General features: G+C 33.6%; 47 protein-coding genes and 3 pseudogenes (2 of these 50 running past the window's edge). 27 read left to right on the forward strand and 23 right to left on the reverse strand.

Annotation, left to right across the window (positions count from 1 at the left end; all coding sequences use genetic code 11):
• The 11 genes from A4F88_RS18875 to abc-f all read left to right on the forward strand — a co-directional run.
• Positions 1-333: the 3' portion of a TerD family protein gene (locus A4F88_RS18875; RefSeq protein WP_068844317.1), read on the forward strand. It extends 276 nt beyond the left edge of the window; 333 of the gene's 609 nt are visible here — the last part of the coding sequence; the start codon falls outside the window, past its left edge; its stop codon occupies positions 331-333.
• Between the two features lie 6 nt (positions 334-339).
• Positions 340-1,428, forward strand: coding sequence for a toxic anion resistance protein (locus A4F88_RS18880; protein WP_068844318.1), 1,089 nt, complete (start codon positions 340-342; stop codon positions 1,426-1,428).
• A 21-nt stretch (positions 1,429-1,449) separates the two neighbouring features.
• Positions 1,450-2,418, forward strand: coding sequence for a hypothetical protein (locus A4F88_RS18885; protein WP_068844319.1), 969 nt, complete (start codon positions 1,450-1,452; stop codon positions 2,416-2,418).
• 13 nt (positions 2,419-2,431) lie between these two features.
• Entirely contained in the window at positions 2,432-2,983 is a 552-nt protein-coding gene (locus tag A4F88_RS18890) for a TerD family protein (RefSeq protein ID WP_068844320.1), read from the forward strand.
• A gap of 17 nt (positions 2,984-3,000) precedes the next feature.
• On the forward strand, positions 3,001-3,660 hold the full coding sequence (locus A4F88_RS18895; RefSeq protein WP_068844321.1) for a TerD family protein: 660 nt from the start codon (positions 3,001-3,003) through the stop codon (positions 3,658-3,660).
• Between the two features lie 208 nt (positions 3,661-3,868).
• Positions 3,869-4,504, forward strand: a complete 636-nt coding sequence (locus A4F88_RS18900; RefSeq protein ID WP_068844322.1) for a vWA domain-containing protein — start codon at positions 3,869-3,871, stop codon at positions 4,502-4,504.
• Between the two features lie 202 nt (positions 4,505-4,706).
• Complete coding sequence (locus tag A4F88_RS18905; RefSeq protein ID WP_068844323.1) at positions 4,707-5,759, forward strand: TerY-C metal binding domain-containing protein; 1,053 nt, start codon at positions 4,707-4,709, stop codon at positions 5,757-5,759.
• Between the two features lie 3 nt (positions 5,760-5,762).
• Positions 5,763-7,169 (forward strand): PP2C family serine/threonine-protein phosphatase, encoded by a 1,407-nt coding sequence (locus A4F88_RS18910; RefSeq protein WP_068844324.1) that lies wholly within the window; start codon positions 5,763-5,765, stop codon positions 7,167-7,169.
• 3 nt (positions 7,170-7,172) lie between these two features.
• Positions 7,173-8,684, forward strand: a complete 1,512-nt coding sequence (locus A4F88_RS18915) for a helix-hairpin-helix domain-containing protein (protein ID WP_068844325.1) — start codon at positions 7,173-7,175, stop codon at positions 8,682-8,684.
• A 30-nt stretch (positions 8,685-8,714) separates the two neighbouring features.
• Positions 8,715-9,722, forward strand: a complete 1,008-nt coding sequence (locus A4F88_RS18920) for a TerC/Alx family metal homeostasis membrane protein (RefSeq protein WP_068844326.1) — start codon at positions 8,715-8,717, stop codon at positions 9,720-9,722.
• Positions 9,723-9,975: 253 nt separating this feature from the next.
• Positions 9,976-11,889, forward strand: coding sequence for a ribosomal protection-like ABC-F family protein (gene abc-f, locus A4F88_RS18925; protein WP_068844327.1), 1,914 nt, complete (start codon positions 9,976-9,978; stop codon positions 11,887-11,889).
• Between the two features lie 208 nt (positions 11,890-12,097).
• On the opposite strand, the gene A4F88_RS18930 is transcribed toward abc-f, so the two are convergent.
• Positions 12,098-13,060, reverse strand: a complete 963-nt coding sequence (locus A4F88_RS18930) for an App1 family protein phosphatidate phosphatase (protein WP_068844328.1) — start codon at positions 13,058-13,060, stop codon at positions 12,098-12,100.
• A gap of 66 nt (positions 13,061-13,126) precedes the next feature.
• Here A4F88_RS18930 and A4F88_RS18935 point away from each other — a divergent pair, with 66 nt between their 5' ends.
• Positions 13,127-13,996 (forward strand): diacylglycerol/lipid kinase family protein, encoded by an 870-nt coding sequence (locus tag A4F88_RS18935; protein WP_068844393.1) that lies wholly within the window; start codon positions 13,127-13,129, stop codon positions 13,994-13,996.
• A gap of 92 nt (positions 13,997-14,088) precedes the next feature.
• Here A4F88_RS18935 and A4F88_RS18940 read toward each other — a convergent pair whose 3' ends face one another.
• Both A4F88_RS18940 and A4F88_RS18945 read right to left on the reverse strand, forming a co-directional pair.
• Positions 14,089-15,234, reverse strand: a complete 1,146-nt coding sequence (locus A4F88_RS18940) for a peptidogalycan biosysnthesis protein (RefSeq protein WP_068844329.1) — start codon at positions 15,232-15,234, stop codon at positions 14,089-14,091.
• Positions 15,235-15,352: 118 nt separating this feature from the next.
• Complete coding sequence (locus A4F88_RS18945; protein WP_068844330.1) at positions 15,353-15,841, reverse strand: DUF1761 domain-containing protein; 489 nt, start codon at positions 15,839-15,841, stop codon at positions 15,353-15,355.
• A gap of 183 nt (positions 15,842-16,024) precedes the next feature.
• On the opposite strand from A4F88_RS18945, the gene A4F88_RS18950 reads away from it, so the two are divergent.
• The 6 genes from A4F88_RS18950 (at position 16,025) to A4F88_RS18975 (ending at position 25,657) form a co-directional block, all read left to right on the forward strand.
• Positions 16,025-16,810 (forward strand): leucine-rich repeat domain-containing protein, encoded by a 786-nt coding sequence (locus A4F88_RS18950; protein WP_068844331.1) that lies wholly within the window; start codon positions 16,025-16,027, stop codon positions 16,808-16,810.
• 245 nt (positions 16,811-17,055) lie between these two features.
• The gene (locus A4F88_RS18955) at positions 17,056-17,361 is read left to right on the forward strand and encodes a hypothetical protein (RefSeq protein WP_068844332.1); all 306 of its coding nucleotides are present in this window, start codon (positions 17,056-17,058) and stop codon (positions 17,359-17,361) included.
• A gap of 390 nt (positions 17,362-17,751) precedes the next feature.
• Positions 17,752-20,880, forward strand: a complete 3,129-nt coding sequence (locus A4F88_RS18960) for a hypothetical protein (protein ID WP_068844333.1) — start codon at positions 17,752-17,754, stop codon at positions 20,878-20,880.
• Positions 20,881-20,887: 7 nt separating this feature from the next.
• Positions 20,888-24,535, forward strand: coding sequence for a DUF6443 domain-containing protein (locus tag A4F88_RS18965; RefSeq protein ID WP_162268803.1), 3,648 nt, complete (start codon positions 20,888-20,890; stop codon positions 24,533-24,535).
• Entirely contained in the window at positions 24,528-25,220 is a 693-nt protein-coding gene (locus tag A4F88_RS18970) for a hypothetical protein (RefSeq protein WP_143155054.1), read from the forward strand. The genes A4F88_RS18965 and A4F88_RS18970 overlap by 8 nt, the downstream gene beginning before the upstream one ends.
• 80 nt (positions 25,221-25,300) lie before the next feature.
• Positions 25,301-25,657: a hypothetical protein gene (locus tag A4F88_RS18975; protein WP_068844336.1), complete on the forward strand. Its 357-nt coding sequence runs from the start codon at positions 25,301-25,303 to the stop codon at positions 25,655-25,657.
• Between the two features lie 215 nt (positions 25,658-25,872).
• Here A4F88_RS18975 and A4F88_RS25495 read toward each other — a convergent pair whose 3' ends face one another.
• The gene (locus A4F88_RS25495) at positions 25,873-26,043 is read right to left on the reverse strand and encodes a hypothetical protein (RefSeq protein WP_156062670.1); all 171 of its coding nucleotides are present in this window, start codon (positions 26,041-26,043) and stop codon (positions 25,873-25,875) included.
• Positions 26,044-26,057: 14 nt separating this feature from the next.
• On the reverse strand, positions 26,058-26,219 hold the full coding sequence (locus A4F88_RS25500) for a hypothetical protein (protein WP_156062671.1): 162 nt from the start codon (positions 26,217-26,219) through the stop codon (positions 26,058-26,060).
• A 641-nt stretch (positions 26,220-26,860) separates the two neighbouring features.
• Here A4F88_RS25500 and A4F88_RS25775 point away from each other — a divergent pair.
• The 4 genes from A4F88_RS25775 (at position 26,861) to A4F88_RS19000 (ending at position 29,321) form a co-directional block, all read left to right on the forward strand.
• Entirely contained in the window at positions 26,861-27,649 is a 789-nt protein-coding gene (locus A4F88_RS25775; protein WP_082815809.1) for an RHS repeat-associated core domain-containing protein, read from the forward strand.
• A gap of 470 nt (positions 27,650-28,119) precedes the next feature.
• Positions 28,120-28,704, forward strand: a complete 585-nt coding sequence (locus tag A4F88_RS18990; RefSeq protein WP_068844339.1) for a hypothetical protein — start codon at positions 28,120-28,122, stop codon at positions 28,702-28,704.
• A gap of 37 nt (positions 28,705-28,741) precedes the next feature.
• A complete protein-coding gene (locus A4F88_RS18995) occupies positions 28,742-29,104 on the forward strand; it encodes a hypothetical protein (protein WP_068844340.1) in 363 nt (120 codons plus the stop codon).
• 25 nt (positions 29,105-29,129) lie between these two features.
• Positions 29,130-29,321, forward strand: a complete 192-nt coding sequence (locus tag A4F88_RS19000) for a hypothetical protein (protein ID WP_143155053.1) — start codon at positions 29,130-29,132, stop codon at positions 29,319-29,321.
• 312 nt (positions 29,322-29,633) lie between these two features.
• Here the strand turns inward: A4F88_RS19000 and A4F88_RS25925 are convergent.
• From A4F88_RS25925 to A4F88_RS19060, 14 genes and pseudogenes are all read right to left on the reverse strand, one after another.
• Positions 29,634-29,833, reverse strand: a pseudogene (locus tag A4F88_RS25925) (IS1-like element transposase); the annotation flags it as partial.
• Positions 29,834-30,058: 225 nt separating this feature from the next.
• Positions 30,059-30,538 carry a hypothetical protein gene (locus tag A4F88_RS19005; RefSeq protein ID WP_068844342.1) on the reverse strand — a complete coding sequence of 160 codons (480 nt, stop codon included), beginning with the start codon at positions 30,536-30,538 and terminating at the stop codon, positions 30,059-30,061.
• A 16-nt stretch (positions 30,539-30,554) separates the two neighbouring features.
• On the reverse strand, positions 30,555-30,794 hold the full coding sequence (locus A4F88_RS19010; protein ID WP_068844343.1) for a hypothetical protein: 240 nt from the start codon (positions 30,792-30,794) through the stop codon (positions 30,555-30,557).
• A 120-nt stretch (positions 30,795-30,914) separates the two neighbouring features.
• Positions 30,915-31,050: pseudogene (locus A4F88_RS25930) on the reverse strand (transposase); the annotation flags it as partial.
• A 226-nt stretch (positions 31,051-31,276) separates the two neighbouring features.
• Complete coding sequence (locus A4F88_RS19015) at positions 31,277-31,813, reverse strand: hypothetical protein (protein ID WP_068844344.1); 537 nt, start codon at positions 31,811-31,813, stop codon at positions 31,277-31,279.
• Positions 31,814-32,411: 598 nt separating this feature from the next.
• Positions 32,412-32,606: pseudogene (locus tag A4F88_RS25935) on the reverse strand (RHS repeat domain-containing protein); the annotation flags it as partial.
• 194 nt (positions 32,607-32,800) lie between these two features.
• Positions 32,801-33,415 (reverse strand): NADAR family anti-phage protein, encoded by a 615-nt coding sequence (locus A4F88_RS19025; protein WP_068844346.1) that lies wholly within the window; start codon positions 33,413-33,415, stop codon positions 32,801-32,803.
• A gap of 27 nt (positions 33,416-33,442) precedes the next feature.
• Positions 33,443-34,486: a phosphoribosyltransferase-like anti-phage protein gene (locus tag A4F88_RS19030; RefSeq protein ID WP_068844347.1), complete on the reverse strand. Its 1,044-nt coding sequence runs from the start codon at positions 34,484-34,486 to the stop codon at positions 33,443-33,445.
• Between the two features lie 167 nt (positions 34,487-34,653).
• Complete coding sequence (locus A4F88_RS19035; protein WP_068844348.1) at positions 34,654-37,161, reverse strand: DEAD/DEAH box helicase; 2,508 nt, start codon at positions 37,159-37,161, stop codon at positions 34,654-34,656.
• A 5-nt stretch (positions 37,162-37,166) separates the two neighbouring features.
• Positions 37,167-37,937, reverse strand: coding sequence for a hypothetical protein (locus tag A4F88_RS19040; protein WP_068844349.1), 771 nt, complete (start codon positions 37,935-37,937; stop codon positions 37,167-37,169).
• A gap of 291 nt (positions 37,938-38,228) precedes the next feature.
• Positions 38,229-39,098, reverse strand: coding sequence for a tyrosine-type recombinase/integrase (locus tag A4F88_RS19045; RefSeq protein WP_068844350.1), 870 nt, complete (start codon positions 39,096-39,098; stop codon positions 38,229-38,231).
• Between the two features lie 9 nt (positions 39,099-39,107).
• Positions 39,108-40,025, reverse strand: coding sequence for a tyrosine-type recombinase/integrase (locus A4F88_RS19050; RefSeq protein WP_068844351.1), 918 nt, complete (start codon positions 40,023-40,025; stop codon positions 39,108-39,110).
• Positions 40,026-40,168: 143 nt separating this feature from the next.
• Complete coding sequence (locus tag A4F88_RS19055) at positions 40,169-41,839, reverse strand: hypothetical protein (RefSeq protein ID WP_068844352.1); 1,671 nt, start codon at positions 41,837-41,839, stop codon at positions 40,169-40,171.
• A gap of 4 nt (positions 41,840-41,843) precedes the next feature.
• Complete coding sequence (locus A4F88_RS19060; RefSeq protein WP_068844353.1) at positions 41,844-42,410, reverse strand: hypothetical protein; 567 nt, start codon at positions 42,408-42,410, stop codon at positions 41,844-41,846.
• 616 nt (positions 42,411-43,026) lie between these two features.
• Here A4F88_RS19060 and A4F88_RS19065 point away from each other — a divergent pair.
• Positions 43,027-43,395 (forward strand): helix-turn-helix domain-containing protein, encoded by a 369-nt coding sequence (locus tag A4F88_RS19065; RefSeq protein WP_017496777.1) that lies wholly within the window; start codon positions 43,027-43,029, stop codon positions 43,393-43,395.
• Between the two features lie 105 nt (positions 43,396-43,500).
• Here the strand turns inward: A4F88_RS19065 and mobA are convergent, their stop codons facing one another.
• Positions 43,501-43,935, reverse strand: a complete 435-nt coding sequence (mobA, locus tag A4F88_RS19070) for a conjugal transfer protein MobA (protein WP_017496776.1) — start codon at positions 43,933-43,935, stop codon at positions 43,501-43,503.
• 1,722 nt (positions 43,936-45,657) lie between these two features.
• Between mobA and A4F88_RS19075 the strand changes: the two genes are divergently transcribed.
• The gene (locus A4F88_RS19075) at positions 45,658-47,169 is read left to right on the forward strand and encodes a MauE/DoxX family redox-associated membrane protein (protein WP_068844354.1); all 1,512 of its coding nucleotides are present in this window, start codon (positions 45,658-45,660) and stop codon (positions 47,167-47,169) included.
• Between the two features lie 95 nt (positions 47,170-47,264).
• Positions 47,265-47,546 carry a DUF6520 family protein gene (locus A4F88_RS19080; protein ID WP_017496768.1) on the forward strand — a complete coding sequence of 94 codons (282 nt, stop codon included), beginning with the start codon at positions 47,265-47,267 and terminating at the stop codon, positions 47,544-47,546.
• Positions 47,547-47,624: 78 nt separating this feature from the next.
• Here A4F88_RS19080 and A4F88_RS19085 read toward each other — a convergent pair whose 3' ends face one another.
• The 3 genes from A4F88_RS19085 to A4F88_RS19095 are packed head-to-tail and all read right to left on the reverse strand — an operon-like array spanning position 47,625 to position 54,750.
• Entirely contained in the window at positions 47,625-50,219 is a 2,595-nt protein-coding gene (locus tag A4F88_RS19085; RefSeq protein WP_162268804.1) for a S9 family peptidase, read from the reverse strand.
• Between the two features lie 55 nt (positions 50,220-50,274).
• Positions 50,275-51,705, reverse strand: coding sequence for a RagB/SusD family nutrient uptake outer membrane protein (locus tag A4F88_RS19090; RefSeq protein WP_068844356.1), 1,431 nt, complete (start codon positions 51,703-51,705; stop codon positions 50,275-50,277).
• Positions 51,706-51,723: 18 nt separating this feature from the next.
• Complete coding sequence (locus A4F88_RS19095; RefSeq protein ID WP_068844357.1) at positions 51,724-54,750, reverse strand: SusC/RagA family TonB-linked outer membrane protein; 3,027 nt, start codon at positions 54,748-54,750, stop codon at positions 51,724-51,726.
• A 624-nt stretch (positions 54,751-55,374) separates the two neighbouring features.
• On the opposite strand from A4F88_RS19095, the gene A4F88_RS19100 reads away from it, so the two are divergent.
• Together A4F88_RS19100 and A4F88_RS19105 are read left to right on the forward strand one after the other, a co-directional pair.
• Positions 55,375-55,623: a helix-turn-helix domain-containing protein gene (locus tag A4F88_RS19100; protein ID WP_068844358.1), complete on the forward strand. Its 249-nt coding sequence runs from the start codon at positions 55,375-55,377 to the stop codon at positions 55,621-55,623.
• Between the two features lie 176 nt (positions 55,624-55,799).
• Positions 55,800-57,671, forward strand: partial view of a hypothetical protein gene (locus tag A4F88_RS19105; protein ID WP_068844359.1) — the 5' portion only. It continues 615 nt past the right edge of the window; the window shows 1,872 of its 2,487 coding nt (coding positions 1-1,872); its start codon is at positions 55,800-55,802; the stop codon falls past the right edge of the window.

Raw genomic sequence — 57,671 nt, forward strand, 5'->3', positions numbered from 1 at the left:
GGTTTAGATAATGAAGTGATCACTTTAGATTTTTCGCAATTAACACCGGCAGCAAACCATGTTGCATTTTTTATAAATAGTTTCAGAGGACAGGATTTTAAAGATATTCCTTTTGCATCTATTCGTATTTACGAAGGAACACCAACGAGAGTTAGTCAGGAATTTGCACGTTTTGATATTGCAAACGATGCAACTTTTGCTGGAAACGTTTCTATGGTTTTAGGAGTATTTTATAAAAGAAATGACGAATGGAAATTTAGCGCAGTTGGGGTTCCAACGAGTGATAAAAAGTTAGAGCAGACTATCGTTACAATTCAACAAAATCATCTATAAACTAAAATGGAAGAAAATCAATTAGTTACTCAGGAAAATACCGCTTTGATTGACAAAGATGGTAATGTGAATTTAACTTCAATCTCAGAAGCTGAAGTAAATAGTTTTAAATCGATTTCAAATCAGTTAAACGAAAATGATGCGAATTCGATTCTGAATTATGGAGCCGAAATTCAAAATTCTATCGCCAAACAAAGTGATACTTTCTTAACTAATGTTAGAACCTATAATTCTGGTGAAGTAGGAACTTTGATTAATGATTTGTTGACAGAATTAAATTATGTTGATGTTGATCAATTGGATCAGGGACCTTTTAAACGCTTTTTGTCAAAAATTCCATTACTAAATAAATTAGTAGTCGATGTCAAAAAGTTATTCCAGCAATATGATAAGATCACGGTTAATATTGATAAAATCAGTAATAAAGTAAAAGCCGGAATGATCAATTCTGTAAAAGATAACAGTGCACTTCAAACCATGTTTGACGGAAATGTTGGTCTTATAAAAGAAATGGAAAAACACATTATTGCAGGTCAGATTCGATTTAAAGAATTAAACGAAGAACTTGCTGTAATGGAAGGAAATCCAGCTCAATATCAGGATTATCAGATTTCAGACAAAAGAAACTTCATTAATCGTCTGGACAAACGTCTGGCCGATATGAAAATTGTTCGTTTCATTATGTTGCAGTCTTTAGCGCAAATACGTGTGGTACAAAATAACAACACATCAATTGCAGAGAAAGCACAGTCAATCCTGACTACAACAATGCCAGTTTGGAAAAACCAGCTTACGCTTGCTGTAGCACTTCAAAGACAAAAACAAAATATTGAAGTTCAAAGAAGAGTGTCTGAAACTACCAATACCATTTTGCAGAAAAATGCTGAAATGTTAAAACAAAATAGTATTGAAGTAGCCAAAGAAAATGAAAATACAGTCGTTTCATTAGAAACATTAAAAATGACTACCAAATCATTAATAGATACTTTAACCGAAGTAAAACAAATTCACGAACAAGGCACAGAAACCCGCAGACAGCTTGATGCTGGATTACAAAGCCTTGAAGTAGAATTGAAAAAAGGGGTTATAAGCTAAAAAGAATAAGGAATTAACGGAATGCAGCAAGAGGAAGAGGAAAGGTACGTTCAAATAATAAAAGACAGTAACAGAAAGCTTGTGGTTTTAAAATTGTTGTCCAATTTTTTTAACCACAAGGATTTTGTTGGCGTTTTGGTAAGAACAAAAGTAATTCATTCTCTTTTTCAAAAGAACCAGACATTAGATATTAATAAATTAGAATTGTTTCATATTCAGTTTACAAATAGTCTGATTGATTTGTTTCAGAAAATAAAAAAATCTAAAGAACAGCAGTATACGCTCATTTCAGATGAAATATATATTAACAGTGATATAATTTCGAAACTGAATTCTGAAATTGAAGACGAAAAATTCTCTGATCAGACAAAAGAGCATGCTCAAAAAATGTCAAAAAAAATTGAAGAGCTTTATCAGATTTTTGCATCAGATAATAATAGTTTTTTTGACTGGCATGATGTTATCGCTTTTTCAGACGGAATAAAATCAGAATATTACAGAGAGATTACTATTGATCAATATGAAAAACTGACTTTTGGAGATAAAAAAAAATATGAAAATAAGTATGTTACGTTCGAAAAAAAGCTTTTAGGCCGTCTTAACATACTCAATTTTAAGATTAAATTTTTATGCGGTCTGGTCTGTAATAATGAGATCATTGAAGTCTATGAATTTAGAGATTCTAACGATAAGTTCATTTTTATTGGAAATGAAAAATCTTTTTCTTTCATCGAAAAAGACATCGAAAAAGAGGTAGATCTTTCAAAAAATAATTCGGCTAAAGAAGAAATTATAGCACAATTGAAAGATAAAAACACTTTGTTAGAATTAGAATTAAGCACAATTAAAACCTCTCTTCCAGAAAGTGTACAAGAGGTTTTAAAAGATTATTTGAATAAAATATCATCCGTAGACTTTTTAGAAGATTTACAAAATGTCGACGAGCAAACGAATATTTTAAAAACAATGTTGAATATTAATATAAAGTAAAAGGATAAATAAAATGGCAATTAATTTAGAAAAAGGTCAAAGACAAAGTATTGATGCACCAAAATTTACTGTAGGACTTGGTTGGGACAGTAATTCGAGTAATACAGGTTCAGATTTTGATTTAGACGCGTCAGTTTTTTTGGTTGGAGCAAATGGCAAAATTCCAAATGACAACCATTTCGTTTATTACAATAACCTAAAATCGCCTGATGGAGCAGTAACTCATACCGGAGACAACTTAACAGGTGCCGGGGACGGAGACGATGAAAAAATACAAATTGATTTATCTACAATATCTCCGGATGTTCATGAAATTTCGTTTGTTGTAACGATTCATCATGCTGATACAAAAAGACAAAACTTTGGACAAATAAGAAATTCATATATCAGAATCCTGGATCAGACTAATACAGAATTGGTTAAGTATGAACTAGATGAAGATTTTTCTATTGAAACTGCTGTTGAGTTTGGAAGAATTTACAAAAGAAACAATGAATGGAAGTTTGAAGCGGTTGGTATAGGAATGAAAGGCGGTTTACAGGATTATTTAAATAAATATAATTAATTAAAATACTATTAACTATGGCAATTAACTTAACCAAAGGGCAAAAAATTGATTTAAGAAAAACAAGTGGTGAAACATTAGTTAATTTCTGTGTTGGTGTAAACTGGGGAGCAATTGAAACTAAAGGTTTTTTAGGATTATCAAAAAATGTAACAGAAATCGACCTGGATTTGAGCTGTGTATTAATTGATGATCAAAACAAACTTTGTGACCATTTGTATTCTCCTTTATACAGAGCAGAAGTATTACAGCAATTTGGTCTTCCAAAAGGCAAATTATTAAGTGTAGACGGCGCTCTTAAACACACAGGTGATGACCTTGCAGGAGATACCGGAGGAGATGATGGTCTGGATAATGAAATTATCACTGTTGACCTTTCTAAAGTTGATGCTAAAGTAAATCAGATATTTTTCTTTTTAAATAATGCGGGAAAAGAAGATTTCTCCCAAATTCCATATGCAAAAATCAGGATGTACGAAGGTACTCCAACAAAAGTAGTTTCAGAATTCGCTTCCTATAATGTTTCTGCAGATCGTCAGTATGTAAACAAACGTTCCATTATCATGGGGAAATTGTACAAACGCAATGGCGAATGGAAATTCAGTGCTATTGGTGACCCAACAGATGATACATTCTTAGGACAAACTATTCATAAAATCGTTCAGTCTTACTTATAATAGAAATAAAAAAGTATTTTCTTAACTTATAATATCTCCGCCATCATTGGAACAAAACACTAAAGTCAAAGTTTCCGGGGCGGAGTTTGTTTAAGAAAGCTTACCCTCATTATATTTCTTATTGATAAGTTATATCCGATTCTTGTAAATTTCCAGGATTAGTTTTTAAGATTTAAATAATTTACATCCTTAAATCATCTAAAGTACTATGAGAAGACTACCCGTATATTTTTTGTTAGATACATCCGGTTCTATGTATGGAGAACCCATTCAGGCTTTGAATAATGCTTTAAGCGGAATGATTAATACATTGCGTTCAGATGCTCAGGCTTTAGATTCACTCTGGATTAGTATTATAACCTATGATCGCGAAGTAAAAGAAATTGTTCCGTTAACAGAACTGGTTCACTTTCAACTGCCCGAAATTACATGCCCTCAAAGCGGTCCCACTAATACAGGTGCAGGATTAGATTTTGTGATTCAAAAAGTAAATAAAGAAGTTATAAAAGGTTCAGCTACCCAAAAAGGAGACTGGAAACCTTTGCTCTTTATTTTTACTGATGGAAAACCTTCTGATATTCAGTTATACAGAGAAAAAACCAGAGAAATACGAAATATGGGTTTTGGAGCTGTTGTAGGATGTGCAGCCGGACATATGGCAAATGATGATATTTTAAAAGAATTGACAGATAATGTAGTGCATCTGGCATCAGCAGATAGTTCTACACTGAAACAATTTTTTAAATGGGTTTCTGAAACAATTGAGCAGGGCAATAAAAGTCAGGGAACAGGAGAACGGGTAGAGCTGCCTCCGCCACCAAGTGAAATAATCGTGGTGATTTAATACTGAAAAGCTTAATTGAAAAACAGTTACGGAGCAAAATCTGAAAGAGTAAGAGTTTTTTGTCCGTATTTTAATTACAACCATTTTTTCCATATCCAATTTCCTAAAAACGATTATAAAACCTTTTCAGGTAAGAGCAGGTTTAGCAGTTTGCAGATTGTATTTCTAATTATTTTTTTAATGCTATTAAATTTCCATTAAAATGAGAAGATTACCCATATATTTTCTAATTGATATTTCGGAGTCAATGGTTGGAGAACCTATTCAGCAGGTTGAAGAAGGATTGTCGACTATTATTCAGGCCTTAAAAACAGATCCACATGCACTTGAAACCGTTTTTGTTTCGATTATTGTGTTTGCCGGACAACCAAAAACATTGGTTCCGTTACAGGAAATAGTGAGTTTTTATCCTCCAAAATTTCCAATCGGAAGCGGTACATCATTAAGCAAAGGCTTAGGGCATTTAATGTATGAATTAAGAACTAATATCGTTAAAACTACCTATGAGGTAAAAGGCGACTGGAAACCTATAGTTTTCCTTTTTACTGATGGAGTTCCAACTGATGATACCCGTGCAGCGATAAACGAATGGAAACAAAACTGGCAGAGAACCGCCAATTTAATTGCGATTTCTTTTGGCAATGAAACCGATACAAAAATACTAGGCGAGCTAACTGAAAACGTCCTTCATTTTAAAAATACAAATGTACAGTCGTACAAAGAGTTTTTTAAATGGGTAACAGATTCTATTAAAACAAGCAGTATAAGTGTCGAAAACAATTCGAGTGGCTTTGAACTGGCAAAACTAGGCGGAGAAACCCTTTCAAAAATAGATTTAACCAAAGAAACACCAAATCGTCAGTATGTCGATGACAATTTTGTGGTTTTGAACGGAAAATGCCAGAATACAAAAAGGCCGTATTTAATGAAATACCGCAAAACCCTTGCAGAATCTATTTATGCGGGAATCGAATTATCATCCAAAAGTTACAAGCTGGTTGGGGCGTATCAGGTTGATAATTCCTATTTTGAACTCGCAGATACAGGAAGTTTCAATACTAAAGTAAACACAGAAGAGCTTATAGGAGGTCCACATTGTCCGTGTTGTGGTAATCAAATTGCATTTGCAGTTTGTGTATGTGATAAAATACATTGCATTGGAGATGAAGATATCAGTACCTGTCCATGGTGTAACAATCAGGGAAGTTATGGTTACGGCGAAGGCGGATTTGATGTAAACAGAACACAGGGATAATTCATGGAAGAGACTAAAAGATATATTCAGTCTTTTTTATCACAAAAGAAAATTGACATTTCTTCACGAAAAACAGCTCTTTTTGAAGAATTTGTATCCAGTGAAAAAAATGTAAATGCAGTAAAAATAATTCAGGAAAACCAAAAAATGATTATGCAGGACTGGATATTGAAAAACAGAATTGATGATATTTTGAATCAGGCGGTATTGATACCCAATGCTACTGTAAACAAAAAATATCAGGCAAAAATTGATTTCAATGTTTTGGGCTGGAATGATTTTATTTCTTTTGAGGTTAAAGGTTTAGATAATACAGGTCTTGAATTTAATCAGGAAAATGAATTAATAGGAATTCCGGAAATAAGCGGCGATTTAAAAATAAAGATATGGTTTAAGGTTAAAGGCGAAGCAGAAGATTCGGTTTTAAATGAAAAAACAATAACACTTATTATAAATCCTGATCCAAAATTGTTGTGGAAAAACCTTGTAAGCAATCAGGAAGATCTTTTTTGGAAACCAGATAATGAAATTGTTACAGCTAAATTTTTAGATAAAAATATAGTAATAGCTTCAAAAAGAGGAAGAAGCCATGCCAATGTTGGTTCTTTTAGAGAAGATGATTTTGCATTTAAAAACTTTAAAGAAACTGGCTGGAGTATTCTTGCAGTTTCGGATGGTGCAGGTTCGGCCAAATTATCAAGAAAAGGATCAGATTTAGCCTGTAACTCGGTTATTCAATATTTTGAAGAAAATTTAAATGCACAAAATTTAAAAGAATTTGATCAGGTTTTGGCCGACCATCATAATAAAGTAAGTGATGAAACATCAGAAAAAATAAATCAGTTTGTTTATCAAAATCTCTCAAAAGCAGCTCATTTTGCGCATCAGAAAATAGAAGATTTTGCAATTAAAAATGAAGCGGATCTGAAAGATCTTCATGCAACTTTAATTTTTGCCCTGGTTAAAAAATATGATTTTGGATATTCCATTCTAACATTCGGAATTGGCGATTGCCCAATAGGATTATTAAATAAAGATCTTACCGAAATTAAATTAATGAACTGGCTGGATGTTGGTGATTTTGGTGGCGGAACACGTTTTATTACCATGCCTGAAATTTTTCAAAATGATAATTTTCCAACACGATTTGGTTTTAAATTAATGGATGATTTCTCTTTTTTAATGTTAATGACAGACGGAATTTATGATCCTAAATTTGTCGTGGAAGCCAATTTGGAAAAAATCGAAAAATGGAACGGATTTCTTGAAGATTTAAAAGGGAAAAATGAAGATAGAATCAAAGTTGATTTTGATCCCGAAAACACTCAAATTGCACAGCAGCTTTCAGCATGGATGGATTTTTGGAGTCCTGGAAACCATGATGACAGAACGCTGGCAATAATTTATTAAGATATGAATACGATTACTGTAAAATCGATCAATGACACAGCCCAAACCTATCAGTTTGTGGATAACGGAGAGCCTATGCGCGGAGGTGTCAAGGATGTTTATTTTAGTCCGGACAAAAAGTATGTTGTCGCTATCTTCAGGGACAAATTAGATGCTAACCAAAAAGAAAGATTACAGAGAATAACCAATAAATATCTGGTACAAATTCAAAACGGAGATGCGGGAGATTATTACCTTAACGAAGTATACAGATGGCCTAGGGACGTTATTGAATATAATGGCTTAACAGGAATTATTGTGCCCATTTACGATTCAAAGTTTTTCTTTAAAAAAGGATATGAAACCAGTGATTTAATTCAGGGAAAAGAAAAAAACGGAAAATGGTTTGCGGGACCCAAATTTAGAAATTCGCATTTTCCGCTTCGTGTAGCCAAATCAGAATTGGGTGATTGGCTGAGTTATTTTCAGGTTTGTGTTAATTTAACCCGTGGTGTAAAAAAGATGCATGCAATGGGATTGGCACATTCTGATTTATCATACAATAATGTTCTAATAGATCCAATCAATAAATCAGCCTGTATGATTGATTTGGACGGACTTGTAGTTCCGGGATTATTTCCGGCAGAAGTAATTGGAACGGCTGAATTTATAGCTCCGGAAGTACTTTCTACTAAACATCTGAATAAAACAGATCCAAACAGGAAATTACCAAGCAGATTGACTGATTTGCATGCGTTACCGGTTTTGATCTACATGTTTTTACTGCACAGACATCCCTTAAAAGGAGGAAAGGTACATGACCTCGATACCGAAAAAGATGATTTATTGTCGATGGGCGAAAAAGCAATGTTTATAGAGCATCCAACAGACGAAACAAACAGACCCAAACTCAATCAGGTTTCAAAATGGGATTTGCCCTGGGCAGATATTACCAAATTGCCTTATGCAATTACAGGTCCATATTTAAAAACCTTATTCGATAAAGTTTTTATAGACGGATTGCACAATCCGATGCAAAGACCAAATGCCGAAGAATGGGAAATTGCGTTGCTAAAAACAACAGATTTAATGCAGCAATGCCATAACACTTCATGCGAACAAAAATGGTATGTGTTTGATAATACCAATACACCAAGATGCCCGTTTTGTAATACGGCTCACAAAGGCACACTTCCGGTTTTAGATCTCTATTATCAGTTTCAGGAAAGCGTCTGGAAACCCGAAAATCACAGATTAATGGTTTATAACAATCAATATTTGTTTCAATGGCATGTTAATCGTAATATTGCGCGAAATGAAAAGCTTACGACAGAACAAAAAGTACCTGTAGGGTATTTTACTTTCTATAATGATAAATGGGTATTTGTCAATCAAAAGCTGACATCATTAAAAGATGTTACTGAGGATAAAGAAATTCCTATCGGGACAATGCTGGAGCTTACAGACGGTAAAAAGATATTGCTTTCTAAAGAAGAAGGCGGCAGAGTTATAGTCGTTACAATGGCCAATAAATAATTTAAAATCTAACTTAATTAATATTTAAAAATGAATCAACACCCAATTTTTTCAGAACATCCAGGTTTAATACTAGTATTTGCGGTTGCAGTAGTAATCATGCTGTTGTTAGATTTAGGAATTTTCAACAAGAAAAGTCATGTCGTGACTAATAAAGAAGCTGTGACCTGGTCATTAGTGTGGATAAGTTTGGCAATGATTTTTAGTGGTTTGATCTATTACTTTGCAGGTGCTGCCAAATTTTATGAATTTCAATCGGCGTACTGGATCGAAAAAGCACTTTCTGTAGATAATCTTTTTGTATTTATATTAGTTTTTAAATTCTTTGATGTAGCAAACCAAAACAAACACAAAGTTTTATTTTGGGGTATTATAGGAGCTTTGGTCCTAAGAGCTATTTTTATATTCTCAGGAGCATTCTTAATTGAATTAACTTATCTAAACAAACTGTTGAGTCTTGTTGGAGTAGAAGGATTCAAATACGACATTAACCTAATCATGACAGCCTTTGGATTGTTCTTAGTTTATGCAGGAATTAAATCATGGTCTGCAGGTGACGAAGATGATGACGAAGATTATAACAATACAAGAGGAGCCAGATTAATCAGAAAGTTTTTCAGTGTTTCTGATAAATACGATGGTGATAAATTCTTTACAATCGAAAACGGAAAAAAATTAGCAACACCACTTTTAGTTGTTGTAGCAGTAATCGAGTTTACAGATTTATTGTTTGCAGTAGATTCTATTCCGGCAATTTTTGCGATTTCAAACGATCCGTTTATCCTTTACACTTCTAATATTTTTGCTATTTTAGGATTAAGAGCATTATTCTTCTTATTGGATAATTTCATTCACCTATTCAGTAAATTACAATACGGATTGGCGATTATCCTTTCGTTTATTGGTGTTAAAATGATTATTGCTCCGTTTTATCATATCGAATCAATTTATTCATTGATCGTTATTGGAGGAATCTTAGTGATATCAGTACTATGGTCAATTTTATTACCAGAGCCAAAAGAAACAGAAGAGGCATAAGAAATAAAATAATCGAATTACTAAAACGGGTAGAAGTCTAAGAGATTTCTATCCGTTTTTTTATGAATATTGATATTGGAATAACAGCGTTTAAAGATTTAAAAAGAGTTCTTATAACAAAAAAGCCTTGTAACATTTGTTTTTAAAACGACAGTCCAAACTTCAATTAATTGTCATACTTTTGCACTTTCAAAAAGTAAAGTAAATAAAATACTTAAAAGCTTTACTGCCTTGTAATAATAGTCAAGAAATTATGCTTAATATACACAATCTTTCGGTTTCTTTTGGAGGAACATATTTATTTGAAGAAGTTACTTTTCGTTTAGGCGCCGGCGACCGCGTAGGTCTTGTTGGTAAAAACGGAGCAGGTAAATCGACAATGCTTAAAATGTTAGCAAGAGATTTTGCGCCAGATTCAGGAGTTATTTCTCAGGAAAAAGATATCCGAATGGGGTTTTTACGTCAGGATATTGATTTTGAACGCGGAAGAACAGTATTAGAAGAAGCTTATGAAGCCTTTACTGAAATTAAAGTTGTAGAAAAAAAACTGGAAGAAATCAATCATCAATTGGTGACCAGAACCGATTATGAAAGTGAAGAATATGGTCAGATTATTGAAGATTTATCTGATTACACGCATCGTTTTGAACTTCTTGGAGGTTACAATTATGTAGGAGATACAGAGAAAATTCTTTTAGGATTAGGTTTCAAAAGAGAAGTTTTTAATAACCAAACCGAAACATTTTCTGGAGGTTGGAGAATGCGTATCGAACTGGCTAAATTATTATTGCAATCTAATGATGTATTGCTTCTGGATGAGCCAACCAATCACCTGGATATTGAAAGTATTATTTGGCTGGAAAATTTCCTTCGTAATTATCCCGGAGTTGTCGTAATTGTTTCGCACGATAAAATGTTTTTAGATAACGTTACCAATCGTACAATCGAAATCTCTTTAGGAAAAGCATACGATTTTAACAAGCCATACTCTCAATATTTAGAACTTCGTCATGAAATTCGCGAAAAGCAATTGGCAACTCAAAAAAATCAGGCGAAGAAAATTGAAGAAACAGAAAAACTAATCGAGAAATTCCGTGCAAAAGCTTCCAAAGCTTCGATGGCACAATCTCTGATTAAAAAACTGGATAAAGTAGAACGAATCGAAGTAGACGAAGATGATAACTCAGTAATGAATATTTCGTTTCCTGTTTCAAAAGAACCGGGAAAAGTGGTAATCGAAGCAGAGCATGTAACCAAAGCTTATGGAGATAAAGTAATCTTAAAAGACATTGATTTATTGGTAGAACGCGGAAGTAAAATTGCTTTTGTGGGACAAAATGGACAGGGAAAATCTACTTTTATAAAAGCAATTGTAAACGAATTTGAATACCAGGGAAATATCAAATTAGGACACAACGTACAATTGGGGTATTTTGCCCAAAATCAGGCAGAATATCTGGATGGTGAAATCACCTTATTACAGACTATGGAAGATGCGGCAACAGACACCAACCGTTCGAAAGTTCGTGATATGCTGGGATCCTTTTTGTTCCGTGGCGACGATGTTGAGAAAAAAGTAAAAGTACTTTCAGGAGGTGAGCGTAACCGTTTGGCGCTTTGTAAATTGTTATTACAGCCCATAAACGTATTGCTGATGGATGAGCCTACGAACCACTTAGACATTAAATCTAAGAACGTTCTAAAAGCGGCATTGCAAAAATTTGGAGGGACTTTATTATTGGTTTCTCACGACAGGGATTTCCTGCAGGGAATGTCGAACATTGTCTACGAATTCAAAGATCAGAAAATCAGAGAATATCTGGGTGATATCAACTTTTTCTTAGAGCAGCGTAATCTCGAAAACATGCGTGAAGTAGAGAAAAAAGATGTTGTAAAAACTGCCGCACCAAAAGAAAACAACAAAACATCTTACGAAGATCAGAAAAAAGGGAAAGCGCTTCAAAATCGTTTGAGTAAAGTCGAAAGTCAAATCAAACAATTAGAAAAAGACATTCAGCATGACGATAAGATGTTGGCTTCAAACTATGATAAACACATCGAAGATGCCTCATTTTTTACCGCATACAACAAAAAGAAACAAGACTTAGATCAATTGCTTCTGGACTGGGAAATTGTTCAGGAAGAAATTGATAATTTCAATGCTTAATATTTGATTCAGGAGCTAATCCGGCTTTCCGTTTCAAGTCCTCACAAAAAAAATTGCATTTCCAATGTTGCAAAAAGAGCTTCTTTCAGTCGCTTTTTTTCAACAGGAAATGCAATTTTTTTTGCTCCGGGCTTTTCTCTGCAATCCGGGCTAAAGGAGTTTCCGTTTTTTGTTTCAGGTTCTTAATTATTGCATTAAACCTGAAACACTACTTAATAATTCCAATAGATTTTGAGTGCATAATAGCTTCGCTGCTTTCTTTATAATAGCAAACAGAAACCTCTAAACTTTCCAGGTTTCTCAGGATTGTTTCAGTGCTTTCTTTTTTATATTTCCCGGTTTGCCTAATGTAAACCGCTTTTACAGTTACAGGGAATATTTTGCAGATTCGCTCATACAAAACAGGATCATGCTGCGAATCGTCTCCCAATAGCACATATTTAAGATTAGGATAAAACTCTAAAACATGTTTTATTTTATCAAATTTATGATCGTGATTTCCACGTCCGCTCATAAAAAAATCAGTGATGCCCCTTTTAATATCCTTCAATAAAATAACGGCTCTGGGCAAATGATGAATTTTGGTAAACTTTACAATAAACCGGTACAAATTCCATTCGCTACTCGAAACATAAAAAAAAGCATTCTCTTCCTCTTTATTATTTCGTCCTGCAGAACTCAATGCCTGATAATGTGGTACAACATCTTTAAAAACCTTACGGTCATTGACGTTTTTAAATAAAAGAATATATATTTTTCTAAAGAAATTCTGAGTATGCGAAATCAAAAAAGTATCATCAATATCAGATATAATTCCAAGTTTTCCCTTATGAGGCCTTATAAAACTAGCTTTAGAAGTAATCGTTTCATTTTTGTATTTAATACTTACTTCGTATTCCATCCATCCAAAATGTGTTTCCTTTTCGAGTGGAATACAAAAATTAAAATAACCGTCATCTAAGGTCTTAGTGTGAATTTCCTGATGACCACATTTTAGATAAATGTCAAAATTTTTAAGTGTTTTTATTCTAAACTGATTAATGATCGAAGTAGCATTTTTAAAATTTTTCTTCTGAAAATCATAATCATACGTTCTTCTGAAAACATGTCCCATTACAATTAATTCTTCTTCATTGGCATAACCCCGATATAATTGTAAGATTGGTTTCATTAATTGCGTATATTTATAGATGGATGCTGTAAATTAATTATTTTAATTGACTTTAAAAATAAAATTTTGAAAAAGAATATCATATTTGTTGTAAATCCTATTTCAGGAGATCTGGATAAATCAGATCTAATCGATGCTGTACAGGAGTTTGCAACCACAAACAATCTTGCATTAGAAGTTTACGAAACTACAGGCAAAAGCGATCAAAAAGCCATACAATCATTGTATAATCAATATCAGCCGGAACGTATTATAGTTGCAGGCGGAGACGGAACCATAAAAATGGTGGCCGAAGCAATGGAAGAATTTGATGTTATAATAGGTGTTTTGCCTGCGGGCTCTGCAAACGGTTTATCTGTAGACCTAAACTTACCCACAACAATCGAAGAGAACCTAAAAATAGCCTTTCTGAACCATTATATCGAAATGGACATGATTTGTATTAACGGTAAAAAAAGTATTCATTTAAGCGATATTGGTGTAAATGCTAATTTGGTAAAGAACTATGAAGAAAGCAATTTACGTGGCTTCTGGGGATATGCATTGCAGGCTTTTTCGGCTTTAAAAGAATCTGAAGAACCTTTTGTAGCCACTATTTCGGCCAACAATGAAACCGTTGAACATACTGCCAGAATGATTGTTATTGCGAATTCTCAAAAGTACGGAACAGGTGTTATCATTAATCCGCATGGCGTAATGAATGATGGAAAGTTTGAACTGGTGATTTTAAAAAGTTTAGATTTATTATTACTCGGAAAAATTATTACCGGCAATATGCCAATTGATTCTGATGATATTGTGATTATTTCAACAGACAAAGCAACAATAAAAACAGATTATCCTGTGAATTTTCAAATTGATGGAGAATATTGTGGAGCTCAAAGCTCATTAGAAATACACATTTTACATAAACAGATGAAAATTGCTGTTCCCTAAAATGTAGCCCTGGAAGGGCTTAATATTTATAGACAACAATAGAGCATAGCTCCAGTGGAGCGATATTAGTTTTAATTATTTTGATAGGGTCGTTATTTAAACGGATTACGTTCCTGCCAGTCTGTTTTTGGTTCCAGATAATTAAAGAAACGGGCAATATTATGATTAATCAAAGCATTACTGTGTGTAATTAAACCGTACATCTTTACAGGTTTTGCACCTACAGAACTTTTGATTTCAAGGGCAGTTCTGGCAAATACAATTTCTCTAAATCCCTGATTAATTGAATAAGCAATCATATCGTACAACATGTTTAGATACAACATTTTCTCGCGTTGAATTGTTTCGTCGTAACCTAAAAAATAAGTGTCCATTATATCTCCGTTTTTAATCAGAGTATTAAAGCCAATTAGCTTTTCGTCTAAAAAATAACCGTAAAAAAGAAAGTCATCTTTCATGATTTCTTTAAAGAAACTAAAATGATTTCTGGCTAGAAAAAAAGTGTTAAAGGGAGCATTTTTAGCCACATGAAAATATAATTCATAAATTACATCTTCGTACTGTTTAATGTCAGACAAAGACATCTTTTGTTTTACGATTCCATCAGCTTTTTTTCGTGCACGCTTGTATTGATCGCGATATTTTTTTGATAAAGCATCAATATAATCCTGTTCTGTTTTCCACTTTTCATTGATTTCAAAAATCATATTGGGTTGGGTCGAGAACGTATAATTGTTTTTAAATTCAGCCTGCAAAGGCTCAATTTCTTTTGCTGTAAAATCCTTGATGCTCGTAATATGAACTTTTTTCCCGCTAGCTTTCAGATCTTTTTTAAGCTGATTAATCGCTTTATGAAGAGTTTTTATCGCTTTTGATTCTTTTACTTTTTCATCAAAAACAAAGGCGTTTTGTCCTGTAAGCATATTGTTGCCAACAAACAGTACATGTGACGCAAAGTTTTTAAATGCAAAATTTCTAACAGAAGTTTTTAAGCACTGATCACGCTCACCAAAAGATTCCAGTTTCTCGGCAAATAAAAATTGTGTTAAAACAATTCCAATTAGTTTTTCTTCACGAAAAATTCCAATAAAATGACAAATCATATTTACCGGACAGGAATTTTCCAGTACTTCGAGGTATTCACGTGTCAAAAAAATGTTATTTACAGCAAGCGAATTCCATTCGAAAGGAAGTAATGATGCGCTGTTGTAAATTTGAAAAGAGTATGTTGTAGTCAAAAGTGTGAGCTAATTTTTTCAAAATTAGATAATATTTGCAATAACTTACTTTCTTTAAGTTATTATTAAGAAAAACCCGTTTGAGTTTGCATTTCAAACGGGTTTTAATATTTATAATTTATGCAAATGCACAGATAATACCGCCCATTAAAGCAAGTGTAAGCATCCAGAATCCGGCATGAACAAAAATATATTTCCATGATTTTCTTTCAAACAAGCCATTAATACCAATAACCGGAAAGGCAAAAAATAAACCCGACATGAAACCATGCAAAGCGCCATGTTTAAAAGTTCGGTAAGCCGTTCCGTAATCAGCCATAAAAGCATGGAAAGATGGTTTTGCACTTTCGACGAGCAGCGGACCGCCAACCATTCCCAGAGCTCCGGATTGATGAATGGTAAGAGATGCTAAAGTCATCGCAATCATAACAGCAAAAAGATAGGTAAACCCAAATATCTTGAGCATGTTGCCTTTTCTGAGTTCTTCCTGTGTGAAATTATTTTCTTTCATCCAGATCGTTCCAAAAACTTTTGGATGATACCAGACAAAGCCCACGATCAATGTTACAATCGCAGCAACAAGGAATGTAAAATAGTTAATTTGCATAATATTAGGTTTTTATAATTAGTTGTCTCAAAATTAATCAAAAAAGAACAATACTGTACGTATTATTAAAAAGTAGTAAAAGTATTATGTTTTAAATATTTATTAACACTTTGTCGACACAAGGAGTATTTTATCGGGTAATTATCTAATTTTAGCAACAGAAAACGCAGCTACTGAATTTTTATGAAAAGCCTTATAACTCTTTTTTTAGCACTTGTTTTTTCTCTCAATATTTTTGCAGATACTGTTTCAGATCAGGAGAAAAATACGCTAATAAAACTTAACCATGCGACCAATGGATTGCAATGGAAAATAAAATGGGACTTATCACAATCAGTAATCACCTGGTATGGTGTCGAAATTGAAAATGGTAAAGTAGTCGGGCTCAATTTGGCAGATAATAATTTACAGGGAGAGTTACCAACTGATTTTTTTGGTCTGATTCATTTAGTGAAGCTGGATTTGCATAAAAATAAACTTGAAGGTCAATTAAGAAATACACTTTGTACTTTTAAAGAGCTTCAGTTTTTAGATATTTCATCTAATAAAATATCTGGCGAATTGCCTTCAGAAATAAACAAATTAAATAAGCTTGAAGTACTTTCGTTATTTAATAATAAAATTGACGGGCATTTGCCTAACGCAATTTATAAGATTAAAACGCTGCGCATTTTACTCTTAAACAACAATCAATTATCGGGTAATTTGAGCAAAGAAATACTACATCTTAATGCTTTGCAAAACCTGAGTTTGTTTGATAATGATTTAGAAGGAGAAATTCCGAATGAGCTGGAAAAGCTTAATCATTTGTCTGAACTTAATCTTTCGTATAATAAATTTAGAGGAAGTGTTTCCGGAGACTTAATCTTACTGGACGCTTTAAATATGACTATGCTGGATGAAAACGGAAATCCGTTTTTATTAGAAAATAATACAGAAAAAGAAACTACAATTGTTACCCCAAATTAATCGTGCTTATGAATGAATTTTACAATCGTTGAAAAAAATTGATTAAATATATTTAGTTAATTGTTTAAAAACCGTAATTCGTTACGGTTTTTTTACGCCCTGATTTTTTGTTTATCATCAGAAAAAAATAATATTTAATTTAGATTGTATTTTTTAAGAATTTGCTTTTTTTTCATAACTTTAATTCATCAATTTGCAGTATCAAATTGCATTAAAAATATTCTAACCTTTTTAATAATAAAATTATGGTAGTACAGTATCAAGGTGAACAACACGGAAAATCGACAACATTTACAATAAGAATTATAGGGAACAATTTGTCTAAAAGTAGTTCTAATTATCAAATAGATTTATTGGTTGGCGATAAACAGCTTCCCACTTTTACAACCTCAATTCATCAGAGTTTATCGAATTGCCTTAAGGAGATTTATTTGTTTAGAAAACACAACGGAATCCAGTTCAATGAGTCTTCAGAGAAGATAACTTCGTTGTTTGTTCCTTATGATAAGGTTTTATACAATTACAACAAAGGCGCTTTGTTTATGGCTTAAATTAGCCGTTTTAATAAATTAGAAGACCGTTCGATTGAACGGTCTTTTTTTTGTGGCTAAAATTTTCAAAACTAAAAACTAAATAAAGTTCAATTTTCTGAGTTTTCTTTTCTTGTTCAATATATGACTAAGTATTCCAATACTATGGGAATCTTAAGATTATGAACAACAAAGAATATTTTTGTTAATATTAATTTTCCAAAACATAATAAATACTAAAAATATATATTATTATTGTAGTATTCTTACAAAAATAAAATGGGCTAACTTATAATATAATGATTAAACAATCCCCAAAAATCTAATGTATTATATTTCAGTTTGATAACAGAAAAATAGCCCTATTGATCCACTCTTTTTTTTAAATTTATTTATCAAATCCATATCGATATGAAATTAATTATACGCTCTTTTTTATTTATTCTATTCCTGATATTAAACTCTGTCTCAGTAACAGCTCAGACCGAAGACGGGAATAAATCTTATATTCCTAATATTACGGTAACAACACCTCAGGCGGCTGCTTTGAGTAAAGCTGGTGAAATTCCGATAGATATTTCTACCGGAAGAATTAACTATACTATTCCAGTCTTTGAAATTAAAGAAGGCTCTTTTACAATGCCAATTAATTTATCTTATAATTATTCTGGTTTATTGTTAGATGAATCACCGGGATATGGCGGACTAGGTTGGAATTTTAATATAGGAGGCTCTATTCAGCATACCGTTAATGGGTTAAACGATGAAGGCCACGAATATGATAAAGGAACGATTGATGCCTATGTTAAACGTATTCCTCCATACAACAATTCCTCTTCTGTAGAAACGTTTACACTTTTAAAACGTATTGCTGATGGTATAACAGATGGAGAGCCTGATAAATATAGTGTTAATGTGGGAGATTTAAATTGCAGCTTTTATTTGGATAAAGACAATAATCCTGTTTTTTTAAAAAACGAAAACTATAAAGTTACCGGAAACTCGACAGTTGGTTTTACATTAACTGATGATAAAGGAATCAAATATATTTTTAATATTCCTCTTGATGCTTCCAAAATTACAGCAGATAATAGTGTTGATTACAAATCCTCTTTTTTATTAACAGAGATTAATTTTCCGGGAACTACTAACAAAATTTTATTTCAATATGGTGCACCTGCTAGTTATAATGACTTTAATTTGAGTCAAACACTAATGAAAAATACCAACTCATTAGGTAATGTTCAAAGTTATACGCTTGGCAATAATAAAACTTATACTGCTTTAACAGTACGAAAGCTCACTAAAATAATTACCAATAATTACAGTATTGAGTTACAGTATAATAATAACCCTACTGAACCTGCGCTTGGGGTCATTAGCAGTCTAAAAGTAATTGATAATGCTGCCAATATTGTTAAAAACTATGATTTTACTTTTTCGACATGGGTTGGACGCAGAATTAATTTACTAAATGTTAAGTACAATAACGAGGTTATAAATCAAATGGAATATGATCTTAGCCTGCCATATCCGGTAATGTCAGCAGAAATCGATTATGTACAAAAAGATTTATGGGGATATTACAACCCTAATGCCAGAGCTGCTAATCCGGTTGGTCTTACGAATCCGTATGATAATCCTAGTATAAAACCAAATCTGGCGACCACAAAAATAGGTGCCCTAAAAAAAATAACATATCAAACCAAGGGATATTCACTAATTGACTATGAGCCTAATAAAGTTTATATGGCAGCTGGGGGTTATAATTTTCCTTATGACTCAGATGGTGCAATAACGAACCCTTCTGTGATAGCCAGTACATCTGCATCTGATGGAATAACAGTAGAGAAAACTTTTGTTATCACTAAAGTTCCTGCAGAAGTAACGATTTCTTATCGTTTGGGCAATGAGACAAGTATGACACAAAATTATGATCAGAGAGATACTAAAGTACTATTGGTTAAAGATGGAGACAGTGACTCTAATGCTCTTTTTAGTGCTCAGCAGCAATGGCTCAAAGAGCTTACCTGGATTCCGCAAAAAACAAGTTTTACATCAGGAACCCCTTCGCCAAAAGTTACTATTACAGTGCCGGGAACCTATCGTATAAAAGCAATGTCAAGTGCAGGATCTACAGCCTGGATTTCTGCAAATTACCTGCAAACCGAAGAGAATTTTAATCAAACCGTGGGGGGAATACGAGTGCAGCAAGTAAAAAATTGCGATTTCAATGGGCAATGTATTACGACTACTTACAATTATACTCAGGATGCTAAAAGCACCGGAATAATGCTGCAAAAACCGGAATTCTATTCTGGTTACTTAACAAAATATGGAAGCTGTAACGGATACGGAAGAATGGATTATTATAATTATACGAGTATATACCCTTTGTCTAATTTTAGAGGAAGCCCTGTATTATACAAAACAGTTGAAAAAATAGATTCTGACGGGAGTACGCTGGTTAATGGTAAAACTGTATTTACGTATTATGGTAGTCAGGTTCAAAACTCTTTATTAGATGAAGAATCATATTTTACGACAGGCTTATTAGATACCAAAACAGTAAAAGATAATGCAAACACTACCTTGACCTTTCAGAGCAACAGTTATCAGGGAGGAGAAGTTCGTACTACACCCAGATTTGTGTATGCCGTACAGGCTAAGCCCCTTATTGACAAATCAGCCTGTTTTTGGACAGATATTTTATTTAATACAATAAACTATAAGCACGAATCAAAAAACTATGCATTAGAAAAACAAGAAGAGACTAATTATTACGCAGGAAAAGAACTACTGCAAAGAACGATTAGTACTTATAATTTAGATACGGGTAATCTTAAAGGTCAGTCTAAAACCAATTCAGCTAATGAAACTATAGAAACGAAAAATTATTACGCACAAGATCCGGAAATGGCAAGCCAGCCAATGATAAATGATTTAATTGCTACAAACATAACAGGGGTACCACTGCTTACCCAGTCTTATAAGGCCGGAACCAAGATCTCAGAACAGTTAACAAATTATGATCAAGGTACAGCCACCAGTAATTTACTGGTTCCGCAGGCTATTTATGCTGCTAAATTTCCAAATACATTTCCTAACCTGGCAAATATTGGGAAACTAGAGAGAAAAATCAGTCTGGACCAATATGATGACAAAGGCAATATTGTGCAATATACATTAGAAAACGGAGCGCCAGTATCATTTATTTGGGGATATTATAAAAGTCAGCCTATTGCTAAAATTGAAAATGCAACTTACAGTCAGGTGTCCTCCTATGTTGCAAACCTTCAGGGGCTGTCTAACACAGGTACAGAAACAGATCTAATAAATGCTTTAAACGCATTAAGAAGTTCTTTGCCAAATGCTATGATTACGACCTACACTCATATACCGTTAATAGGAGTAAGTACCATAACAGATCCTAAAGGAGATCAAATAACTTATATTTATGATAGTCTGGGAAGATTGCGATTTGTAAAAGATGCACAAGGCAAATTACTTTCAGAAAACCAATACCACTATAAAAACTAATACAACGATGAAAAATATTTTAAAACATATTACGCTATTATTGGTTTTTATCACTGGTAATGTAATAGCCCAGGCCCCTGCAACTATTGTTAAAGGAAGTATAGATACCCCTTATATTGTAACAGGAAACGAAAGCCTTGTTGCTACTCAACAAATCATATTACAGCCCAATACCATTATACAGGCGGGTAGTACCTTTGCAGCCAAAATAAGCTCAGATGCTTATATTCCGTTTACTTTTAGTGACGAAAATTACGTGTTTAGCAGAACGTTTCAGGCACCGCTAAATAATATTAATGAGATTTCAAATAATAAAGATGTTATCGAATCGATTAGTTATTTTGACGGATTGGGCAGACTGATGCAAAAAATAGCCATTAAGGCATCTCCGGATAAACAGGACATTGTCACTCATGTGTGTTATGACGGTCTTGGCAGACAAGATAAAGACTATCTCCCGTATAAGGCTGTCACAGGAAGTATTGCTTCTTACAGAACTGGTGCTGCTGTTAGCACAAACAATTATTATAGTACCAATTATGCTGCTGATATAAACAGTGCAAACCCTAATCCGTTTTCTGAGAAAAAATTTGAAAACTCCCCACTAAACAGGATTTTATTACAAACAGCACCCGGGAGTGCCTGGGCTCTAAATTCTGGCCATGAAATAAAATCAGATTATCAGACAAATCTCAACAGTGATGCTGTAAAATTGTACACTATTGCTGTTCAGCTTGATGCAAATGGAGTTTTTATGCCTACAATCCCAAGCACAAATGGCAATTATGGAGAAGGGCAGTTATTTAAAAATATAACCAAAAATGAAAACTGGACTGCCGGAAACAATAATACTACAGAAGAGTTTAAAGATAAAGAAGGGCGAATCATCCTTAAAAAAACATATGGAGTTTCGATGGTAAATAATGCTCCGGTTAATACTTCTCATGAAACGTATTATATTTATGATATTTATGGCAACCTAACTTATGTTTTACCGCCAAAGGCTGATGGTGTGATTAATGACGGAGTACTAAACGATTTATGTTATCGCTATCGCTATGATGAACGAAACAGGCTTATAGAAAAAAAACTGCCAGGTAAAGAATGGGAATATATTGTTTATGATAAATTAGACCGACCAGTATTAACCCAGGATGCTAATCTAAGAGCAGCAAACAAATGGATTTTTACCAAATATGATGCCTTTAACAGGCTCGTATATACCGGAGAATATGTAAATAACTCAGAAACTACAAGAGCCCTTGTTCAGGGACTGGCAAATACCAGTACTACTTTGTTCGAAACAAGACAAGCAACTTCTGTAGCAACTCTTACTCCGCCTGTAAATTATTCTAACGATGCCTTTCCTAAAACCGGAATCGATTTGTTTACTATCAATTATTATGATGATTACAGTAATATAGATCTGGATGGAGGAATTGTAACAGACTCTTATGGTGTTGCTCCTGCTAATGCCAAAGGGCTGGCGACATGTACTAAGGTTCGTATTTTAGGTACTACAAACTGGACCACTAATGTGAGTTATTACGATGCTAAAGGCAGAATTATTTCTACTTATAGTAAAAATAATTTTTTAGCGAGCACAACTACAGCAAAGAACCAGCTTGATTTTGCCGGCAAGGTTTTAGAAACCACCACTACGCATAAAAAAGGAACAGATCCCTTAATAACCATTGTAGATGTGAATTCGTATGATCATACAGGTCGTTTACTAACGCAAAAACAAACAATTAATAATCAGGTACAAGAAACAATAGCAAGCAATACATACGATAATTTAGGGCAATTGATAGCCAAAGGAGTGGGTGGAAAAACAACACAGTCCCGTTTACAAAATATCGATTATGGGTATAATATTCGAGGCTGGCTCAAAAATATTAACAATATAAATACCTTAGGTACTAATTTATTTGCTTTTCAGATCAATTATAATGCTCCTGCTGCAGGAACGGCATTGTATAACGGTAATATCAGTCAGACCTTTTGGAGAAGTGCCAATACTGATAACAGTTTAAAAAATTACACCTATAGTTATGATGATTTAAACAGATTAACACTGGCTACAGATGGTTCTGTAAATAATGCCGGAAGATATAATGAATCTTTAAGTTATGACAAAAACGGAAACATTACCAATTTGGTACGACTGGGGCACAGAGATCCAAATGCGACTCAGTTTGGTTATATGGATATCCTGACTTATAGTTATACAGGAAACAAACTTGATAAAGTAAATGATTCTTCAGGTAGTACCGAAGGTTTTAAAGATGGAGCAAACCTGCCGGTTGAGTACTCGTATGATTTTAACGGAAACATGAAAACGGATGCCAACAAGGGGATAACCGCTATTAGTTACAACCATTTAAACCTTCCAACCTCTGTAAGCATAGGGGGCGGTACGATTAATTATGTGTATGATGCTGCCGGAGTAAAACAGCGTAAAACAGTAAGCACCGGAAGCAGTACAGACTATGCAGGATCATTTATATATGAAAACAATGTTTTAAAACAATTTTCGCAACCAGAAGGTTATGTTGTTTATAATGCCGGAATTTATAATTATATTTATCAGTATAAAGATCATTTAGGCAATATTCGATTAAGTTATCAGGATAAAGACAATGATGGTACTGTAAACAATAGCGAAATTGTTCAGGAAAACAATTATTATGCTTTTGGATTATTGCAAAAAGGCTATAATACAGCTATCAATGGTATAGATAATAAGTATAAGTACAATGGAAAGGAATTGCAAGACGAGTTAGGGCTTGGGATGTATGATTATGGTGCACGACTTTATGATCCGTCAAGAGCAGGATGGACGACAATAGATCCTTTAGCGGAAAAAATGAGAAGATGGTCGCCTTATAACTATACTTTCGATAATCCAATGAGATTTACTGACCCAGATGGAATGGGGCCAAGTGACATTATTGTTTTATCAATGGGTCAGAGTAAAGAAATTGCAAGGGTAAAAGCGGCAGGTCCAGATACTTATGTTAAAGTTAGTGAAGCAGCTTTTAATAAAGCGAGTTCAAGTTTTTCAAATGAAAATAAAGATTATAATACAATGTTGTCTATAAATTCTTTGCGAAGTCAAGAAAGATCATCTGACAGTGCAGACTTAATTTCAGAGCAAACGGGAAATAGTATAAGTATTACGGGTTCTATGAGAGAAGGAAACAATAAAATTGGTGATGTTACTGTAACAACTCAAGTTGATTTTGATAATGGAAGTAGTATGGCACTTGATTCATTTTCTGGTGTTGCTGGTGGTTTTGGTAATGGGGCACCAGAAAATGGCAACTATACAGTAAGTAATTTTCGCGATAGAAGCCCTGGTAACGGGGATTACAATAAAGGAATGAATAGTGATGGTGTGGGATTTAGTTTTAACTTAAATCCTCAATTTAGTACTAATAGAAGTGATTTGAGAATTCACCCAGACGGAAACAACGAAGGAACTTTAGGTTGTATTGGACTAAGTGGCAATTCTTCCCAGCTTAGTGCTTTTAGTGCTGCTGTACAAGGCTTTTTACAAAACAGCAAATCGATTCCGGCAACAGTAAACATCACAAATAATCCTAATAATAATGGAAGAAATGGAACCAAAATACCTAATGTCAATGAATAATAAAATGATAATAATAGCAAGCCTATTTTCACTTTTAACTTTAGGATGCAAAGATAAAAGTGAGTTACAGACAACTATAACCAAACCTGCTAAAGTAAATATTAACGCAATAATAGCTTCCCAGGCAGATTCGGCTAAATTGACTAAAAATGCAAAAGTCGAGATTGAGTTGAAAGAAGTTAGCCCTGATTCAACAATAAATAATCTTTTGTTTTTGGAAAATAGTGAATCTTTAAAACGATTTTATTCAAAAGATAAAATGATTTCTACAATTGAGAAATTAAGAGAAAGTCCGATTGCTGTTTTTAGCAATAATGATAAGTCACAATACTTATTGGCTTATCATTATGAAGGTAATCCTAAAGATCAATTTAGTTGCTTCGAAATTGGGTACTTTGAAAATGATAAAAAATTGATGCAAAATCTTAATTATAGCATTGATAATAAGATTTTTGAAACAGAATCAAAAATAGGCCTAGGTATCTCTTTAGAAAAATTGATTAAAATAAAAGGTGATAGTTATGTAACTAAGCAGGATAAAGATCAATTAATTATTACGTATCGGATAGATAATTATGATAAATCATCATTCTTGAAAAGGTATAATATGCCAGGATATTTTATGGAATTTACATTAAAAGATAACATGGTGATAAAAATATTGTTTGGATTTGATTATCCTTAATCAAAATTTATTTTAAAATGCAGAGGATGGGTAATTACTCATCCTTTTTTATTTAAACTCATTGACTTAAAATCTAAAATATGTGGCAATTTGATCCAGAAATATGGGGAACAGTTTCTGATTGGCTTATGGTTGCAGTTACGACTTTGACTGCGTATTATCTTTACAAAACGCTAAAATCTCAAAAAGAAGTACAAATTACTCAAAACAGACTTTTTGAAATTGAAAGTGTGAGATTTCGGGAAAGTATAAAACCTGATTTAAAATATAAAATATCTGAAAATATAATTACACCTCAAGAAAAGGAAAACAGTAGGATTTACAGTATTGAAGTTACTAATGAGTCTTTAATACAGCACTTGAAATTTCTGTTGATCATAGTGAAATGGAAGGCGTTAACCGAGTTGCATGGGCACCACAGAAGCAAAATCATTTGAAAAAGGATGATGGAATCTATCTTCTTCACTTTTTAATAGAAAATTTCGGAAGTCATCATTACATAATTTTTAGTATCTCATATAAAGATGTTTCTGGAACAAAGTATAAACAGGGTGTATTATTAAGAATAGACAGCTATGGCGATGAAATAAATCCATACCTTCCAGAAGTTCTAAATTAACAAAAAGAAGCTATTAGTTCAAGGTTTATATTGTCACTTTTGCCGTACACCGTTTAATTTTCCATCTTCAAATTCTATTTCTAAATCTGACATATATTCATTTTTTAATTTATAACCCCACGTTTCGTAATTAATATTGGCTAATTCATTTAAATCAACCTGATCTGGTTTTCCAACTAGTAATTGTACCGAATCTTTAGACATACCTGTATGTAATGTTACATTGCCTTTCCTTTCCTGCCTTTTACCTCTACATATTGAACCTGAATTTCATTTTTCGAATAAGTAGAACTACTACCACGGCTGATTGCAAAAAGAACAAAAAATGTTACTAATATTCCAGCTGCAAATCCGCCAATAAAAATTAAGAGATTCTTCATATCTGTATTATTTTAAATTAAGACTTTTAATATTGTCAAAATTCATGTCTTTTCTCATATTCAACTAGCAATCTGTGTTTGATGGAATCCAGTTTAGCCTTTTCTATGCGCCACTTGCCGAGATATCGCTTGTTGTTCTTGTCGTAATCGTGCTGCAATTCACCGGGAAGATCAGCTTTGAATATATCAAGATCCCTAAAAATACGTATCAGAGGTGTAATTTCTGTATCACTTTGAGATTTCCATTTACGAGCAATTTCTACAAGTTTATCAGCATAATCTTTTAAATAATAAATGAAGGTCTCTTTAAATATTGCTCGTCTTTACGGTCTGATAAAAAGCTTTTGATTTCTGATGAAGGATTGAATTCCTTTTCCATACTTATCTATGTAATGTTATGATAACAAAGCTAGTGAATAAGTTTTAATATTTTTACGATGTAAACCTATCATTCAATTGATAGGTTTTTTTATTTTCCAGAAGCTAGGATTTTAATTACATTACATCTACTTTCGTGGTGCAAAAAGTTCTTTGAATCGTCAATAATATCTGTGGTGATATTATTCAGGTGTGCCTGAGCCAGGTTCGCAGGGGCGTATAAGTATAAGTACAACGGCAAAGAGCTTCAAGACGAGCTAAACCTGAATGTTTACGACTATGGAGCAAGAAATTATGATCCTGCACTTGGGCGTTGGATGAATGTTGATCCAAAAGCAGAAACATCAAGACGTTTTTCTCCATTTGCATATGCTCTTAATAATTCAGTCTATTTTATTGACCCAAATGGAATGCAGGCAGATGATTGGGTTAGCTATGTAGGTCACGATGGGCAACAGCGGGTAGTGTATGATGAAGCAGTGCATTCAAGAGCAGATGCTGAAGCGAAATATCAAAATGTTACAGATTCTTTTAAAAGCGGTTCTATTACAGGTACAGCTCCTGATGGAAATAGTGGTTATTCATATCAACTTAATGAAAATGGTTCTGTGACAGATTTAGGTGCAGGTGGAATAAATATAGAAAAAGGGTTTGCAACTCCTCAAGGGACATATGTTGGAGAAAATAAAAGTACTCTTTCACAATTATCGTCTGTTGCATCAAATTCCGGCAGTGTGGCAGTAGTTGCAGGAAGTTTAATGGTTCTTACAGGTGTCGGGGCACTATTGGGAGCAAGCTTAATAGCATATGGTGGTTATGTTTCAACTGCTGGAACTGTAATGGATTTAGCGAATGATGCTAATAATGGAAATTTAACAGCAGAGAAAGTTGCAACAAAGGTTGCAGTGGTTGCCATTCCTGAGGTTGGAGGTGCTGCTTTCAAAGCTTTAGGAGCGCCAACAGCTGGAGCTCTTCTTAATCTACAAACAATAGCTGTTGATAAATCTTTTGATATGATGAGAGATACAAAAACAGGTCAATCTAAAAAATAATTAATTATGAACGATTACATTTTTCTAATCTTATTAGTGTTGTTATTAGCTTTATACCTTTTCTTTTTTAGAGAAAAATTAATAATGTGGGAAAATAGAAGTTCCATTGAAAAATCTTATTCTAATAGGCTTACAATAATTCTAGTAGCAGGGATTCTATTATTTTTATATAAAATTTTAAAATCTTAATTATTGTATTTGAAAACAGAAAATAAAGTCCCGTGTTGGTGTGAACATTTTGCTCGTGAACGCAAAGGGTAGTGTTTCAAAGTAGTGTTAGAAGATTTTAAATTTATAACGTGTTGAAATAGAGTGAATTTCAGTAAAAAAAATATTTTAAAGATGAGCAGTAATGCTCATCTTAGATCTTTATGATCATGGAGCAAGGAATTATGATCCTGCATTGGGTCGTTGGATGAATATTGACTCGCTGGTAGAAAAAATGAGAAGACATTAGCAAATTTACAGGAATGTCTGTACAGGAAGCTAGAGCTGAGTTTAATCATAATTATTATCATTATGAGGATATAATGTCCGGGGGAGAAACTTTTTATAATTCAGAAAAACATGTCTCTTCAGGAGAATATGGAACAGATAAAGATTTTGGTCATGCGGTAGCTTTTGCTGGTATAGTCACTTTGCCAGCAATGGTGACAACCGGTATTGTTGGGGCGGCATTTGGTGTTCCAACGGTCGGTTCTGCTACATTAGGCGTAGGCACCAATGTTGTAGCACAAGGCATAGCTAATATTGGAACTGATAACAGTTTAGGTAACATTAATACAATCGAGGCAGTAGCATCAGCAGTACCAGGTATAGGTCCTGCTATAATAGGTGGAACTTTTAGTTTACCTGTTGGTAATGTTTTACAAGGAAATTTTACTCCTTCAACTCCTAGTAATTTTAATCAAGGTGCTCTTCAAATAGGAGGGGCAATATTAGCTAATCGTTTTGGTCAAAAAATTGATACCAGTCCTATTTTGAGTAGTGAAACGAAAGGGGGTAGGAAATGTTTATGGAAATATAGCAAAAACCACTGTTACTACAGTTGTTGATACAGCTCCACTTCCAGCGGATGATAAAAGATAGAAAATGAAAAAAAATATAAGTAAATTAATCGCTATCGTTATTGTTGTAGGAATTGTTTTTCTTTTTGTTAAAGGTTATTTATATAAAAAAGAGATTAGAGAAAATAGAAAAAAAACTGTTTGTAAATTTACATTTTGTAAAATAGCACCAAAAACCACAACAAGTTTTTTTAAATATATAGTGAATAATAAAAGATATAGAAATAGTTATGGACAATGTCCTGATAGTTGTGATATGAAAATAAATAAATTTTTCATATTATATTATTCCTCAAAAGACCCTAATAAGATAGAAGTTGATTTGTCAAAGCAAATCACAGATACAACAGCTATTTTGAATGCGGGATTTTCTAAAGAAGAATTGTAATGGTTTCTTAATTAAACTAAAAAATATGAAAAAAATATTACTGCTTGTAATTTTCTTGTGTATTCAAAATGGATTTTCCCAGAATTCAATCCCAGAAAATGATATTCAAAAAAAGACATATAATAATGAAGAAGTTCAAGTAAAAACTAGATTTCCAGATGGAGAGAAAAAGTTTAATGAATTTGTAGTGGAAAACTTAAAAAAAAAAATTTCATAAAGATTTTCCAAATGCTGTTTTAGTAAGTTTTATTATTGGAATTGAAGGGTCGATAAGTGATATTGAGATTATTAGTGGAGCGAGTAATGTCACTGCAAAGAAAATAAAAAAAATCTTGAAAACTTCGCCTAAGTGGTTACCTGGCGAACATGAAGGTTATCATGTAAAAACAAAAGTATTAGTTACCTTAAAATTACAGCCATAATTGTTTTTGAATAGGAATGGAGAATTTAGACTAATGCTCAAGATAGGTAATGTGTTAATAGTGAAGTTTTGTTTTTCGAAGATAAAAAAATATTGATAATCATTATTAATTCTTTTCAATAATGTTGTGGTTGATATTTTCAATATTCTTGCCGTGCTTCTTATCCCTAATCCCTCTTTGGTTAATTGAATAATACTTTGGTTAGTGTTTTTTTGTATGCCTTATATTTATAGTCAGACTGCTGTCTTTTTTTACACAAACTGCATTTGTAACGTTGATTTCCGTTTAGTTGAAATCCATTCTTTATACATTTACCATTACAAAAATTACATTTTTTATCATGACCTAATTTGAAACACTAAGGTAAGACAAAAGCATTTTAAGGCTTATTAAAAGTCAAAAAACGAGAGAGACGACCAATAGAATAGATCGTCTCTCAAATATCTAAAACATTATAATTATAGATTCTTTTTCAATTAATTATATTGCTATTCTGCAAAAACACCTAATCTGAAACATTACCCATCATTACCTATTCATTTAAATCCTCCGATTTTGTTTTTGTATATTCTTCAAGTTTAGAAATTATTTCATCTTTAAATCTTTTTTGAATTCTTATTTTTTCTTCTTCATTGAAATCTTCTTCTTTTAACCATTTTTTTTTATCAATTATAAAAACTGAACGAATAGCAATATCAACATGAGTTGTGTCCCTAAATGTTTCGTCATCACCTACAAAGGATACATAATAAAATTCTTTAGGATTTTTGTCAAAATAAAAAGTATAAGCTTCTAAAAAATCATACCCACTTTTTTTCCAATTATTAAATTTTTCTAACTCATTTGGAACTTTATATTCTGAATGATTTACATATAAATTGTTAATTGCTTCGTTTAACTCATTTTTTGACGTGAAAAATTTAATAGTATCAAATCCACCTAACGTGCCATCACATGCTGTTAAAATATAAAAAACTATAAAAATTGAAATTATTCTTTTGTTTAATACCATAAATATGTTTATTAAATTAATATCCTAATGAGTTTCCTGTTGCAACAGTATCGTATATTTCTGCCCAGATTGTTTTAGGAGTTGCTGCTGCGGCTAATCCATATCCCAAAATATTCGCTCTAAGTCTTGTTTTTAAGTCAGGAGAAATTTGCGCAATAGTTAGTTCTTGTCCCACAAATCGCCAATCAGCATTAATAGCTCTTTTATCTCCAAGTAATCCACTCGCTCCTTGTATTTTTGATTTATCATATGCCATATCATGAAAACAGAAGGGTTTTAAAAAACAAAGAAACCTCGCTGATGGCAAGGTTTCTTCTTTTTATATCCTTTGTCGATGCTCTTTGCGCCACACGAAAGGATTCGTGCGGGAGCGGGGGTGAGAGCATATTTTACAATAATATTGCTGTTTATTATTTTTTGTTCTCCCATTTTTAATAACCTTTTGCTCTTTACATTTTGGACAATTCATTACCATCACTAACTTTGGAACACCATATCGCATTTTTACTCATTTTAGCTCATTTAAGGCAATATTAAAACAAAAAAGATGAGCATTACTGCTCATCTTTAAATTATTTATTTCTAAAATTTGTTCAATTTCAAAAGGTTAGAATTTCAAAATCTCATATCACTAACTTTGAAACACTACCTAAATGTTTGATGCTATAATTAACCACCAACACATCTGATACATTACCAAAAAGATGAACAAACATGCTCATCTTTCAAATGACTTGATTAATAATCTACGGTTAAATTATTAACATAGTAAGAACCTAAATAATCGTCAAATGTTATTCCGAAACCACTCTTGAAAAGAAAATAGGCTACACATAAATTATTATCACCAACTAATTTATTATTTATTAGGTATCTATTTTTATCTGCACTTTCATAAGCGTATTTAAGTAAAAAATCTTTTCTAGCTAATACTTTATAATCATTTTCTATTTTCTTATCTATATTAAAACAAACATGGTCAGATGAATATACTATCATTGATTTTTTTTGATTTAAAATATCATTAAAAAAGTCATCATACTTTCCAACTATATTACTTTTTTTAAATTCATCAAAAATCTCAAATGATTCAAGCAAACATATTTGTCCTTCATTATTTTTACAGAACAACATATATTGGTTTTCTTTTAGTCCATTTTTTTTCTGCTTTATTGAATAGGTTGTATAGTAATTAATCTCTTTTTCTCTCGAACAAGAAGTTAATATTGTTAATGTAAATAAAATTCTAATTAAGATTAAACGGTAAGCCCCCATATGTTGTTCTTTTAGGTAAATGAATTAAACTTCTAGCTCTATTTTCAAAATCCACAGCTCGTTTTTCTGATGGTGATTTTTCAGCTTTTTTTCCAACTGAATCAGCATTTTGCCCTCTGTCAAAATCATAAACATGGCTAATTTCATGAGCAACAGTTGTAAAATCAGAATCTGGCACTCCTTCTTGATTAAAAAAGTTTTCTTTTGATTCTTTGGAAAAATCAAAAGTAGTCATAGTATCTACACCTTTTCCGTTTTTAACATCTTCGTAAGCTTCAGCATTCTTCACACTTCCTTCTCCATAAAAATATGGAGTAACATTATTTTCATTTGCACCTGGTGTTCCTTCTTGTATTAAATGTGTCTGCTTATGATTATTTTCTAATGTTGAAAGTTTTTCTTTTAATACATTATCATTTGATTTTTCAATTTTCCTAAAAGCTGATAAAACTGTATATAATGCTGGATTACTTTCTTTACCTGGGGCATATCTTGCTCCTTTTCCGTTATTATGATAAAAATTCCCATTACTATATTTTAATCGTTCCTTTTCTGAACCGTCTTTATTTCGAGTAACAAAAATAATATCTGAAGGAGCCATACCGTCAGGGTCAACAAATCTCATAGGGTTATTAAAAGCATAATTATAAGGACTAAACCTTCTCATTTTCTCTGCCAGTGGGTCAATGTTCATCCAGCGACCAAGTGCAGGGTCATAGTTACGTGCTCCGTAGTCGTAGAAGTTAAGCCCCAGCTCGTCTTGGAGCTCTTTTCCGTTGAATTTATACTTATAAGGTTCTGCAAACCTTTTCTATATAAAATAGTCCCTTGCAAAAAATTTCAATATAAAGAACGTCCGGTTACATTTTTCAATAATACGAAAGTAGATTTTGTTTAATTATTTTCCTAATAAAAATATAGTCTAATTTATCCCACAAAAAAAGCCCTCATTTCTGAAGGCTTTAATTTTAAATGGTTTTAATTTATTTAATAAGCATAAATATCGTCAAGGTCATGAATGACAAACTCTGGTTTATATGCTTTATCTATAGGATTGTCAAAAAGTAAAAATGCTGGAATATTTAAGGGCCTTACATATTCCAATTCTTGCGAACTTTTTAAATGCACTTCTCTAATTTCCATCAATAATCTGCCTAATGCATTTTTTCCTTTTAATTCATCTTTATTAACTGGCATTGCACCCCAAGTACTATCTTTAGTTGAGAATTCAACTATTGTGTTATCTCCTGTGCTCAAAAGTAAATCAGAGAATTTGTCAAAATTTTGAATAAGTTTTATTTGTAAGCACCAACGCATTACGTCAAATTTTACAGTTTCCCAGTCTTGTCTAGTAAATTGGTTATACTTTCGACTGATCTCTTTAGCATCCATTGGATTAGTTTGAGAAATAATTTCTTCTTGGATCATCGGAAACAAAGGAAATCTGCAAGCTTGATATAAAATTTCTGAATTAGCTATGTTGGTCTCATTCACAAATAAAGAATAACCCGGAGCCATATTCGAAAGACCTCCAAATTTGCCAGTAGTTTTACTAAAAGTAATTACTTCATTTTTGTTGTATGTTCTTTCACTAATTTTCATAATACAAAGTAAAACAATTTTATAATACTAACCTCTATTTGTAACTGGAAATAACGGAATCCAATCATGACCGCTTACTCCCCACCAAAATACTAAAGGGCTATTATTGGGAATATTTCTCCATGTAAAAAAATGCGTTCCTAGACCAAAAGTTTTATAACTTGGATTTATTAATCCTAACGGTCTTATGTTAGGTTTTATTTCACTTTGAATCATTTCTATAATTGATATCCCTTTTTGAAGTAAAATATTTTCGTAACGAACTCTATTTTCAGCAGATGTAAAAAATCTTTCTGAAGCAGGTAAATTAGGCTTTCTATAAGCATAATCCTCATACTTTTCGGCTATTAAATTTGCTAAGTATGATTTCACATTTGTCGGTTGTTCATCCGTTGGAAAAGCAACGTTCAACGATTGGTTATTTAATTTAGCATGATTTTGAATCTGATAATTTGAGAACCATAGAATTTTCCTGTCAATTTTATCCTCAAAGGTTTTCATCAATCTATACTTTTGGAAAGACTGTCCCCAATTATGTAAACCAAATAAATTTATAGATAATCGATAATTATCTTTTAAAACATTTTCAACATTACTTACATTTTCAGAGTTTGTCGCCCCTAACCATTGTACTAGATGATTTCCGATTGTACTCCCAGATGCTAAAATATCATCAAAATAAACAAAATTTACTTTTGGATACGTTTTATATTGTAAATATGACTCTCCATATTTTTCATTCAAGAGCGTTTCTAATATATTTAATATTGCAGGTTGACTTTTATGAGGCAATTGTAAATCCAAAAATTCTGTATCAATCAAAAACTGGGATATACCTGGATACTTAAATTCCTTAATTAATGTCTCAATATGTGAATCTATAAGTTTTTTTGCTTTCTCTTTTGAAACATATACTTGAGGAATTATATGGCTAACTTCATTAAGTATAAATTCAGCATCTTCTCCGAATTGATTTACCCAATTAATAATATGATCGCTATCTAAAAAAACACCATCGTCGTTTCTATAATCTTTAATAGTTTCTAATAATTTATCTGCAATTGCTTTCATTAATTTATATCAAGTTTAACGATGCGACCTCCTTATTCTTTATGGGAAGATATTCATCTTTATTGTTTCTGGTTTTTCCAAAAATAATAAAATTAAATCATAGAAAAATACCATTTTATAATCTCCTTTTACTGAGAATTATATATTCTATATCAGAATTTTCATTGTCAATTAAGATATTTCTTGACTTCAAACTGAAACAGTTCTGGTTGATTAATTAAATATAGATCAAAATTATTTTGATTTGTAACAAAGAGATTTCCATTTCTATCAAAATCCAAATTTATTATCTGATTATCAATATCTAATTTAGTAATTATGTTTACGCTTAAACCAAATCTTGCTAGTCTTATTATCTTTGTATTAACTGTACCATATATGTATAAATAATAATATTCTTCTGTGATAATTTCAAACTCATGAAGAAAAGCAATCAAGCTATTTAGTTTAAAACTAACAAAGTCTTCCTCTATTTTTAGTTTAGCAATTGCGATATTTGCCAAAATATTTTCAGCTTTTCGTAAGTCAATATAAACTTTACTTTCGTAGTGTTTATTTTCATATACTTTTTTTGATTGGCGAGGTTCTTCCCCATAAGATGTACCAATATATAAATAGGGATCTTCAGTTTTGGCCTTTATTTTGAAATAATCTATTGTGCTATTTATACGCTCATTTAGATGCTGTTTTTGAGTTATTTCAAGAAAATTATTATAAAATTTTCGAGCACTTTCATTTTTTAATCGTTCTAATTCATAATCCTTTATATTTAACTCATTATCATTTATAAAAATCTCATTAACAATGTTTACAATTTTATGCTCTTTGTTAAATTGATAATTTGACATATTTTTTATAATTAATTCAGTTGCTGCTTCTAAATCTTTAAAAAACATGTCAATTGAGTTTTCAATCAAATACTTCTTTACTTTTTCTTTTTGGTTTTTTGGAGACTCCAAAACAAATTCAGAAAACTGAATTAAACTTTCATCTTCAATCTTGTGCTTCTCTTTTCTTTTATCTTTCTCTTCCTTTGTACCTGAAAACTCCAATTTATCAATATCATAGTTTTCAATTAGCGGGTTTTTAATAATGTCTTTGAAACTATACTCTCGTAATGATTTTACAGAAGTTTTAATACTATATTTACCTTGAAAATCTATATGATTTAAAAAATGTATTTTTGAAATTAAGCCTGCTAAATCCTTTTTATCTTTACTAAAAACTTCGTTCAATCGATTTGCTCTACCTACTAAATTAATTAAATCTTTAACCTTTAGATGTTCATTTTTATTTCCTGTTCCATTTGTAGTAATAAATATTGTATCAATGGGTAAATTTACACCTTCTAATATAACACTGTTCGCTACTATATATTTAATTTCAGCCACTTCTTTGAATTTTTGTTCCAAATATTCCTTTATAATATTTGGAATTTTTGCGTGGATGTAAATAACTCCTTTTTTAATGTAATCAATAACATAAAATGACTTGTGGACTTCTTTCTGTAAAGTTTGAATAATCTTTTCAATATTTTTGTTTTCTGATAGGTCATAACTAATCTTTTTAGAAATATTTTCAGCTAACTTTTCAACTTTAATAGGTCTTGAATGAAAAATAAAATTTTTTATATTTGAATTATTAACTATGTAACTAAAATAATCTGTGTCTTTGTTTAAATTAAATTCCGTATCAGTAAATTTATCATAGAAATAACTTTTATTATTGTCGAAAAGATATAGTTCAAAGCTTTTAAAATCATGTTGAATTCTTCTTGTAAAAATTTCGCCCTGCTTTGTTTGTTTTACTCTTAAGTTATTTTCTTTCTCAACTAATGGTGACAAATAAACTATTTTTTGATTATAATTTCTTTTAAAATTAAGTTGTATTAATCTAGTTAAAATATAACTTCTTGAATCTCTATCTAATAATTTATGAGCTTCATCAACAAATAATACTTCGTAATTCGCTTTCAAATTTTTATTAAGAATTCTAGTTGCTCGTTCTTGAGTTAATATACCAATAAATTTATCTTCATTATTATACATCTCATCATGTAAAACTAATTTGTAATTTAATTTTAAAGCTTTAATATCCTTATATGTTTGCACTAATAAAGATTTGGATGGAACAATAATGGCAATTCTAGAGTAATTACTTGTTTTAATAAACTCCTTAATTAAGGAACTTTTCCCATAAGAAGTTGGAGCTATATAAGCAATTTCAGTAGATGTACTTCCAATAATTAAATTTCGTGATATATTTTGTTCGAGTGATTCTATATATTGATCAGGTGATAAAAACTTCTTTTTAAATGATATATATGCTAATGCATCTAAAATTCTATTTTTATTATCAACTTTGTATAAATGTCGTTTTTGATGTGTTATAAAATCTATAATTGGATAAAAACCAATTTGCAAACTAATATCATATAAAGGCTTATAATCATTATTTTTTATTGCGTATTTTAAAATTATATAAAAACCAATTTTAAAAAAACCTTTTAACCTTTTATCTTGATTATAATTCTTAAAAAACAATAATGCACAGGTGAGTAAATATTCTTTTTCTTTATCAGTTAAATCTTCCTCTAAACACAATTTTTTAAACACATTTTTAAAAAATGGATCTGAATCATTGCCTAATTTTTTCAACTCTTTTAAATCATCCATGCCTTTTATTCGTTAATGAATTTTAAAAAATCATCCGCGCTTTTTTTATTTACACATAATACATTAATATTTTTAGCGTGATATCTTTTTAATAACCCTTCCAATTTTGTTTTTAAGAGATCTGAATCTATAACCGACCATTTATCTCCCAAATATATAGTCGAGCAAGGTATTACATTGAACTTTTGAACTTGAATTTTTTTACCTTCTATGAATAGATTTTTAAGTCTTTTGATATCTTTTAGTAATGTATCATTTTTCTTTTCAGTATGTAAAAAATGATTTTTTGCATTTTCCCAAGGATTATTTTCGTTATCTATTATTGAGGTTTTTTCAATTTTATTTTTGATATCTCTATAGGCTTCGCCTACTTTGTTATTATGATTAGTTTCAGTCGTCGGCATTGCGCATTTACTTTCAACTAGCCACATTGAATTTTCAAGTTCATATAAACCGTCAAAACCTTTTTTCGGTGCTTTAATTTCTTCAAGATTTTTTAAAACACTATAATGACTAAATCCTTGATATCTTAAATATAAGTGGCAAATAAATTCTGCAACAAATGCTAATTTTTTTTCTTCATCTTTTTGCTTGTCTTTAAAAAAACTTTGCATTTGTTTTTTTACAAATTTCAGGTCATCATCACTTAAATCACCATCCCAAATTTTCACAATCTCATCTTTAATTAATGCAATTAATTTGTCCGAATAATTTTCAATGTTTAAAAAATTAATTATAATTCGATTTGATAATTTTATTTGAGTCTGGTTAAACAATTTTCAGTGATTTATTAATTATATATTGAACTTTACTTATAAGCCATAAATAACTTATAATTAGTTGTTTTTCTTGTGAAAATACTCCAAATATTTATATCTAGAACAATACAACTCTTTTTTTTATTACGAATATTCAACATTTTTCAATAAGCTCTTCTAAAATAAGTGCAATAAAAAAATGGTATTTATGAGATATTCATTTATTAAATAAAAGTAAATATTTTCTTTATTTAAACTTTACGGTTTTCCGTATTTACAATTTATCTATTCTAAATCATTTGTATTCTATCATATACTAGGGAAATACCGATTAATCAACTCCCTCTGTTGCGAACTATTGACTTTTATATACTTTTCAGTAGTTCCTGGCCACCTATGCCCGGCGAGTTCCTGTGCTTTTTCCAAAGAGATCTTTTTCTCATTGAGCCAGTTACAGATCACGCTCATGCGGATAGTCTGCGGATTGAGTTTTCTATCCGGAAACAATGCCCTGAGCGGATCAATCATTCCATGAATACCACCTACTGTAATAGGTTTGCCTAGTTTGGTAATAATGAGCTTTTCAGTTTTACATCGGAGCATTTCCACACGTGTTTGGTTAATATAATTAGAAAACAAAATCATCTGCTTGGATACTAATTCCAGCGTTCGCTTATTGAGCATATTGGAAGCTTTTATATAAATAGTTCCATTCTCTAAATCAATATCCTTTACCGTAAGCTTTATAATGTCATCGCTGGTGAGTCCCTGATAAATTAGAAGAGACAGCAATACATTATTTCTGATATCTAAATGCTTATAACGGTTTTCCCTTTCCAAGAGCAGTTGTAATTCCGAGCTACTGAACAGATCCTGCACCTGTATTGCCTGATTGCTGTTCACTTTAATATTCAGGCGTTTGCATGGATGGTCGGTTCTGTAACCGCTCATAACCAAATAATCATAATATTTTTTGATAGCTGATAAAATCACAACCCGATATTTACTATTAGGCTGCTTTAAGCTAATTTCATCCATATACTTTACAATATTCTCGTATTTATATCGCTTGGCTTTGGGGTTTAATTTTAAAAAATGGTTAATGGCAAACAAATAACTTGACACCGTTTGCTTACTATAATTTTGGAGCAGGAATTGCTCCAGTGTTTGTTTTGTCATAACAATTATTTAAAAGGTTACTATTGGTTTTCGTTTCTTGTTTTTGATGGCATATATATAGGTTGTATTGATATCGGAATGCCCGAGGAAACTGCGTATAAAATCAATACCTGCATTATTCTCCGTCAGATGATACGCAATACTGTGACGCAGGCAATGCAGGGTAATATCCTTTTGAATCAGTTCGTACTTTTGGGTTTGCTCAATCATCTTTTTAAGTATCTCATTCAGGTTTTCGCCAGTAGCTCGTTTACCTTTACTATTGATAAAAAATGCCTCTTCCATTTGGCTTTTCCCAACAAGCTTTTGATTGCGCTCTTCCAGTATGTATTTTTTGAGGTATTTCATAACGGTATCGCTCATTGGGACTTCGCGTCTTTTGCTTCCTTTTCCGCTTCTGACAATGAGCATTCCGCTGTTTAACTGTATATCTCTTAAATCCAGCGCATTTATTTCTGATCGGCGAAGCCCGCAGCCATAGGCTACAGACAGTAAAGCCTTTTCCATTTGATTTTCACAGTTTTGATAAACGACTTTAATTTCTTCCACGCTCAGGATATTTCGGGGATTTTGAATACCTCCACTATAAGCAGGGATATAATAACCATTTTCAATTTCCTTGTTTTCCATTAGGTTCACAAGGAACAATCCCTGAACAAAAAGATGAAATTTGATGCTTTGCTGTGATAGTGTTCCTTCACCCCGTAGCTTTGGTCTTGCAATGAGATACTCATAATATTTTAAGCTTTCTTTGGTTGTCACATCTTTAATTTTAGTGATTCCTATTTCTTCCAGCCATGTGAGAAATTCCGTCAATGTGTTTTGATACATGCGCCCTTTTCCCGATTTGTAATTCCGGACTTTTACAAAGCTGTCAAAGCTCTTGGCAAGCTTTTGAAAATCTTTGGTTTGTATGGTCTTTTTCATTGTTTTTAGTATTCTTAAATGATAATGTTTTTAAGTGGTCGCTTGCGCACTGCCTGGAACACGGAACACCACTATCGTATGGGCAGTGTTTACTGGGACTGTGGTGTTCCGTTGGCGTTCCGGGGTGTTCCATTTTTATTTTTTTAAAACGCTTCTAGTTGTTTGTGCAGATCTTTCTTTATTCTGTCTTTTAGTTTTTCCATATTGTCCCAGTGGACAATCCCGTATTTAAAGCCTCTGTTTACAGAACCCTCAATTGCCTGAATGTATTCGAGTTCCTGTAACAGCTGCATATATCTAAATGCTGATGTCTTACTGATATTAAGCTTATGGCGAATCTCTCTAATGGTAAAACGGTGTATTGAGCCATTTTTTTGGCTCTTTACATAGCCTTTGAGGTTTTCAAAAAACTGCCTTGTGCTTTTATCAAGTTCATCCACTTTGATGATGATGGAATTAAAGAATATATCCACGGCAAATTTTATATCCTCTTTGGTGGCAATCAATCTGCCTTGTGCATCGGTTTTTCGCTGATATTGGTGTAGGATGGCAATCTGTGAAACAAAGTTTTGGAATTGGCTGTTGAGCCTTCTGAGCATCTTGGCTTCAAGGGGAAGCATGAGTTTGTCCGCAAAAGGATTCACGACTTCGTAGGATTTCAGAACACGCATGGTATTTCGAAGCAACTGTGTTGCCTGCTGCTCATTTTCATTATTGCTTTTCCCTGCAATTTTCCTGTTCTGAATCTCAATAATTCGCATCGTCTGCGCCTGGCTTTCATCCACACCTAAAATGACCGAACGGCTCATATTATCATAATATACTTCTGCTTTGGTGGTTGTGGTTAGACTGGCAAAGTGCGCCTGTACCTGTTTCATCCTACCCCTGTTATTACCAAAGATATCTTTGACCACAGTAGAACTGGTTAAAAATTTGGCGGACTGCATTTCCCGAAAAGCATACTGCGCCTCTTCATCCAACCCGTCAAAATCCTGAATCACGATCAGTTTATTAATAAGCTCCTTATCCTTATAATGGTATAATGATTTACTGGTAATGCGGGTCATGTTCATTACATCTTCCTGTGGCATGCACTGGGCAATTCCATTTATAAGATGACTTTTTCCCTCACCGCTAGAACCCTGTACAAGACCGTGCATAAGGTATGGCATTTTATAGCTTGAAGCCAGTACAAAAAGCAGTAGCCTGTTTTCTTCTTCCCCGACAATACCGTTTTGTTCCAAAAGTGTATTGATATTTTCTAATAGATTGGGTTTGGAGAGAAAAGCGATAGCTTTTTCATGTGCCTGTGGTGTAAGTTCTTTTTCGGAATACTTATCCGTTACTGGGTTGATCTCCGCCTCAAAAAGTAAATCCCTATGCTGTTCCAAAAGATCTGTCAGCTGTACCAAATCCGTTTCCAGTTCCTGATAATCAAAACCTTGTTTTTCGGATAGCTCAGTACACTGGTTCTGTACATTTGAAAAGTCAAATAAGTCTACTTTCAACCGGTGTTTCTTTTGGGTGTCCGTCTCTACAATTTGGAGTGAAATCCTCAGATTTCCCAAGTCCATCGGTAGATTACCTACGACATAAAATGTTCCAGTAGTTCCCTTATAACTAATTTTATAATCGTTGTGTACCTGCAAGGCGACTCCTGATTTTTCAGTTTCTGCATTTTTAAAAAGCTTCAGTATTCCGTCCGTTCCATAATTGACCCAAATGTCATTGAGACTGTGTCCTTCTGGCAATTCCACCATTGACAAGGGCACATCGGGTTTTAGCTGCTGCATTTGTAATCTGATCTTTTCCATAGTTTTACCGCTTTATGATTATTATTGCTTCTAATTCATGTAATGCTTTGATAGCTTGTTGATGTTGTGGCAATAATTCTCCGTCATGTAGTGCTATAACCGCCTCTCTTTGGTTAAGTGCCTTGCTTTGAAGAAGGGTGGCACAATCAATAACTGATCCCACGATAAATAATCGTTTGGTCAGAGGATGCGGATAGGCAGGATAAATGCCTTTATCATTTAGGAATTCTTCTTTTGGTGAGTCAAGGTCAAACCGCAGGGCAAAAAAATTGACAATCACATTATCTTTGTCCAGCAGTGGAAAAATAAGACCATAACGTCCGAAAACAGTATAGGAGGTCATATCTGTATCCCATCTAATCGGAGCATAACTTTTGGTAAGAAGTCCCAAGCTTTCAAAGTTATCTTTTACCTCTTGCGGCTTACGGTGGTGGAACTGCCCGGAGTTAAAGCCAATCCTAAGCTGGGAATAATCCAACCCGATACCCTTGAGGTATGCATTGGGCTTTAGGGCTTTGACACTTCGGATTCCTGTTTCAAATGAGCGGAAAAGGCTTTCTAAATTTTCCATAAATATTTAATGGTTTTCCATTATTTTCAGGCCGTAAGGTGACCCGTAGCCGTTACAGGACTGTGTTGTTTTAGGGAAAGGAGAATGGGAATACTTTGGATAAAACCTTTGATTAATACAAATAGTAATTGCCTAATACAAGGGAAATCATTTTTCTTTCTTCACCAGCCCGCTAAAAATAAAAAGCCATTTTGGATGGTCTTTTTTCAATCCGTTTATTTGTCTTCTAACAAATATAAAAATGCATCTTTGAAGTGATCCCGACAGTGATATTGTTGGCGTAGTTTGTCTATTAATGGCGTAATGTATAAGACAATATGTTTTTAGAAGGGAAATACAATTCAATAAAACTTGAAGACAGCTATTTAGCAAAATTAAAATGCACAGGAGCAACAATTTTTATTAATCCATGAGTAAAACGAATTGAGAGGCGGAGACCTTATGGGATAAATTAAATATTTGCGGTAGAACATAAATGAAAAATTGTATTTTTGTAATGACCGGCAAGTAAAAAAAACGCACAGATGTATCATATCCTTTTTTTATATACGATACATTGAAAATCATGTTTTTTACATTGCATAGATTATCATAACTAACGATTACCTTTGAATTTATGAGTACGACAACAAAATCAAATCATATAGGACGCAAAATCAGCCGTATCCGTGAACTACGCGATATTAAGCAAGATGCGTTGGCACAGGCACTGGGAACCACCCAACAGGCAATATCTATTATGGAAAACAGTGAGACAATTGATGAAGAAAAACTAATTGAAGTGGCAAAGGCTCTGGGGGTTAGTACTGAGGCTATAAAGAATTTTTCTGAGGAAGGTGTTATTAATTATTTTAATACATTTAATGATCAGAGTTCTGGGTTTAATACAAATTGTACATTTAATCCTTTAGATAAATTGATCGAGGCATACGAAGAAAACAGAAAGCTTTATGAGCGTTTGTTAGAAGCGGAAAGGAGAAAATAACCCTCTTAAGCTTATTAAATAGTGATGATTATAATAAACATACCTATTAAATTATCCTCTTCTATAAATAATTCTACCGTTTAATAATTTCTATCATTTCTGATGCTATTTTTTAAGGTAGTTTGTTTCGAATTCACCTGTAAGCTGTATCATCTTTTGGGACAAAACGGCTAATTCTATTGTTTCTTTTTCCAGCTTGTATAAAGAGGCTGCGGCTTTCTTTTCGGAAAAATTGCGATACAATAGCTTAACAACTTGATTGTAATTAACGCCAATAGCCCTGAACTGACCGTATAATGTAGTCAGTCGCATATAATAATCCATTGTAGCCTTGTCTATTTTTATTGTTTTAATAGTTTTTTGAAAGATACAAGCAGTTATAAAATGTGCCATTACATTCATTCCTGATTGTTCAAACAAGGAAAGAAATCGGGCATTTTCTTCAGCGTTCAAGCTAATGGAATATCGAAAAACGGCAGGATCCTTCTTTAGATGCCTTCCGCCTTTTTTTTGACGAGAGCTATTACAGTTTTCTTCCATACTTAAATCAATTCGTATAATAGATACAAATTTACTTCCTGGTCTTCTTCAGGTAGCATTCGTAGAACCCAAAGGAAATGTTTGGCTTTTAGTGTCCGCATAGAGAACACCCATTAGCGCGACAAGCATTATAAGTTATAGAATTTTATGGCTTTATTTGACAGGATTGTATAAGGTTATGAACGGATTGGTTTTATGTTTTTCTAAAACAATAAAAGAGAAATAATAAAAAGAAAACGAAGGTAGGTCGGGTTGTTTGGCTAACCAAAAGACTACGGCATAATGTCTTGCTCGCATACTCGCAATCCACCCTTACGGGACTTATTCCGTTTCCTTTTGGCCTGCCCACAACCCGTTCTGTAGAATTGCTTTCTTTTTCTTTTTTCCGGTTTTTCTATTTTCTTTTGGAATAATATATTTTTCTGGGTGTTTGTACAGATTTAATTATACCTGTGCAATTGCTCTTAAAAATTTACTTTTATACAGTAGTGCATATCTATTTAACTACAGGCTTGCAGATTAGCATACAAGAAAACATGCAAGCGTGCATATATGAATACATGCAAACGTAAAAGCATGAAAGCATGAAAGCATACAAGCATGAAAGCGTAAAAGCATGAATGCATGAATGCATGAATACGTAAATACATAGGTACATAAATACGCAAGCTACCATTCCAGCAATCTATAATATCACCGAAATACATCTATTTAATCTCCATCTCATCTACAATAGAAATCCTTTCAGTCTTAAAGGACATCGGCGGGCAGCCTTCATGGCTGCCGAAATTTATTCCCGCTCTTAATTATCGAAGCGAATTCCGATAATTCCTACCCTTAAGATTGGTTTCAATAACATTATTTCTACCAATCCAAAAGAAAAAAGGGTGTAAACCCTTTTAATTAAAAAATGTATTTGCAAAAATATTACCACGAAGGTAATGGCAAGTTGTGTTCTGAGCTGCTTGAAATAATTTCCGCAGCTCAAAACCACTTGCCCTTGCAGGGGGCTGAAAAAAACTCCAAAGTCGTTTTTTAATTAATTATGTGACCATTTTAAATGGTGTAAAATGGATCGTTTTTTACAAATTTTGGATCGTTTTTCGTAACAATCCTTCAAAAACATTGACTTAATTTAGCGCTATAAAACATTTACAATTTGATAATTAGTTATTCATAGATTACATAAATCAGGATATTTTGATAGGCGAATATGTCATTATCCCCAATAAGTTACACGTTATTTTTTTCAGTATGTTGACATATTCCAGCCTTTTTAGGTCTCACTTTTTGGCGAAAATGATAAAAATGTCTGAAAATGATATAAGTTGGCGGGATTTTAGCAACTGGACTTCAAAAGGGTTGAACTAATTTAGCACTTACAAAACACTAACAATCTGACTGTTAAACAACGCTTAAACCATCTAGGTTGTATACAAGTATCGTAATTAGTAATTATGATCTATTGAGGGGTTAAAAAGAGAGACACGAAAACAGGAGTGTTTTTTTTAAACACTATAATCAATATAATCTGACGGCTTTATATTTTGCTATTTATATGTGCAGCCATAAGCGGAATATTTGATTTTGAAAATTTTGTTATTCAACTAAAGTCATAGCTGGCAGTTGCTGTCCGTTTTTGGCATACGATTATCCCGAATTGACAAGAGTTAATTATTTATTTTATACAATTTTACATCACAAATTTTCAATTACATTACAATGAAATTTAACCTACGATATAAGTATATTTTTATAGAAGTAATCTCCTTCCTATATGTAGTGCTATTTGTATATGCGGCGGTAAGTAAATTGCTTGACTTTGAGAACTTCCGCGTACAATTGGGGCAGTCCCCTTTATTAAGTGCTTTTGCAGGAGTAATTACATGGATTGTACCTGCGCTTGAATTATTCATTGCATTGCTTATCGTTTCAAAAAGATGGAGGATTATTGGTCTTTTTGGTGCGCTGGGTCTAATGATTATGTTTACCGCATACATTTTCATTATTTTAAATTACAGCTCCTTTGTCCCTTGTTCCTGTGGAGGGATTCTTGAAAAGCTAGGATGGACAGAACATCTTTTTTTTAATTTAGTTTTCATAATGCTGGCGGCAGCAGGTATCCTGCTATTGGCCGTAGGGGCGCCTAAAGTGCGCCTAATTTCAAAGCCTGCTGTACTCGCCAGTGCCTTTTCGTTAACTGTGCTTTTTAGTATTGGCATTGTTGCCTTGCTATTTATGTTATCAGAAGACATAATTCACCATCGAAATAATTTTGTCCGCCGTTTTCCCGGAAATGCTGTAAAAGTTAATGATATCGATCTAAAGTTTAGTTCCTATTATTTTGCCGGAGCTTCAAAAGACAAGATATACCTAGGCAGTCATACTGCGCCATTATTAGTGACAATGCTCGATACAGCCTTACAGAACAAAAATGAATTTAAGATTCACCCCAATAGGACAGATTTTTTATTTCAGTCTGTCCAAATCCGAGTTTCACCTCCGAATTTTTATCTTATTGACGGATATGTTCCTGTTATTTTTAAAGGAAATATAAACAACTGGAAGGGCTATGTAAAATGGAACGGGTCTACAACTTTTTCCCATTACCAGCTCATGGATTCGCTCACATTGGCATTCCGCTCCAACAGTAATATAAATGGGGAAAGTGTATTGGGGTCTCTTCATTTTGGCAGCAAACCAAAAACACGTTTCAATACAAGCCTATTACAGAAACAGATTGATGGAATTTTTGATGTCGATGGAACCTTGCATTATGACCAAGACACTCAAAAGCTGGTCTACATTTATCTCTATCGTAATGAGTTTATCGTAGCGGACAAGACGCTTAATTTAATCTATCGTGGCAAGACCATCGACACCATTAGTAAAGCCCAAATTAAAGTAACTACTGTGGCAAGCCAGCAGGAAATGAAATTTTCAGCACCTCCTTTAATTGTCAATAAAACAAGCGCCGTTTATAAAAATTTATTGTTTGTCAATTCAGCACTGTTGGGAAAATATGAACCTGCTGAAATGTGGAAGGATGCCAGTGTAATTGATATATATGACCTTAATACCAATTCCTATCAGGGTAGCTTTTACATCTACCATATTAAAAATGATAAGCTAAAAAACTTCTTTATTCTCAATGACAATTTTTATGGATTTATAGGACCGTATTTGGTTCATTATACATTAAGCAAGAAACTCACAAACTCGTATCAAAAATAAAACTGAAATCACTCTATGAAAATATACAGCGCTGTGTCAGGGAAAAGATCGAAAACCTGTGAAAGAGTAGATCGCTAACATTAAAATTATAAATCATGAAAACAAATTTTGCGAAACAGGTTTTACCTGTTGCAGTATTTGCTCTTGCGATAGCAGGCGCTTATACAACCCATGCCATGAATGTGCGTTCTAAAGCAGCAGCGCCAATTCGTGGGTACATTAAATTGAACGCTGAAGCAACCTCTTGTGAGGAGCATGATATGTGTTCAACAACCAATAATGGAACCATCTGTAGAGTTGGTTTACTGCCAACTGGTGCGCAATTATTTGGTAAAAATTCGGCTAACGAATGTAAGGTTCCGGTTTATAAACCTTGATTCCATTGCTCGTAGAAATGGCAATGCAGTTCCTTATGGGAACTGCATTGTTTTTTTATGATTGGCTGTCATATTTTTTTAAAACCATTGTGGCTTTTTTTCTCCTTTTAAATAATAATCAAACCACTGTTCAATTTTTTGGGTTAAATCTTGCTGATGTTTTTCTTCTATTAGTACATGCTCTTCTCCGGGATAAATCAGCATCGTATTTATCTTTCCGAGCCGTCTGAGCGCCAAATAAAACTCAATACTCTGATAATAATGCACATGGTAATCCTGCTTGCCAGCCCATGACAACAGAGGTGTGCTTACTTTGTCGGCATGATATATGGGAGAATTTTGCAGGTATCCTGTATAGTCTTCATACAGAGATTTGCCTATTCTTAATTGACCGAATTCATAGTGCCAAAAATTAGGCTTTTGCATATCCGATACATACAGATAACCACTTACATAATCGGTAATGGCTGCGCCCGCCACTGCGGCTTTAAACATGTTAGTTTGTGTGATTATGTAATCCGTTTCATATCCGCCATAAGAATGACCAGTAAGACCTACTCGAGTACTGTCAATGGATGATTCACTGGCAATGACTTTTCTGGTAGCGGAAACAACACAATCTACTGCCGAAGATCCCGGATTTCCAATTTCATAAACAATATCGGGTAAAAACACGAAATATCCTCTTGAAGTAAAATTGGCAATATTAAATCCTGTTGAGTTGTTTTTGGATGGATTCACATAGTTATACAATTCTTTGGATTGCTTTTCGTACACATGCACCACCATAGGATATTTTGTAGTAGCATGATAATTTGCCGGATAGAATAAAACGCCATTTAAAGCCGAGCCATTGGAGTTGGTATAGGCAATCAGCTTGGAGCTTCCCCAATTGTATTTAAAATGCTGCGGGTTACTTTGAAACAGTACTTTTTCTTTTGAATTTCGATTTTCTTTAAATAGTAACTTCGGGGGTGAATTAAAGTTTTCCTCAACATAAACGTAAGCTTCGCTCTTTACAGAGGTTATAAACTGGCTGGTGTGCATTTTCTTGTCCAATAGGGGCTGTAAACCATTTTTCTTATCCCAAAGGCAATATCCTGTATGGTCCAGTGCTTCGGTTTTGATTACTAACCTGTCAGTGGGGCCAAACTGACCTTTATAAGTACCATCATAATTCATTTTATTGGAGTCTTCCTTAGATTGAGAAACAATCCTATAGGTAGTTTTATTTTCGCATCCCCTAGTCAATCGTAAAGCAGTTGAATCGTCACTGGCAAGGCTCCAGATATCATACTTGTCATAAACAAAAAGTGTTTTATCTCCTACTATCCATCCCGGATTACCAAAAGGGCTTGCTTCTTCAGGATAGTCTGACTCATTATCTGAAAAAAATACTCCAAGTTCTTTGGTGAGATTCTTATGCAGTCCCGTCAGTATATCATAAACCCACCAATGGTTGCTTTTAAAATAAACCACATACTTTCCCCCAGGAGACACAGAAGTCCACTGGGAATTTCCGGACTGATTTTGAAGCACTAATTTCCGCTTTCCCGTTTCCAGTTCCGAAATATAAAAATCCAAATTGCCATCATAATTTGCCTGCGGTTCATATTGCTGTGGATTGTAAAGCAAAGCCTGTTTTTGGTCTCCGCTTAACATCAGATGCGGGAGTTCATTGTTAGTAATACAGCTAAACCTATTTTGCCGGGGCCACCATACCGCTACTTTGGCTATTTTATCCCAGCCGTCAATCTGGACTTTTGATGGATAAATAAATTTATCTGCCGTACTCCAAATTTGAACCTGAGTAATATCGGGTGGTATAATAGTCTTCTGTAATCCGAAAAATATTCTTTGTCCATCCTTAGCAATCTGTAGATTGGCAAAAGACGAGGAAATAATTTGCGTGTCTATTGGAAAATCTTCTTGTAAAGCAGGATTGAAAATGGATAATTCATGTTCCGAAATTTTGTAATAACCGACGCAGGTACGAGCTGTTTTATTGTCCAGAGGCTGCTCTAAAAAAGCAATGGAATTTCCATTTTCCTGCCAAACGATATCGGAATATTCAACCGCATTGATACTACTGGCTATTACACTTGTTGTCTTATCGCGTAGATTCATGATGGCAATTGTTGTTGCATTCCCGGACATTGTAGTATATACTATTGCACTGGTCTTTTGATTGTACCAGTAGTTACCAATATCATTTAAAATGATAGATTTATCAGACCCTAAAACTTTTATTAGTAACCGCTTTTTCCCGGCATCACTTTTTTTCAAGATGATTATTTCATAAGGCTCCGTACTTAAATCATACTTGATTACCCCTTGTAGAGTTTCTTGTTTGGAAGTATGCAAGTTGACAATTTTTAGTTCTTGCTTTGAACTCATCATACAAAACCAATTATCACCGATAAATTCTCCTTTGCTTGCTCCGGGAAAACTAAAGGTTTTTGTTTCTTTAGTGTTTTTAACAAATAAGGTGTCGCTGCCACTTTTATACGAAACAGAAAAACTCACCCATTTTGCGTTTTCGGATAGTTTCTCGGCTTTGAGATAACTCCATAACTGGTAATCGGCAGCCGTAAGCTGTTTTTTATTATTGTTTTGAGCAAAACCAAAAAATGAGATTAGTAAAGCGATGAGCACTATATAAAAAACTGGCACTCTCTTTATGAGAGTACCAGTTTTCCTGTTATATTTTATATTATTAGGTCTCATTTTAGTAGCCCGGATTTTGAGGATTAAGATTCGGATTCAATGTAAGTTCTGATTCAGGCAGTGGTAACAATCTGTCTGTAGTATTCCATCCTACTTTTACAGATGATAATGCATCATCCAAATGATTCGTTCTTTTCAGGTCGAAAAAGCGGTGTCCCAATTCTGTGAAAAATTCCACTCTTCTCTCATGTAATATGGCGCTCAGTATATCTTGCTGGCTCACGGCAGTCGTTCCCGAAAGTCCGGCTGTGTTTCTGATTTTATCCAAATCTTCTTTAGCCCCTATAAGGTCACCTTGCTGTGCGCGGGCTTCGCTGCGGATCAGGTATTGCTCTGCCAAACGAAACACTATGGAATACTCTAATGAACTCGGAGTATTTGATTTCTGTTTGTACTTATTGGAATGATACCAAGTGTCTGTTCCGTTTGTAATGGCATGAGTCCAATGATCCTTTCGCTGGTCACCCGATTCAAATTCGCTTATAAGTTCAGCACTTAAAGCAACAAGTGACGGCGGTGGTGCGGTAAAGATGAATGTTTCGCCTTCGCGAGTATTCTGCCCACCCGCTCTAGGCATAAACTGCCAAATCGTTGTGGTACTTTCTTTGAGAAATATAGCGTCCAGATTGGTCTCCCAAGTGTACATCCCCGTGTTGTTTAGGGTATAAGAAGCCGCATTTGTTGCTTCTGCCCACATACCTTTGTAAAGATAAACCCTCGCCAATAAGGCCATCGCTACGGATTTATTCGGACGCACGCGGTCACTGGAAATATAATCTTCCGGTAATAATGAAACGGCCAGTTCCAGATCACTTATAATATGGGAATACAGCTCAGCAGAAGGCATTCTGTGCGCCACTTTATTCTGCTGATAGTCTGTTGTGATAATATAAGGAACATCCCCATATAGATTGACAAGGTAAAAATGCAGTAGTGATCGTACAAACAAAGCCTCTCCAGTAAGCTGGTTTTTATCCGAAACAGCTAGCGCCGTAGAAGCATGCACTCCTTCAATAATGGCATTGGCTGCATAAATCTGGTTATAGCTGCTGCTCCACCAGTTAAAGACCTCCGAATTGGAAGCAAGGAGTGTATTGTTGTAAAAGTTTCGGGTTGTGCCGGAAATATCGCCGTAATACACAAGCTCATCTGCATAGTTTCCCATTTGATTGGAGATTCCTGTAACACTCCCACTTAAAATACCCTCGTCGCGCATTTTAGCATAAATGCTTACCATCGCTGCATTGGCAGTAGCTCTGTCCTGAAAAACGGTGCTTGCTGTTAGTTGTGAGGACGGAAGGTCAACCTCAACAAAATTATCACAGCCACCCAGAAGTATCATACAGGACACAAGTAATCCTGTTAGAAGCCTGTGGTTTACTATTTTGATTTTATAGTTTTGGATAAAACGTAAAAATGATTTCTTTTTCATAATGTTTAAATTAAGAAGTTAAAAAGTAAGCTGAAGCCCGGTTGTAAATACCTTTAAAGGTGGAAGGCTTGTTGTGAATCTGGATTCGGGATCAGCACCCTTATAGGAAGTGATCGTGAAAAGATTCTGTCCCTGAAATACCAGTCGGCATTTTACTCCTTTAAGCCACTGCTCAGGGATAGTATAAGACAATGATAAATTTTTAAGCCGTATGTAAGAGGCATCCGTTATCATGGCATCACTGGCATAAAACTTGTAAAATGCATTCATAGCTTCACTATTTACCCCTGTGGTGTACTGTTGATAGGTGGCCGTATCTCCGGGGTTTTGCCAGTGGTTCATGACCTGCACAGGCTGATTGGCCATAGCGCCGGGTAGTCCAGTACTATATGATCCGTTATAGTTCAGCTGATTGACAAACTGAAAAAGAAAATCCAATTGCCAGTTTTTGTAGGTAATGGTATTTTGAAACCCACCGAAATATTTTGGATTCAAATCACGGATAGCCTGCTTATCCTGTGGTGATGTAATTAAACCGTCTTTATTGAAATCCTCAAATTGGTAAATTCCTGTTGTGGGATCTATTCCCGTATAGTGGTATAATTTCTTAATGTTTAAAGGCTGACCAATTACATACTGATTCTCATAAGTTGATCCTTTCAGATCAGGAAAAGACAACAGTTTATTGCGGGCGATTGTCAAATTAAAACTGCTTGTCCAGTTAAAGGATTCTTTTTGAAAGTTTACTGTTCTAAGGGTAAGCTCAATCCCTCTGTTTTGTACTGTGGCATCTAAATTTGCCTGTATGGAATTAAATCCGGTTGTCGCAGGAAGAGGAATACCAACCAATTGGTTGGAAGAACGGTTGCTGTACCAGCCCGCCGTTAGAAATATACGGTCTTTTAAAAAACCTATTTCCAATGCCAGTTCGAATTTTTTATTGGTTTCCCAACCGAAATTAGGATTAAACAAACGTGTCGGTTCCAGACCATTTATACCTCCATAATTGTTTCCCGAAGAACCATAGGTATCTAAAAACTGGTAGTCACCAATCTGGTCATTTCCGGTGGTACCATAACTGGCTCTTAATTTTCCAAAACTTAAGAAACCAAGATTCTCTTTTACGAATCTTTCATTTGAAAACAGCCATGCACTTCCAATCGCTCCAAAAGTCGCAAACTGCCTTCCGGGGCCGAACCTACTTGAACCGTCCCTGCGTCCGGTAAGATTTACGATGTACCGTTCATTCCAGGAAAAATTAACCCTCCCGAAAAAAGCCTGATATTTATAGACCGATTCACTATCCACCAAATCAAACACATGAAAGGCTGAAGAAAGATTATAAATCAAGCTGTTGCTGCTAAATCCGTTGGCTTCCTGTACCAATTGGTTTGCTGTCTGCTGTTGAAATGTACTTCCAATAAGGATTTCGGTTTTTCCTTTGCCAAATTTTTTAGACCATGAAATTTGGGGTTCGATAATCCATGATTTTCTGGTCGTGTTATTGACATAGATAGAGGAGTATTCACTGCCTAATCCATAAGCAGGATCATACATGGTGGATGGCTGAGTCCGACTGTCATCAAAACGCGTATCGGTAAAACCAAAACTCGCTTTAGCAATTAAATTGGGCAGGATGTTATAAGATAAGAGGCTATTGGCAAAAAGGTCATTGGATCTTGAAGTGTATTTCCCTTCCAGATTGCTCATGGGATTATTCCAAGTGCTGTTTTCCCAATTTAAATTTCCCTCTTCATCATATAATGCGGGTGCGTTGGGTGGTAGAAGAATAACTTGTTGGGTTATATCAATCCCTGGCTGGTTATTTTCCTGAGCAGTGTAGCCCATAGAAAAATTGATATGGAATTTTTTATTTTCGGATTCATGGTTCAGATTTGCATGCAGGTTTCCTTTGCGGTAATTGTAGTTGCCAGGGAAAACTGTGGTTTCCTTATGAAAATTACCGTTGATAAGAAATTGCGTTTGGGAAGAGCCTCCAGATATGGAAGCTTGCACATCATTAATTTCTGAAGTTCCTCCAATGAGCACTTTTTGCCAATCTGTATAGCGGTTCTGATCCCATGTTCCATTGACATCATAATCGGTTGGACCGTAAGGAATACCATCATTGATAAAAGCTTCCCTGCGCATTTGCAGGTACTGCTGTGTATTCATAAGTTCCATAAGGCGAGTCACAGAGCCAAATCCACCCGATACATTTGCAGAAAATTTTGTTTCGCCTTCCTTGCCTTTTTTAGTGGTTATAAGTACCACTCCGTTTGCTCCCCTTGAACCGTAAATGGCGGTTGCATCGGCATCTTTTAGAACTTCAATACTTTCTATATCTGCTGGATTGATACTGCTTAAAGGACTTGTCGGTCCGGGGAGCACAATCCCTGTCAGATCAGAACCTACGGCATCCGAGGAGTAAGGAATACCATCAATAATATATAACGGCCTGTTCCCATCAGAGCGTAAACTATTCTGTCCCCTGATTTGTATATCGAAACCGCCTCCGGCAACACCTGTATTTTGAGTAATATTAACACCCGCCATTCGTCCCTGCATAGCTGCAAGCACATTGGTGACAGGCTGTTTTTCGATATCTTTTGAACTGATTTTTGAAATGCTTCCGGTGCGTTCACTGTTCTTTACAGAATAGTAACCGGCATTGATCTTAACTTCCAGCAGAGAGGTCGCATCTTCCCGCATTTGCACATTAATTATTTTGCGATCCCCAACAAGAATTGTTACAGTCTTAAAACCAAGGTAAGTAAAAATCAGGGTGTCGCTATGAGATACATTTATGGCAAATTTGCCATCGAAATCCGAAAAGACCGTTTTTTGTTGGCCTTTGACTGTAATACTGACTCCGGGAAGGGGATTTGTACCATCAGTCACTGTACCCGTGACTTGAGATTGTTGTTGTGAAACGGAAAACCGTAAGGGATTCCGTGCTAAGGCTGGCGTACAAAAGAGGTAAAACCCGAAAATAAACGGATACCAAAGTGCGGCCAACCCTTTATTTAATGAAAAAGTTTTCATAATATTGGGTTAGTTTTAATGAGACGTTAGTTTTATTAGCTTTGGTCCTCTATACTAGTTTGTCGACGGGTTAGAGGGCCTTTTTTTATGTGATATCCATTGGGAAGCATGTAGACATCACTACAAAATTTGCCAGTTTTATAGCCTGCAACTGTAAAATGACTAACTCAAAATGAAAAATAGGACAGTACAGGCATTAAATAGTGGCTTTAATCTTTTTTACTTCATAAGCATGTAGGTTTATTGGTTAGATTATAACTAATTACGAGACTATTAAATAGTGAAGTGCGCTAAGAATAAAAGCTGAAGGAATTTAAAAGCCAAAAAAAGAGGCGCGGAACTCAGCTTATTGCATCAGAGGTACTGGTATACCATGCGCGCGAATAAGTGAGCCCACACCCTTTAAGGCGTGAGCATCTACACTTATCATCCCGCGCGTTTAAAAATTACCAGTTTTCTGATGCGGGTTCAAAGCGAATGCTTCAAATATTTTTTATGAAGAGTCGCAAAAATACATTACAAATTGTAATGATAAAACAAATATAGTAAAAATATGTTTCGTGGGCGAAATCACCCACACTATTTTTTTTAAATCATCAGAAATTGCTTTATTAAATATTTACTATGAGTAACAGTCTAATAAAAGTAGAATTTCAAAAATCATTTGGAAACCAAGTAGAAAAGTTTCGAGTAAAGCAAAATTTGAGCTATAGACAATTGGCCCAACGTTGTGATCTTGATCATAGCACAATAAGTAAAATTGAGAAAGGCGAAGTCAATATACAATTGTCATCAATTATTCAATTATCTAAAGGTTTAAAAGTGTCACCAAAGGATTTATTTAACTTTGATTTTGATTTAGATAAAGAATAGTTATACTAGATAATTTAAAGTACCACAAAAAATAAGATGCTAAAAGCATCTTATTTTATTATGCGGAAAACCGTAATACATAATTGTAAGTATTTTGTATGTTTGATATAGTGCAATATAAAGGGTCTCCTTACTACAATGTGTACTGACAAACCAACTAATTGAAATCTTTATCAATGGACGAGAAAATAGTAAACGACTTTCATCAAAAGATGACAGATGAGCGGCTTAACAATCACCATGCTCATGAACCTGAATTAAAAAGGATATATCGAGAAATCATATCTGCTATGTCTGCTGACTATTCAGAATATACTAAGCATGTACCAAAATTTTTGTCAAGCTTGGAAGCTAACAATCCGCACTCAATTTCTTACTCATTATTACATTTCTTTGAATTATATGAGCAGTTATTGAACACAAAGCAATTCAGTCCCTTCGACTTAGCTATAATGGATTATGAAGCGGATAAAAAAACAATTGCAAAAGTGAAACCAATTTTTGAAGCATCTCTTTCAAAGAATAATAAGCATAGATTGTCTGAAGAAAATTTTGACATCTCAACATTAACTGCTGTAGATAAAAAAGAAATGTCGGCACTTATCATTCATAAACTTCAAAATGATTCCAAACAATTGAATTGGACCCGTGAAATGGTAGATGGTACCATGATGCAGTTAACTTTTTTACGTCAAATATTGGGTTCACTTCATAATATTGAATTATTATACCATGCGGTCGGATTGTTTATTGACAGGTTGACATCTTCGGAGTACTATCAGGCTGGACGAGATATTGCAGAAGAGATAATAATTTCATCCTACAAAGATGGTATGCCTGAACTAGGATATTTTAATTCATTTCGCTTATACTCAAATGTTGGCAGTATACACGCTGCCTTATTATATGCCAACCTTAGTATCACAAGCATACTGAATAAGCCCGCTCCATATTCCGAAAAGTATATAAAGGAAATCATTTGGCAGGGAATTAAATTTTTCAGAAATGTAAAACTTTATCCATGGGCAGCAAAGATATACAGGGAAATCCCTGTTGAGTTAATTTATACTGGCCATGAAAGAAGATCTCTTGATCACAGTTACTTCACGTTATTACTAATGATGTTGGAGCCATCTCTACCGCCAAAGTTGCTAGACTATATGCATAAAGAGAGGGAGAAAATAATTAGTGGCGGAATAAATGAAGCATTACCTTGGCTTTTGACACTGTACAATGTAAGAAGGCTTTATCCTAATGCTGATTTCGGCGTAACTGGTTTTGGCTTCTTTCTTAGCATTTTTGAATTAATTGTTCCTTCTGAGACAATTAAAAAATATAAAGATATTATTGAAGGAGTTTCCGAAGAGCTTAAAAAGCATCTCAAGGAATCGCTGGTTAAGCTAAATGAAACTAGAAACACCACTGACTTTGTATATGATAATGAAATTGCAATCAGGATTTCAAATCGCTTGATTGAATATAGTAAAAAAAATCAAGATGCACCGGCATTTCTTTTGTCAATGATGTTAAAGTCAGACTATAGTATCTTATTCAAACAAAAAGAATCGAAAAAACTTGCTCCACTAATACTGCCTGAAATAAACGTTGATAGTTTAGAATCACTTTATGAGAATAAGGATTCCTTTTTGCAAGCGTTTCCAGTCAACATAAGCAAATCAATGAACTGGCTTGGTTTTTCAGAAGGTAAATTATACCAGCTTCAGCTGTTCAATAATGAATACAAATTTTCTTCTTTATATGATTGGAATCATGATGAATATAAAGAATTACTTAACAGCAATTTTTTCGTTGATCTTAGCTTCGATGATACAATAAAAGATAAAGGTGGTGTAAGACAGATTTCACCAGAAGAGTTTGATGAGGAAGAAAAAAATATGGCAAAAAAACTAAGTATAGGCAAAATTCAAGTTGATGAACATGCCGAAGAAGTTTATATAGTGAAGGACATGGAACTATCTAGCTATCCTCACAATCTATTACTGAATGAAAAGGGTGATTTTATAGCGAAGAATATTCCAATAACAAAT

The organism is Flavobacterium chilense (assembly GCF_001602525.1).
GTDB classification, from domain to species: Bacteria; Bacteroidota; Bacteroidia; order Flavobacteriales; family Flavobacteriaceae; genus Flavobacterium; species Flavobacterium chilense.

Coding starts and splice junctions, on each gene's coding strand:
- A4F88_RS18880 (WP_068844318.1), top strand. CDS start 340: ATGGAAGAAAATCAATTAGTTACTCAGGAAAATACCGCTTTGATTGAC.
- A4F88_RS18885 (WP_068844319.1), top strand. CDS start 1,450: ATGCAGCAAGAGGAAGAGGAAAGGTACGTTCAAATAATAAAAGACAGT.
- A4F88_RS18890 (WP_068844320.1), top strand. CDS start 2,432: ATGGCAATTAATTTAGAAAAAGGTCAAAGACAAAGTATTGATGCACCA.
- A4F88_RS18895 (WP_068844321.1), top strand. CDS start 3,001: ATGGCAATTAACTTAACCAAAGGGCAAAAAATTGATTTAAGAAAAACA.
- A4F88_RS18900 (WP_068844322.1), top strand. CDS start 3,869: ATGAGAAGACTACCCGTATATTTTTTGTTAGATACATCCGGTTCTATG.
- A4F88_RS18905 (WP_068844323.1), top strand. CDS start 4,707: ATGAGAAGATTACCCATATATTTTCTAATTGATATTTCGGAGTCAATG.
- A4F88_RS18910 (WP_068844324.1), top strand. CDS start 5,763: ATGGAAGAGACTAAAAGATATATTCAGTCTTTTTTATCACAAAAGAAA.
- A4F88_RS18915 (WP_068844325.1), top strand. CDS start 7,173: ATGAATACGATTACTGTAAAATCGATCAATGACACAGCCCAAACCTAT.
- A4F88_RS18920 (WP_068844326.1), top strand. CDS start 8,715: ATGAATCAACACCCAATTTTTTCAGAACATCCAGGTTTAATACTAGTA.
- abc-f (WP_068844327.1), top strand. CDS start 9,976: ATGCTTAATATACACAATCTTTCGGTTTCTTTTGGAGGAACATATTTA.
- A4F88_RS18930 (WP_068844328.1), bottom strand. CDS start 13,060: ATGAAACCAATCTTACAATTATATCGGGGTTATGCCAATGAAGAAGAA.
- A4F88_RS18945 (WP_068844330.1), bottom strand. CDS start 15,841: ATGCAAATTAACTATTTTACATTCCTTGTTGCTGCGATTGTAACATTG.
- A4F88_RS18950 (WP_068844331.1), top strand. CDS start 16,025: ATGAAAAGCCTTATAACTCTTTTTTTAGCACTTGTTTTTTCTCTCAAT.
- A4F88_RS18955 (WP_068844332.1), top strand. CDS start 17,056: ATGGTAGTACAGTATCAAGGTGAACAACACGGAAAATCGACAACATTT.
- A4F88_RS18960 (WP_068844333.1), top strand. CDS start 17,752: ATGAAATTAATTATACGCTCTTTTTTATTTATTCTATTCCTGATATTA.
- A4F88_RS18965 (WP_162268803.1), top strand. CDS start 20,888: ATGAAAAATATTTTAAAACATATTACGCTATTATTGGTTTTTATCACT.
- A4F88_RS18970 (WP_143155054.1), top strand. CDS start 24,528: ATGAATAATAAAATGATAATAATAGCAAGCCTATTTTCACTTTTAACT.
- A4F88_RS18975 (WP_068844336.1), top strand. CDS start 25,301: ATGTGGCAATTTGATCCAGAAATATGGGGAACAGTTTCTGATTGGCTT.
- A4F88_RS25495 (WP_156062670.1), bottom strand. CDS start 26,043: ATGTCTAAAGATTCGGTACAATTACTAGTTGGAAAACCAGATCAGGTT.
- A4F88_RS25500 (WP_156062671.1), bottom strand. CDS start 26,219: ATGAAGAATCTCTTAATTTTTATTGGCGGATTTGCAGCTGGAATATTA.
- A4F88_RS18990 (WP_068844339.1), top strand. CDS start 28,120: ATGTCTGTACAGGAAGCTAGAGCTGAGTTTAATCATAATTATTATCAT.
- A4F88_RS18995 (WP_068844340.1), top strand. CDS start 28,742: ATGAAAAAAAATATAAGTAAATTAATCGCTATCGTTATTGTTGTAGGA.
- A4F88_RS19000 (WP_143155053.1), top strand. CDS start 29,130: ATGAAAAAAATATTACTGCTTGTAATTTTCTTGTGTATTCAAAATGGA.
- A4F88_RS19005 (WP_068844342.1), bottom strand. CDS start 30,538: ATGGTATTAAACAAAAGAATAATTTCAATTTTTATAGTTTTTTATATT.
- A4F88_RS19010 (WP_068844343.1), bottom strand. CDS start 30,794: ATGGCATATGATAAATCAAAAATACAAGGAGCGAGTGGATTACTTGGA.
- A4F88_RS19015 (WP_068844344.1), bottom strand. CDS start 31,813: ATGGGGGCTTACCGTTTAATCTTAATTAGAATTTTATTTACATTAACA.
- A4F88_RS19025 (WP_068844346.1), bottom strand. CDS start 33,415: ATGAAAATTAGTGAAAGAACATACAACAAAAATGAAGTAATTACTTTT.
- A4F88_RS19030 (WP_068844347.1), bottom strand. CDS start 34,486: ATGAAAGCAATTGCAGATAAATTATTAGAAACTATTAAAGATTATAGA.
- A4F88_RS19035 (WP_068844348.1), bottom strand. CDS start 37,161: ATGGATGATTTAAAAGAGTTGAAAAAATTAGGCAATGATTCAGATCCA.
- A4F88_RS19045 (WP_068844350.1), bottom strand. CDS start 39,098: ATGACAAAACAAACACTGGAGCAATTCCTGCTCCAAAATTATAGTAAG.
- A4F88_RS19050 (WP_068844351.1), bottom strand. CDS start 40,025: ATGAAAAAGACCATACAAACCAAAGATTTTCAAAAGCTTGCCAAGAGC.
- A4F88_RS19055 (WP_068844352.1), bottom strand. CDS start 41,839: ATGGAAAAGATCAGATTACAAATGCAGCAGCTAAAACCCGATGTGCCC.
- A4F88_RS19060 (WP_068844353.1), bottom strand. CDS start 42,410: ATGGAAAATTTAGAAAGCCTTTTCCGCTCATTTGAAACAGGAATCCGA.
- A4F88_RS19065 (WP_017496777.1), top strand. CDS start 43,027: ATGAGTACGACAACAAAATCAAATCATATAGGACGCAAAATCAGCCGT.
- mobA (WP_017496776.1), bottom strand. CDS start 43,935: ATGGAAGAAAACTGTAATAGCTCTCGTCAAAAAAAAGGCGGAAGGCAT.
- A4F88_RS19075 (WP_068844354.1), top strand. CDS start 45,658: ATGAAATTTAACCTACGATATAAGTATATTTTTATAGAAGTAATCTCC.
- A4F88_RS19080 (WP_017496768.1), top strand. CDS start 47,265: ATGAAAACAAATTTTGCGAAACAGGTTTTACCTGTTGCAGTATTTGCT.
- A4F88_RS19090 (WP_068844356.1), bottom strand. CDS start 51,705: ATGAAAAAGAAATCATTTTTACGTTTTATCCAAAACTATAAAATCAAA.
- A4F88_RS19095 (WP_068844357.1), bottom strand. CDS start 54,750: ATGAAAACTTTTTCATTAAATAAAGGGTTGGCCGCACTTTGGTATCCG.
- A4F88_RS19100 (WP_068844358.1), top strand. CDS start 55,375: ATGAGTAACAGTCTAATAAAAGTAGAATTTCAAAAATCATTTGGAAAC.